Below are 57,671 nucleotides of genomic sequence, written 5' to 3'. Positions count from 1 at the left end.
ACCACTCGGCGATGTCCTCGAAGCCCTCTTCACGGGCCTCCTTCGCGAAGCCCGGGTACATCGTCTCGTACTCGTGGGTCTCGCCGGCGACGGCGGCCTTCAGGTTCTTCTCCGTGTTGCCGATCGGCAGGCCGGTCGCCGGGTCGCCCGCCTGCTTGAGGTAGTCGAGGTGGCCGTGCGCGTGGCCGGTCTCGCCGTCCGCCGTGTCCTTGAAGAGACCGGCGACATCGGGGCGACCTTCGACGTCCGCGACCTTTGCGAAGTACAGGTAGCGGCGGTTCGCCTGCGACTCGCCGGCGAACGCATCCTTCAGGTTCTGGTGCGTCTTCGTGCCCGTCAGCTGCTTGGTTGTCATGGGTTCGCTCTCCTTCGGTTGAACGGCTGGGATGATGAGTCCCTGGTGCCCGTGCAGGTCGGCTCGGCGGCTCGGCGAATCCGCTAGACACCTCCGGAGCGCCGCGCTCCTCGAGCCTCTGCAGGGCGGAGTCGACTGCTCGCCGCGCCGCGCCCGGCGCCGTGCGCCCTGGCTCGCGCGCCTTCGTCCCCGTGGCTGCCCTTCGCGCAGGCGGCGCAGAGCCCGCGGTAGATCCGCTCGACGGCGCGGACCTCGAAGCCGGGCGCGGCCGCGAGGGGCGCGGGGACCATCGCGCCCGAGCGCTCGGCAGACGGGCCGGGCGGCTCGCACGGGACGTCGCGGACGAGCCCGCAGCGATCGCAGACCGCGTGGTGGTGCGCCGCCATGTTCGGGTCGAAGCGCGAGGCGCCCGGCGACAGCGACAGCGCCACGCACAGCCCCGCGGACGCCAGCGCATCGAGCGTGTTGTAGACCGTGGCGAAGCTCATCGTCGGCAGCGCCGGCCGGAGCCGCTCGAACAGCTCCTGCGCCGTGGGATGCGTCGGATCGGCCGCGAGCTCGCGCACGATCGCCAGGCGCTGCGGCGTCAGCTTGAGCCCCGAGGCGCGCACGCACGCCAGCATGGAGGCGACCCGAGCATCCTCCGCGCCCCCCTCGCGATCGAAGCCTACCGCGCGCCCCCGGGCATCGCGGGGCGCAGCCCCCTTTGCCGCAGGTATCCGCGAGGTCCCCACGGCGAGAGATGTACTTAGAAAGTTTCTCAATTGCAAGTCCTAATAATCACCGGCGGCAGCCCGAGAAATCCGGGGCAACTCGGGCAATTCTGAGGAATCCAAATCAGCCGGACGCACCCTGCGGATGTGCCGCGCGGACGTGCGGAACATCATGTGGATGGTCGATGAGCCCGGCTGACGCGCCACGACGCTATGCTCCACGGCTGCCGGGATGGCTCTTGCTAGGCTAGAGGGCCTCTGCCATAGTGCGCGCCCCGCGATGCCGGCGCCCGCCGGATTGCATGCAGCCCGCCAACTGGGCCAGTTTTTTTTCCCAGCAGAGGACGCTTCGAGACATGCCGACAGACGCCATTCAGTGCAAACCGCTCGAGGTCGCCGTGGGCGACAAGGGTATCGAGCGCGCCATCAAACATCTGAAGAGGAAGATGGCCGCCGAGGGGATCCTCCGCGAGCTGAAGCGGCGTCGGCACTACATGAAGCCGTCCGTGAAGCGACGGAAGAAGGCCTCGGAGGCCGCTCGCCGCCGCCGGAAGCGGTCCAAGATGGACATGGTCGCATAGAACGACCGCCCCTCGCGCAAGAGCAGCGGGCCAAGACGCAGAAGACGCACACGGACGCTTGATGCGAGCGTCCGCGGCGTGCTCTGCGTCTTGTCATTTTGTCTTCTCCACCTGTCGCCCCGGGGTGGCGCGATCACGCCCGCGCGTCCGAGCGACGTGAAGGCGGCGCTCGCGCAGCGTCCTGGGTTGTGAGGTCCCGATGCGCGCCGTGGTGGTCACGACGTCCTATCCGGCCAGCGACGAGGATCCTTCCGGCCATTTCGTGCGTTCGTCGGCGGAGGCGCTCGCGCAGCGCGGCGTCGAGGTCCACGTGATCGCGGCCGGGGGATCGGTCCTCGATCCACCTTCTCGGGACGGCCGGCTCGTCGTCCATCGAGCAGGCGGCGGCGCGCTGTTCGCGTGGCCAGGCGCGGTGGCGCGCGCGCGCGAGTCGCCGCTCCGGCTGCTCTCCGCGGCGCCGTTCGCGGCCGCCGTGTTCGAGCGGCTCCGTGAGGTCGGGCCGGTCGATCGCGCGGTGGCGCACTGGATCATCCCGTGCGCGTGGCCGCTGCTGTCCGCGCTGCCGCGGACGCCGCTCGAGGTGCACGCGCACGGCGCCGACGTCCGGCTCCTGCTCCGCGCGCCTCGCGCGGCGCGCGCGGCGGTGGTGAGCGCGCTCCTCCGGCGCGACGCGCGCTTTGTCTTCGTCGCGCGCGCGCTGCGCGACGCGCTCGCGGGCTCGCTCGCTCCGGAGCAGGCTCGCGCGCTGGAGCTCGCCTCTCGCGTCGAGCCCTCCGCGATCGATCTGCCGCCGGTCGCTGGGCGCGCGGCCGCGCTCCGGGGCGAGATCGTTCAGAGCCCCGGCGAGCGCCTCGCCGTCGTGGTGTGCCGGCTGATCGCGACGAAGCGGGTCGAGCTCGCGATCGAGGCTGCGCGCGCGGCGGGCCCCGGGTTGCGCCTGGTCGTCGTCGGAGACGGTCCGGAGCGCGCCGCGCTCGAGCGCCTCGCGCGCCGCACCGGCCTCGCTGCAGAGAGCTCGCCCGCCGCGGGCGGCGCGGGCATCGCCGCGACGAGCGAGGGCCGCGCGGCGGTGCGCTTCACGGGCGCGCTCCCGCGAAGGGAGGCGCTCGCATGGATCGGCGCAGCCGACGTGCTGCTGCACCCGTCATCACACGAGGCCGCCCCCACGGTGATCCGCGAGGCGCGCGCGCTCGGCGTGCCCGTCATCGCATGCGACGCGGGCGATGTGGTCGCGTGGTCCAGGAGCGACGATGGCATCCTCGTCGCGGACGGCACCGCGCGGAGCCTCGCAGCCGCGCTCCGCAGCGTCCGATCGCGCCGCTCGGATCGCGCGCCCGCAATCTTTCGCTGACGCGCGCTGACGCGCGCTGAGGGACAAGGCATCCTCGCCGAGCCCTCCGTACTCAGCGCCCGGCTGCAGCCAGCGCCGAAGGCCCCGTCCGGAGCGGGTGTACGATCCGCGTCGCGATGCCCTTGCAATTCCCAAGGCTTCGACTACGGTGCGCCCTCGCTCCGCAGCGAAACGAAGCAGCGGAGTGGCTCGGGGCGTAGCGCAGCCTGGTTAGCGCACTTGACTGGGGGTCAAGGGGTCGGTGGTTCGAATCCACTCGCCCCGACTGGTCCGGCGGAGAGGTTCTCCGGCGGACCTTTCGGCTTTGTAGGGCTTCAGTGCCTGTCGACTGTGGACGCGTCTGACAGCGTCCCCGCAGCGGCGTCGTAGAGATCCGGTGTCATCCGGGTCCCCCGGCTCCCGACGTTCGCCGCGTCATCCGGCGAGCGAGGGCGGTGAGACGGGCGTGATGGGCCGATCCGTCTCGCCGCCGAGCTCGTCCTCGATGGCGATCATGGCGGCCAGCACCAGGTGCTCGCTGAAGGGGAAGCCGACCACCTGCACCCCGACGGGCAGCCCCACGCTCTTGGCATCGACCTCGGCGGCCCGCTTCTCCAGCCGGTCGCGCGGCGGCTCGCGGCGCGCCTCCTCGGCCCGCACGCGGGTCACGGGGACGACTCCGGCCGGAAACTGCGTGAGGTTCCAGAGCATCGCGGCGCTGCCCGCGAGGACGAAGTCGCGCGACGCGGTGTGCGGCAAGGCCGGCGTGGCGTACGGCGGGCAGAGCAGCAGATCGAGCGCCTCCGCGCGCATCGCGGACGCGATCGCGGCGCGCGCCTCGCGCAGGGCGTGCGTGGTGCGCCAGAACTCCGAGACCGATTTCGGCCCGGTGACCTCGAGCAGCCGCTGGAGCCGCCGCTCGCCCGCGAGGCCGGCGACGCGCGCGGCCGCGCGGCGCGCGAACGGCGGCAGCGAGGCCATCGTGCGGAGCGAGCGGAGCGAGACGTCGATGTCCGTCGCCTCGCCGCCCTGCTCGCCGCGCTCGAGGAGCGACAGCGCCGTCGCGCCGCCGTCCGCCGACAGCGCGCCGAAGTACGCGTAGACCGCGTCGGGGATCCCGGGCGGCGTGAACGGCACGACCGTCGCGCCGCGCGCGCGCAGGGCCGACGCCGCCTTCGCGACCGCGCGGGCGACGGCGGTCGAGGGAGGGACCAGCCCGTCGTCGCAGTAGAACCCGACGCGCAGCCGCGCCACCTCGACGCTCGCCGGCTCGACGAACGGGAGCGGCGGCACGCGGACGTCGAGCTCCGCCATCGACGCGGGCTCGAGCTCGGACATGACGAGCGCGATGTCGCGGGCGCTCCTCGCCATCGGCCCAACCTGCGCGCGGATCGCCTCCTGCCCTAGCAACGCCGTGTTGCTGCCCTTGTTGGTCCAGCGATCGAGCGTCGGCTTGAGGCCGACGATGCCGCAGCAGTGCGCGGGGACGCGGATGCTGCCGCCGATGTCCGTGCCGATGCCGAGCGGCGACATCCCCGCCGCGATGGCGGCCGCCTCGCCGCCGGACGAGCCGCCTGGGCTGTGATCGAGGCTCCACGGGTTCGCCGTCTGCCCGAAGAGCGGGTTGCGCGCCTCGTTGTACAGGAGCAGCTGCGAGACGTTCGTGCGCCCGAGGATCACGGCCCCCGCGCGGCGGAGCAGCGCGGTGACCGCCGCGTCGCTGGTCGCCCGGTGCCCCTTGCGGGAGGCGACGCCGAGCGTGGAGGCCATGCCCGCCATGTCGAGCGACTCCTTGACTGTGATCGGGAGCCCGTGGAGCGGACCGCGGACGTCCCCGCGACGGCGCTCCTCGTCGAGGCCGCGGGCGGCCGCGAGCGCCTCGTCGCGGAGCACCTGGGTGAAGGCGCGGAGCCGCGGCTCGAGCGCGTCGATCCGCGAGAGGTGCGCCCGCGTGAGCTCCTCGGAGCTGATCGCGCGCGCCGCCAGGAGCGCGGCGAGGGCGGTCGCTGAAAGATGGGTCGGATCGGTCGATGTGCTCACGGCAAATCGACGAGTATCACAGGTCCGCGCGCGCGAAGGATTGCTAGGCTCCGGTGCCGCGCGCCCATCGCGCGGAGAGCGCCGAAGCCATGCAGCCGCTGCCGATCGATCCGATCCTCCCCGATCTCTGCGCCGTCCTGCGCGCGTGTCCGAGCGTGGTGCTCGAGGCCCCGCCCGGGGCGGGCAAGACGACGCGCGTACCGCGCGCGCTGCTCGACGCGGGCTTCGCGGAGCGCGGCGAGATCCTGGTGCTGGAGCCGCGGCGGCTCGCGGCGCGCCTGTCCGCGCGGCGCGTGGCCGAGGAGCTCGGCGAGCGCGTGGGCGAGACCGTGGGTTACACGATGCGCTTCGAAGAGGCGGCCGGGCCGGCCACGCGGGTCCGCTTCGTGACCGAGGGCGTGCTGACGCGGCGGCTCCTCGTCGATCGCGAGCTCCGGGGCGTGAGCGCCGTGGTGCTCGACGAGTTCCACGAGCGGCACCTCGCCGGCGACGTCGCGCTCGCGCTGCTCCGGCGCCTGCAGCGCGGCGCGCGGCCCGATCTCCGCCTCGTGGTGATGTCGGCGACGCTCGACGCCGGGCCGATCGCGGCGTTCCTCGGGGGGCCGGAGGCGCAGCCCTCCCCGGCGGACGAGGCCGGGCGCGGCCGCGACGCGACGTCGTCCGAGACCCCGGTGGCCCCGACCTTGCGCGCCGAGGGGCGGATGTTCGACGTCGCGATCGAGTACCTGCCGAGCGCCCGTGTGAGCGCGTCGACCCACGGCGCGGGCGACCGCCGCGCCCCGGCGCACTGGGGCGACAGGACGCTCGAGAGCCTCGTCGCGTCGTCGGTGCGGCAGCTCATCGAGGAGGGGCTCGACGGCGACGTGCTGGTCTTCCTGCCAGGCGCTGCGGAGATCAGGCGGTCGATGGAGGCGTGCGCGCCCCTCGCGAAGAGCGAGGATCTGCTGCTCCTGCCGCTCCACGGCTCGCTGTCCGCGGCGGAGCAGGACCGCGCGGTGCGCCCCGCGGATCGGCGCAAGATCATCCTCTCGACCAACGTGGCCGAGACCTCCGTGACCATCGACGGCGTCGTCGCGGTCGTCGACAGCGGCCTCGCGCGCGTGGCAGCGCACGCGCCGTGGTCGGGGCTGCCCACGCTCCGCGTCGCGCCCATCGCCCGCGCCTCCGCGGCGCAGCGCGCGGGGCGCGCCGGGCGGACGCGGCCCGGCCGCTGCCTCCGGCTCTACACGCGCGGGGATCTCGCCTCGCGGCCGGAGCACGAGGCGCCCGAGATCCGCCGCCTCGACCTCGCGGAGACGGTGCTCGAGCTCTGCGCCGCGGGGGTCACGGATCTCGAGGGGTTCGGGTGGCTGGAGGCGCCGCCCGCTGCCGGGCTCACCGCGGCCGAGGCGCTGCTCGTGCGGCTCGGCGCGCTCGACGAGGGGCGGCGCGTGACGCCGACCGGACGGCGGATGCTGCGCTTCCCGGCGCACCCGCGGCAGGCGCGCATGATCGTCGAGGCCGAGCGGCGCGGCGTCGCCGCCGACGGGTGCACCCTCGCGGCTCTCGTCGCCGAGCGCGACCTCGGCGCGCCCTCGGGCGCGCGGGAGCCCCACGGACGGAGGAGCGACGCGCGGCACAGCTCCGACCTGCTCGCGGCGCTCCAAGCCTTCGAGGAGGCGGAGCGCGCGCGGTTCTCGGCGGACCGCCTGCGCTGGCTGGGCGTGGACCCGGCGCGCGCGCTCACCGTGGAGCGGACGCGCAAGCAGCTCTCTCGGCTCGCCGATCACCGGAGCGCGGCGACGCCGGAGAGCGTCGAGGCGCGCGAGGTCGCTCAGCGCGTCGCGATCCTCTCCGGATACCCCGACCGGGTCGGGCGCCTCCGCCGCCCGACCAGCGCGACGGGGCGGAGCGGGCGGGAGGTCGTGCTCGCGGCGGGCGGCACGGCCGCGCTCTCCGAGGCGAGCGTCATCGACGAGGTCGATCTCGTGGTCGCGGTCGACATCGAGGAGCGCAGCGAGGGGCGCGCTGCGCGCACGGTCGTCCGGGCGGCGAGCGCGATCGAGGCCGACTGGCTGCTCGACCTCTTCACGGACGCGATCCGCGACACGACCGAGGCGACGTGGAACGCCGCCGCGGAGCGCGTCGAGGTCGTGCGCCGGCTGTCGTACGACGGCCTCGTGCTCGACGAGGCGCGGCCCGCCGCGGGTGCGGGCGGTCCGCTGTCGGAGGCGGCGGCGCGGGAGCTCGCGGCGCAGGCGAGGGCCAAGGGGTGGCGGGCGTTCGTGAAGGGCGACGCCCTCGAGGGCTGGCTCCTGCGGGTCGCGTTCGTGCGCGCGCACTGCCCCGACGCCGAGCTGCCCGACGTGGACGAGGGCGCGGTGCTCGCCACGCTCGGGGCGCTCTGCGACGGGCGCAGGAGCTTCGCCGAGCTCCGCGACGCGGACCTCTCGGGCGCCGTGCATGCCTCGCTGAGCCCCGCGAAGGCGCGGGCGCTCGCCGAGCTCGCCCCCGAGTCGATCGTCCTGCCCGGCGGCCGGCGGGCGCGCCTCGAGTACGCGGCGGGCGCGCCGCCGTCGCTCGCGTCGCGGCTGCAGGACTTCTTCGGCATGGCGGAGGGGCCGCGCGTCGCCGGCGGCCGGGTGCCCGTGGTGCTGCACCTGTGCGCGCCGAACCAGCGCCCGGTGCAGGTCACGACCGATCTCTCAGGGTTCTGGGCGCGCCACTATCCCGCCATCGCGAAGGAGCTCCGCCGCCGCTACCCGAAGCACGCGTGGCCGGAGGACCCCGCCCGCGCCGCGCCGCCTTCGCGCGCGCCGCTCCGCAAGGATTGAGTCAGCGCACGAGCGCCACGCTCCGCGCCGTCTCGGCGACCGTGCGCAGGAGCATGCGCACGATCCCCTCGCCGAGGGGCAGCGTGAACGCGACGTCGCTCTCGCGCTGCGCGACCTGCATCGGCGGGACCGCGCCGTAGCCGAAGCCCCACGAGGAGAGCAAGCTCGCGATCCTGGCGATCTGCTCGAGGTTCCGGAGCGCGACGGCGCCGTTCGCCGCGCTCTGCGGGTCCGTGTACGTGAGGGCGCCGGCGAAGTTGACCCCGGGCGGCTGGAAGTTGCCGATGACGCGCACGTACTGGAGCCCCGCGAGGAAGGGGAGCTGCCCTGCCGCCGACGCGACCGCCGGCTGGCTCGAGAAGTCGCCCGCCACGGCGAACGACGCGCCCTTCGTCCCGAGCAGCTCGACCATCCACGATGGCACCGACCGCTTCAGCTTGCCGGAGCGGAGCCGATCGAGGGCCCGCCGCATCCCGGTCTCGTTGCCGGTGAGGATCGTGTGCGGCGTGAGCACGACGAAGCCGACGTTGCCGGCCGTGAAGAGATCGTTGTCGGCGTAGCGCGTCTTCACGAGCGGCGCGCCGATGACGGTGACCGTCCTCGCATCGGCGGCGCGGCGGATCGCGTCGACGTCGAAGTTGCCCTGCATGACGGCGCAGAAGTCCGCGCCCTGCATCGCGTAGAGGCCGCCGTAGACCTTCACGATGTCGCGCGCCGGGACGAAGTTCGACTCGGGGCCCAGCGGGAGCAGGCTCGTGACGATCTGGTTGACCTCGCCTCCCAGGCCGGAGGTGAACATCGCCGCCGCGTCGAGGTAGCCGAGCATCACGGCGCCGCTCGGCAGGACGGCCAGGGGGTCGCGATCGATCGCCGTCGAGTCGATCTTCTCTCCGCCGACCAGCGCGAGGCTGTCGTCGGCGCCGCCGCAGCCGCCGAGCGCCGGGAGGGCGAGTGCCGCGATCGCGATCGCACCCGCCACGCGGCGCAGGGCGGCGGCGCCCCGGGAATTCACCAGCGTTTGCACCATCAGGCTCGCTCGTGCGGCGGGTCGGGGCGCTCAAGGGGGAAGGACCCGATGATCTTCAGCATCTTCGTCTCGCGCTTCACGCCCTCGAGCGCCGCGACGAGCGCGCGATCGGTCGTGTGGCCGCTGACCTCGACGTAGAACACATAGTCCCAGCCCTCACCGGGGACGGGGCGGGAGTGGACCCGCCGCAGGTTGCAGCTGCGCTCCTTGAAGTGCTGGAGGATGTCGTGGAGCGCGCCGGGTCGATCGTGGACGCTGAAGAGGATCGCCGTGGCGTCGTGGCCCGAGCGCGGCGAGGGGAGCCGGGACAGCACCGCGTAGCGGATCCGGAGCTCCCCCTCGTCGCCGACGTTCTCGCGGGCGACCCTGAGCTCCTGCTCGCCCGCGAAGCCGCGGGGGACGATGGCGGCGCTGCCCTCGTTCTCGGCCGCGAGATCCCAGGCGGCCTGCGGACCTCGCACGTCGAGCACCAGCGCGCGCGGGTGCTGGAGCTCGAGGTAGTTCACGCAGGCCACGTGGTCCTGAGGCGAGGAGTACACCCGCTCGACGTCGGTGAGGCTGCCCGTCCGGTTCACGAGGTCGAGCGCCTGCACAAGCTGACGCTCGCCGACCACCTTGAGATCGGCGCCGCCGATCGCCTGGATCGTCGGGAAGATCGGCCCTTCCTTGAGCGACTCGTACGGGACCACCGCGAAGTCCGCGCGCGAACGCGCGACCTCCTCGATGGCGGCGAGCGGGCTGTCGGCGCGGACGAACTCGCCGCCGACCCCGAAGTGATCGTGCGCCGCGGTCCAGCCATAGTCGCCCTCGGCCCCCAGGTACGCGACCCGGGGCGCGACATCGAAGGCGCGCGAGGCCGCGTCGATGGCGACGAAGATCGGCCGCACCGCCCGCTGCGGGAACGGCGGCGTCGCGGCGCGCTCGAGCGCCTGCATGTGGGCGGCGTCCGCCGTGGGGGCGAACCGGGCCGTGCCCGTCCTCAGCTTGGCGAGCTCGTGCGCGATGCGAGCCCGCCGCTCGATACTGCGAAGGATTTCTTGATCCAGCTCCGTGAGCTGCCGGCGGAGCTCCTCAAGTCGCTTTCTCTCATCCATCCAGGCCACCCTAGCACCCCGCCCGGCGCCGGTGGGCACGCAGCACTCCCGCCGCAGCGCGACGGCGCCGCTGCGCGCTGCGCCGCGCTGACCACACCCCCGTCGCTGTTCGCCGAGGTGGCGTCAGGCCGCCGCGGAGGCGGACGACGCGCCGGAGTCGCTCTTGGTGCTGCTGCTCGCCGACGAGGCGCTGCTCGATCCGGAGTCCGAGCTCGTCCCTTCCGACCCTGAGGAGCTGCCCGACCCGCCATCCGACTTCGCCGGCGGCTTGTTCGAGCCCGAGGCATAGAGGTCGGAGTACCAGCCGCTGCCCTTGAGGATGAAGCCGGTGCCGCGCGAGATCTGCCGCCGGGCTGTCGCGTTGTGGCACGACGGGCACTCCGAGAGCGGCGCCTCCTTGATGGACTGCTCGGCCTCCCATTCATGCGCGCAAGATGTGCAGGCGTACTCGTAAGTGGGCATGACGTTTCTACTCCTCGGAACAACCCGAGGATTATGGTCACGTTAGCCACCTGTCAAGGCGGCTGCCAAAAGCACACCTTGCGGCAGGGACATCGCTGGCAGCGGGACGCGCAAGACATGGTCCTCGGTGGGCGTGAGGAGCAAGGATTCCGATCTTGCCGCGCGGCGCCAGCGCACGTAGACCCCGAGACGCCAGTTGTGACGGTACGTGGCGTGCTGTGACGATACGTTTAAGCCCGCCCGGCCGGTCCCGGGGACGTCATGCGCATTCGTAAGCTCGAGATCAGCGGGTTCAAATCGTTCGTCGACCGGACGGTGGTCCATTTCGATACGGACGTGGTGGGCATCGTCGGTCCGAACGGCTGCGGCAAGTCGAACATCGTCGACGCGATCCGGTGGGCGATCGGCGAGCAGAGCGCGAAGCACCTGCGCGGCAAGTCGATGTCGGACGTCATCTTCAACGGCTCCGAGACCCGCGCCCAGCACGGGATGGCCGAGGTGACGCTCACCTTCGACAACAGCGAGCCGACGGCGGCGTCGCAGCTGCCGCTCGAGTACCGGGACTACGCGGAGATCGCGGTGACGCGCCGGCTCTTCCGCGACGGGACGAGCGAGTACCTCATCAACAAGACCCAGGTCCGGCTCAAGGACGTGACCGACCTCTTCCTCGGCACCGGCGTCGGCACGAAGGCCTACTCCATCATCGAGCAGGGAAAGATCGGGCTCATCGTCTCGGCGCGCCCCGAGGACCGGCGGATGCTCATCGAGGAGGCCGCCGGCATCACGAAGTACAAGGCCAGGAAGAAGCAGGCCGAGCAGAAGATGGACCAGACGCGGCAGAACCTGCTCCGCGTGGGGGACATCGTCTCCGAGATCCAGCGGAACCTCGCGTCCTTGAAGCGCCAGGCGGCCAAGGCCGAGCGCTACGTCAACTACCGCAAGGAGCTGGAGGACCTCGTGCTCCACGAGGCGTCGCACAAGCTCCTGGAGATCACGGTGCTCACGCAGCGCGAGTCGCTCGGCAGGACCGAGCACGCGGAGCGCGAGCAGGCGTCGCGGACCGCGCTCTCCGCGCGCGAGGCCGAGATCGAGGTCACCCGGCTCGAGGCCCTCGCCTGCGAGGAGCGGGCCGAGCGGGCGCAGAACGAGGCGTTCGCGGCCGACAACCAGGTACGCACCCACGAGGCCGAGATCGCGCGGGCGCGCGACCGCCTGCGGCACCTCGAGGAGCGGCTCGTCACCGCGGCCAAGGAGCAGGGAGAGCTCGAGAAGACGGTCGAGGAGCTCACCACGGAGAAGGCGCAGCTCGAGGCGCAGCTCGCCAGCGTCGACGAAGAGGAGGCGCGGGAGAGCGAGCTCGCGCTCGAGCAGCACGAGCGGCTCGAGGAGCTGCGCCACGGCGAGCGGACCGCCGAGCACGAGGTCGCCGCCCTGCGCCGGCGGGCCGCCGAGGCCACCGCGGCGGTCGCGGCCGCCGAGGCGTCGCTCGCCGGGTTCGATCGGCGCATGACCGAGATGAGCCAGCGGCGGGCGAAGCTCGAGGACGAGCTCGGGCGGCTGATGTATGAGTCGGAGGAGCTCGAGCGGCGCCGCTCGTCGCTGACGCGCAACGTGGCGGAGCTCGCCGATGGGAAGCGGATCTCCGCGGAGGAGAGGACGCGGCTGGACGCCGAGATGAAGGCGCTGCGGGAGCAGGCGGTCTCGAGCGATCGCGCCGTGGAGCACGCCAAGAACGAGCTCGGGCAGCGGCGCAACCGGCTCCGCGCGCTCGAGGAGCTGCACGCGCGGCTCGAGGGCGTCGGCGCCGGGGTGAAGAACCTCCTCAAGACCAAGGACCCGGCGCTGCTCGGGCTCGTGGCCGACAGGATCGAGGCGCCGGCGGAGCTGACCGCGGCCTTCGCGGGGCTGCTCGGGGACCGGCTGCAGTGCGCGGTCGTGAGCGACGTCGAGCGCGGGATCGCGCTGCTCGCGGACCTGTCGAAGAACAACCGCGGGCGGGCGAGCGTGATCGCGGCGCGGCCGGCGTACGTGGCCGGCGCGGCGCGGCGGCCGCCGCGCGGGGAGGGCGTGCTCGGGCCGCTCGCGGACCGGCTCGTCTTCGCGCCCGAGGACGAGGCGCTGGCGCGCGCGCTCGTGGGGGACGCGGTGGTCGTCACCTCCGCCGAGGTCGCCGCGCGGCTCGCGGCGGAGGGCGCGGGGTGCACGCTCGTGACGCTCGACGGCACCGTCCTCCGCGAGGACGGCGTGGTGAGCGGCGGCTCGGGCGACGCGGTCGCGGCCGGCATGATCGAGCAGAAGCGGGAGATGCGCGCGCTGCACGAGTTCGTGGCGACCAAATCGGAGGAGGTGACGGCGCTGCTCGACGCGCAGCAGAAGCTCCGCCTGCGCATCACCGAGGTGGGAACGGCGCTGGAGCGGGCGCGGAGCGAGGCGCACGAGGGGGAGCTCGCGCTCGTGACGGCCGAGAAGGACCTCCGCCGCGCGGAGGAGCAGCTCGCCGCGGCGCAGAAGCGCGAGGGCGTCGTGCGCTCCGAGCTCGAGGACCTCGCGGACAACCTCGACGCCGGCGGGAGCGAGCAGCAAGCGGCGCGCGACAAGCTCGAGGCGGGGCGAGCGGCGCGCGAGGCGGCGGCGGCCGGCCTCGATCACGCCGAGCAGGTCGCGGCCGAGTGGCGCGAGCGGGTGCTCGGGCAGCAGTCGATCGTGACCGAGCGCAAGGTGAAGCTCGCGCGCGTGCGCGAGCGCGCCGCGGCGGCGCGGGGCACAGTCGAGCGGCTCACGCGGTCGTGCAACGAGCTCCGGGGCCGGATCGCCCGGCTCGACCAGGAGCGGACGGAGAGCGCGGTGGGCGCGGGGAAGGCCGCGGCCACGATCGTGATCGCGCGCGAGGCGCTCGTCCGCGCCGTCGCGGAGGCGCACGCGGCGCAGGCGGCGCTGACCGAGGCGCGGCGCTCGCTGGACGAGGCGCGGCAGGCGCACGGGGTGCGCGAGGCCGACCTGCGCGGGCTGCGCCAGGAGCTCGCCGAGGTGTCGGAGCGGCTCCGCAAGCACGAGCTCGCGCTGGAGCGGCTGCGGGTCGAGCACGACCACCTCATCGAGGGGGTGCGCGAGCGCTTCCGCGGGCTGGAGCTCGCCCGCGTGGTCGGCGACTACCACAAGCGGCCGCCCGCCGACGCCTCGCACCGCGCGCGCATCCAGGAGCTGACGGAGCTGCTCGACCGCATGGGCCCCGTCAACCTCGACGCCGTGCGTGAGCACGCCGAGGCCGAGGAGCGGTACACGTACTACTCGAGCCAGAAGGCCGATCTCGAGAAGGCGCTCGACGACCTCGAGAAGGCGATCGCCCAGATGAACCGCGAGTCGAAGCGGCTCTTCAAGACGACGTACGACGGCATCAACGCGCGCTTCAAGGCGCTGTTCCCCAAGATGTTCCGCGGCGGCCAGGCGGAGCTCAGGCTGACGAACCCCGACGACATGCTGGAGACGGGGATCGAGATCCTGGCGCAGCCGCCGGGCAAGAAGCTCGGGAACATCGAGCTCATGAGCGGCGGCGAGAAGGCGCTCACCGCGGTGTCGCTCATCTTCGCGATCTTCCAGTTCAAGCCGTCGCCGTTCTGCATCCTCGACGAGGTCGACGCGCCGCTCGATGAGGCGAACGTGGCCCGCTACAACGAGGGGATCCGGAGCATGACGAGCCACTCGCAGTTCATCCTCATCACGCACATCAAGCGCACGATGCAGTCGGTCGACGTGCTCTACGGCGTGACGATGCAGGAGCCCGGCGTCTCGAAGCTCGTCAGCGTGAAGATCAACGAGACGGCGAAGCGCCCCGAGCGCGAGACGGCGCCGGCCGCGGCGGTGGCGTGAGCGCGGAGGGGGCGGCCGGGCGGCGCCTGTCGCGCGGCGCCTCGGGGCTCCGGCACCTCCGCTGGGCCCGCGAGGTGCTGGCGACGCTCGAGGCCCACGTCGAGCACAACCCCGCGCTCTCCGGCGCCGATCGCGAGGCGCTGCGGGGCGAGGCGAGCGCGCTCTCGGCGGCGGTGCAGGCCCTCAGCGGGGCCGTGAAGCCGTACCGGGATTTCCTCGAGCGGACGCGGGTCCGCTACCGCGGGCGCGTGCGCGTCGCGGAGTACCTGGTCCGAGAACCCGACGCGGGCGAGGCGGGCGGTGCGGCGCGCGCGCACCTTGAGGAGGCGCTCGTGGAGCTCACCTGGATGGAGCAGGCGCAGCGCCAGCCGCTCAAGGCAGCGCTCTCGGCCGAGATCGATCGGCTGCGCGAGGCGATGGCGCGGATGGATGCACACCTCGCGGGTCGGCTCTCCGGGAAGTTCGTCGAGAGCCTGTACCCGCCGCTCACGGACGCCGCGACGAGGGTCGCCGACGACGGCGATCCGGACGACGACGCGACGTCCAGCCCCCGATAGCCGCGCGAAGCGGGCGAGCCGATCGGCTGGCGAGCGGCGCGAGCGCGGCCGGCGACGCGGCGGGGTGCCTGGCAGGTGCAGCGGAACGGATCACCATGCCTGCACGCCGGGATGGAGATGCGGTAAAGGATCTTCGGAGGACGCCTGAAAAGGGGTCTTCGAAGGATTTGAGAGGACGTCGATGGGCTGCGCGGAGCCGGCCGCCATCCTGCTCCTCCGCGGGCGCGCCGCGGCGAGCGAGCGATTCGAAGCGCTGATCCGACGCCATGTGCCGGACGTCGGCGTCACCTCCGATCCCGAGCGCGCGCTGGAGCGGTGCGTCGGCGAGGCGCCGCCGGTGCTCGTCGTCGACTGGAGCGAGCCCGCCAGCGCCGCCGCGTTCTGCGGCCGCGTGCGGGAGCAGCACGGCGGGGAGGCGGTGTTCGTCCTCGCGATCACCGAGCGCGACGAGGACATCGACGGGATCCTCGCGGCCGGCGCGAGCGATTTCCTGATCGCGGACGGCGATGGCGCGGGCCCCCGGGCGCGGCTCGCCGTCGCCCGCGAGCGCGCCGCGCGCGACGCCGTCTCGCGCCAGACGCTCGCGCAGACGCAGGCCCGCCTCGTCGTCGCCGGTCGCATGGCGAGCGTCGGGACGCTGGCCGCCGGCGTCGCCCATGAGATCAACAACCCCCTCGCCTTCGTCATCACGAACGTCGACGCGGCCATCCGGCGCATCGGCTCGCTCGATCGGCGGAACAGCGCCGCGCGCGGCGGCCCCTGGGCCCGCGCTCACGGCGACGGCCGCGCGCCGCCGAGCGAGCTCTCCGACGTGCTGAGCCTCCTGGAGGACGCGCGCGAGGGCGCCGAGCGGGTGCGGATCATCGTGCGCGATCTCCACAGCTTCTCGCGCGCCGAGGAGGACCGCCGCGGGCCGGTCGACCCCCGGCGGGTGCTCGACGCCTGCGTCCACATGGCGATGAACGAGATCCGGCACCGCGCCCGCGTCGTCCGGAGCTTCGAGGAGGTGCCGCCCGTCGAGGCGAACGAGCCCCGGCTCGCGCAGGTCTTCCTGAATCTCATCGTGAACGCCGCGCAGGCCATCCCCGAGGGGCTCGCCGAGCAGAACGAGATCGAGCTCTCGACGTGCTGCAATGCCGAGGGGGCGGTCGTCGTCGAGGTGCGCGACACGGGCGTCGGGATCGCGCCCGAGTCGCTCGAGCGGATCTTCGAGCCGTTCTACACGAGCAAGGGAGCAGGCGAAGGGCTCGGGTTGGGGCTCGCGATCTGCCACGCCATCGTCACAGCGCTGGGGGGCAGGATCGAGGTGGACAGCCGCCCGGGCAAGGGGAGCACGTTCCGCCTCATCCTCCCCGCCGCCACGGCCAGCGACGCGCACGGCTCCGCGACGCCTGGCCCCGGCGCGTCAGGGTGGCCGCGCGAGAGCTGCAGCGTCGCCGCGCTCGCGCCGGAGGCGGCGCCGCGACAGCGGGTCCTCATCATCGACGACGAACCGCTGCTCACGCGGGCCATCGCGGGGACGCTCGAGCCACGGCACGAGACGACCGCGACCGCGAGCGCGCGCGACGCGCTGCTCCGGATCCGCGCCGGAGAGCGCTACGACGCCATCCTGTGCGACCTCATGATGCCCGATATGACGGGGATGGATTTCTACACGTCGCTCGCCGAGCACGCGCCCGAGCAGCAGCGCCGGGTCGTGTTCTTGACCGGCGGCGCCTTCACGGAGCGCAGCAAGGCGTTCCTGCAGCAGGTCAACGCCCGGCTGCTCCTGAAGCCGTTCGACGCGGCGACGCTGCTCTCGCTGGTCGACGAGGTCGTCGCCGCTCGCTGACGAGCGCGCTGCTCGACGCGGTCGCCGCCCCCCGGACGAGCGCGCGTCGTCTCCTCACGCGCCGCCGATCGCCCTGCGCTCCCGGCAGCGCGACGAGAGCGCTCTCAGCGGTAATCGCGCGATTTGAGCGCGATCTCCTGACCGCTGGGCAGCTCCAGCTGTTCGAGCGCGCGCGCTAGCACGTGGATCACCTCGCCCTGCCGCTCGACCCGCCCGGTGACGAGCAAGAGCGCCGCGTGCCGCGCCACCTGCTCGTACTCCGCGAAGACCTGCCTCTGGACGATGACGTTGACCACGCCCGTCTCATCCTCGAGCGTCATGAACGTCACGCCGCTGGCGGTCGCCGGCCGCTGGCGCCCGACCACCATCCCGGCGACCCGCACGCTCTCTCCATCACGCGCCGCCTTGATCTCCTCGGCGGTCCGCACGCGCCCGGCCCCGCGCCGCCGCTTGAACGCCTGCCGGACGTGCCGCATCGGGTGGTCGTGCAGCGACAGGCCCACGCGCCCGTAATCGAGCGCGAGCTGCTCCAGCGGCCTGAGCGGGGGGAGCCCGACGTCCCGATCCTGCTCGAGCGGCACGCCCTCGAACAACCCCTCCACGCGGGGGGCGCGCGCGCGCCAGAGCGCCTCTCTCCGGGCAGGCACGAGCGCGGCGAGGGCGCCCGCTTCTGCGAGCGCTTCCACCTCGTTCTTCTTCAGCTCCGTGCGCCTCACGAGATCGGGGAGGGTCGTGAACGGCGCCTCCTCGCGCGCCGCCACGATCGCCGCCGCAGCCGCCTCGCCGAGCCCCTTCACGAGCCGCATGCCGAGCCGCAGCGCCGGGCCCGCCGAGGGCTCTGCGCCAGGCTCCAGGGTCGCGTCCCACGCGCTGTGCACCACGCACACCGGGCGCACCTCCACGCCGTGCCGCTGCGCGTCCTGCACCAGCGCCGACGGGCTATAGAACCCCATCGGCTGCGCGTTGAGCAGCGAGCAGGTGAACGCCGCGGGATGGTGGACCTTGAGCCAGGCCGACGCGTACACGAGGAGCGCGAAGCTCGCCGCGTGCGACTCCGGGAAGCCGTACTCCCCGAAGCCCTGGATCTGCTGGTAGAGCATCTCCCCGAACTTCGCCGAGATCCCCCGCTCGGCGAAGCCCTGGATGAGCCGCCCGCGGTGCCGCTCCAGGCGCCCGTGCTTCTTCCACGCCGCCATGTCCCGGCGCAGCTGGTCGGCCTCGCCCGGCGTGTAGCCCGCGCCGACCATCGCGATCTGCATCACCTGCTCCTGGAAGAGCGGCACGCCGAGCGTGCGCTCCAGGATGGGATCCAGGCACGGGTGCGGGGACACCGGCGGCTCCTGCCCCGTCCGCCGGCGCAGGTAGGGGTGCACCATCCCGCCCTGGATCGGCCCGGGGCGCACGATCGCCACCTCGATCACCAGATCGTAGAACCTGCTCGGCTTCAGCCGCGGGAGCATCGCCATCTGCGCGCGGCTCTCGATCTGGAACACCCCCACCGTGTCGGCCCGGCCGATCGCCTCGTAGACAGCCGGGTCCTCCGGCGGGATCTGCGCGAGCGCCGCGATCGGATCGAACGCGGCGCCTCGGCCTGCGTGGACCGAAGGACCCGCGGACGCGGGGTCCCCTGCCGCGTGGACCGAAGGACCCGCGAGCTCGGCGTATCGGTCCGCGTGGATCAAGCCGAGCGCCTTGCGGATCGCCGTCAGCATGCCGAGCGCCAGGACGTCGATCTTGAAGAAGCCGAGATCGTCGAGATCGTCCTTGTCCCACGGGATCACCGTGCGACCCTCCATCCGCGCAGGCTCGACCGGGGCCACCTTGTGCAGCGGCTCCGACGACAGCACGAAGCCGCCCACGTGGATCGAGAGGTGGCGCGGGAAGCCCTCGAGCGCGCTCGCCATCAGGACGGCCTGCCGGACGCGCACGTCGTCCGGATCGAGCCCCGCCTCGCTCACCCGCTGCTCGGTGATGTCCGCCTCGTGGTGGAGCACGAGGCCGCTCAGCCTGTCGACCTGATCCGCCGAGAAGCCGAACGCCTTGCCCACCTCGCGGAGCGCGCTCTTCCCGCGGTAGGCGATCACCTCCGAGACCATCGCCGCCCGGTCGCGCCCGTACATCTCGTAGATCGCCTGGATCACCTCCTCCCGCCGCTCATGCTCGAAATCGACGTCGATGTCCGGCGGCTCGTGGCGCTCCTCCGACAGGAAGCGCTCGAAGAGCAGGCTCGACCGGGCCGGATCCACCGCCGTCACGCCGAGCACGAAGCACACCGCGCTGTTCGCCGCGCTCCCGCGGCCCTGGCAGAGGATCTGCCGCGCGCGCGCGATCTTCACGACCTGCTGCACGCTGAGGAAATAGGGAGCCACGCCGAGCTTCGCGATCAAGGCGAGCTCCTTCTCGATCTGCGCGCGCACCGGAGGCGGCGTCCCCTCCGGGTAGCGGTCACGGCAGCCCTCCTCGGTGAGGCGGCGCAGCGCCTGATCCGACGTCTCCCCCGGCATGCAGAGGGCGTCGCTCGGGAAGCTGTAGCGGAGCTCCGACAGCGAGAAGCGGCAGCGGGACGCGATCTCCACCGTGCGCGCGAGCCAGGCCGGATGGTCGCGGAACAGCGCCGCCATCTGCGCGCCGGACCGCACGTAGGCCTCCGCGTTCGGGGCGATCCGCGTCCCCGCTTGATCGAGCGTGGTCTTTGTCCGGATGCACGCGAGCACGTCCGCGAGCGGCTTGCGCGACGGGTGATGATAGAGCGGGCGCGCCGTCGCCACCACGCAGGGGCCGTAGCGCCGCTCCGCCGCGAGGGCCGCCGCGACGCGCTCACCGTCGCGGCGGTCGAGGTGCTTCCAGGTCGCGACGAGCGCGCGCTCGCCGAACGCGTCGCGCAGCGCGCCGATGAGCGGGCCAGAGACGCTCGCGGGCACGAGAGGATCGAGCGGCACGATCGCGGAGAGGCCCCGCGGCGCCGCCGCGATCGCCTCCGCCGAGATGCTCGCCATCCCCTTCTCGCAATCGGCGTGCGCGATCGTGAGCAAGCGGCAGAGGTTCGCGTAACCCTCGCTGTCCTCGACCAGGAGGATCACCGACGGCCGGACCTCCGGCGCGCGCTCGGCACGCGGCGCGCCGAGCGTCAGCTCGGCCCCGACGATCACCCGCTGCTCGACCTTCTTCGCCGCCGTGTGCGCCCGGACGCTGCCGTAGATCCCGTCGCGATCGCAGAGCGCGAGCCCCTCGAGGCCGAGCTCCTTGGCGCGGTGCACGAGCTCCTCGGGGTGCGAGGCCCCCTCCAGGAAAGAGAAGCAGGAGCGGCCGCAGAGCTCCACGAACGGCACCGACGCGCCGGCGCTCACTCGCACCACCCCTGCAGGTAGGCCTCGCCCGTCGCGCGGTCGACGTAGATCCACGCCTCGCCGCAGGAGCTCGCGCTCGCGCCGTCTCGCGGAGCGCGCAGCTCGCCGAGGCGCGCGGGGGCGGCCTTGCTGGACGGAGAGCCCGAGACGAGCCAGGCGCGCGCGTAGTCGCGCGAGGCCGGCGTGGGCGTCCACCATTCCACCGCGTCGATCCGCATCACGAAGGAGAGCCGCTCGATCGCGTAGAGGTGCCGATCGACGGCGACGATCGCCCCGCGCCCCACCCGGCCGAGCGGGATCGGCTGCGCGAGGAGCCGCGCGGGCTCCGGCGCGTCGGCCCCCCCGGCGCCCCCCGCCTGCTCCGCTGCTCCCCGATCCGCCGCGGCCCGCGCGCGGGCCGCGGCGGACGCGCGCGCCGTGGCCGCCTCGCCGGAGGCCGGCACGAGCCGCGAGCGCGCCTCGGGGCGGTGCGCGTCGGCGATCTCCAGGACGCCCACCCGCTCCGCGCCGATCTCCGCCGAGAGCTCGGCCAGGAGCGCCGGCAAGCTGTCGGGATCGACCGATCGATCGCGCGACAGATCGAGCTGCACCCGACGGGCGCGCGCGATGCGCGAGGCGATGACGTGGACCCCCACCGAGGGCGCCGCGAGCTCGATCCGCTCGAGCCTCGCCTTCAGCGGGCGGAGCAGATCCCCCGCGTCCGAGAGCGGCACCGGCATGTCGACGTGGAAGCGCAGCGAGGGGCCGCGCCCCTCGTCTTCCAGGAGCGCCGCGGCGGCGCCGTCGTCCTCGCGCTCGCCGAGGCGGAGCCGCGCGATCGATCGGTCGTAGGCGATCGCCACGTTGAGCCGCCCGCACGCCTCCCCGCGCGCGGCGAGCCGCGACGCGATCCGCGACGTCATGCCGCGCAGCACGAACAGCAGCGACTCGGCGCTCTCGACCGGCTCGTCGAAGAGCACCTCCTCCTCGATCAGCCGGGGCACCTCGAACGGCAGGAGCGGCACGGGATCGCGGCCGGCGAGGAGCTCCATCACCTCGGCCGTCCGCGGGCCCAGCCGCGCCGCCACCTGCGCCCGCGGCAGGCGCGCGAGATCCTCGACGCGGAGCACGCCGAGCCGGACGAGGAAGCTCGCCACCTCGCGCTCGACCGGGAGCGCCTGCACCGGCAAGGGCCCGATCGCCTGCGCCCCCTTGCCCGGCGGCGCGATCGGGGCCTCCGCCCCTCCCCCGCCGTCCGCGTGCGCGCCGAAGCGCGCGAGCGCCTGCGCGAGCCGCGGCCCGTCGGCGATCGCGAGCCGCGCCCGGTGGCCGAGCGCCGCCACGCGCTCGCCGAGCTCGCCGAGCAGCGCCTCCTCGCCGCCCACGAGGTGCGACGCCCCGGTGATATCGAGCCACACCGTGTCGTACGGGCCGTCGCCCCAGGGGCTCCGCGCCTCGCTCGCGGCGCGCTCGGGAGCGCGGCCCGCCCGCGGTGCGCCCGAGCGCGCCGCGCCGGCGCGCGGGGCGCCCTGCTCGCCGAGCTGGATCGACGCCGTCGCCCCGAGCCCGAGCGCCACCTCGGCGACCCGGCCGAGCGCCGCGTCGATCTCGGCGAACGTCACCCGGTGGATCGCGAGGTGCGCGACCAGCGCCGCCGCCTCGACGACCTTCTGCCCCGGCCTCACCCCGTACCGCCTCGCCTCGTCGTCGACCACGTCGATCACCGCCGCCGGCGCCTGCGGCTCGCGCTCGGGCCGCGGGTCGAGCGCCGCGCCGCGCTCCTCCTCGCCCCCGAGGATCACCGCGAGCGGCGCCTTCCCGCTCGGCGAGACCGGCCCACGCTGCTTCACCAGCTCGCACGCGAGCTGCGGGAGCACGATCGCCACAATACGCCTCACCGCCATCGCCTCTCCTCCCTCACGCCCGCGACAGCGCGGGCCGCGGCTCGCTGCCCGCCGTCCGCTCTGCCCTGTCCCCGGACCGCTCCCCGAGCACCACCGGCGTCGGCGAGGTCACGCGCCCGCGGCGGTCCTTGGCGACGCGGACCATCAGCCGGTTCTCGGCGACCTGCTCGAGCTCCAGCCGCATCGCGACCGGCAAGGGCATCGGCCGCGCCGCCTGGCGATCGGTGAGGAGCAGGATCGTCCCGTCGCTCCCCTCGATCGCCAGGGCGAGCTTGCGCACCACGTTGACCCAGCGCGCGAGGTCGTCCTCGCGGCGCCCTGCCCCGGGCGCGCTCCGCTCCCCCTTCCCCGCGCCCTGGCCGAAGGCCCCCGGGACCCCGGCCACGTCGATCACGAGCACCGCGAACGCCCGGCTCATCGCCATCCGGACCGCGACCTTCGCGAGCGTCTCCGGCGGGGGTCGCACCACGAGCAGCCGGCTCAGATCGACGCCCGCGCGCGCGACCGCCGGGGCATAGAGCGATCCGCTCGGGTCGATCCACGCGCACCACGCCCCTGCCGTCGCGCTCGTCCCGCGCCGCCGCGCCTCCGCTTGCGCCGATGCACACGCGGAGAGGGCGAGCGAGGTGGAGCGCCCGAGCCCCCGCGGCGCGGCGAGCTCCACCACCCCCCCGCGCGGCAGCCCCCCTTCCGGGAGCGCGTCGTTGATTTCCCGCAGGCCGAGCGGGAGTGTCTTGGCGCGCGCTTCGAACTCGGGGAGGGTGTGGCGCAGGAGGTCCCGGGCAAGCGGAGCGGCAAGAGCGGCGGACGACATACTGAACACGATAACAGTACCCTCGCCAGGCTGCCAACTTTGCAGGACGAACAACGTCCTACCTGCGCCCGTCGCGTTCTCCTTTTGCCCTCCCAGGGCGGCGGAATGGCCGGTCCGGCAATTTGTGTGCGGAAAGGATGGCAGGACGACGGGGGTGAAGCGAATGCCGTCGTCGACTCTTCAATAAGTCCGACCTGGGCAGGTCGACCTCGCGGCCAGCGACGACCAGCGCTCCTGCCGCCCCCGCGGGCGCGCGATTCCGGCCCCGCCGGCGGGCGCGCGGGGCGCCTGACGCCTCAATGCGGCGGAGCTGCCGCTCCGGGGGCGCCTCCCACGTAGCGGGAGCTCGGGCGGATGAGCCGCCCCGCGCGCCTCTGCTCGTCGATGTGCGCGCACCAGCCGGCGACCCTGCTCACCGCGAAGGTCGGCGCGAAGAGCGTGCGCGGCAGCCCGAGCGCGTCGAGCAGCACCGCCGTGTAGAACTCGACGTTCGCGCGCAGCGGGCGATCCGGGTGCCGCGCGCGGAGCGCCGCCTCCGCCGCCCGCTCGACCTCGCGCGCCAGCGCGAGCCGAGCGCCCCGCGCGCCGCCCGCCGTCCGCGCGAGCCGCTCGATCGCCCGCTCGAGCACCGCCGCCCGCGGATCCCTCACCCGGTAGATCCGGTGCCCCATGCCCATGATCCGCCGGCCCGCCGCGAGCTCCGCCTGGATCCAGCGCTCGGCGCAGCCGGAGGGCGGCGCGCCGTCCCCGCCCGCCGTCGCCGCGATCGCGTCCAGCATGTCGAGGACCGGCCCGGGCGCGCCGCCGTGGAGCGGCCCCTTCAGCGCGCCGATCGCCGCGACCACGGCCGAGATCGCGTCCGACCCCGTCGAGGTGACCACGCGCGCGGCGAAGGTGGACGCGTTCATGCCGTGATCCGAGACCGTCACGAGGTACGTGTCGAGCTCGCGCGCCTCGGCCTCGCTCGCGGCAACCCCTCGCGCCATGCGCAGGTAGTCGGCCGAGAGCCGGAGCGCCGGATCGGGCGCGACCGGCGCCTCTCCCGCGCGGCGCCGCGCCCACGCCGCCGCGAACGTCGCGACCGCCCCGGCGACCGCCGCGGGCGGGGTGTCGCCCGAGAGGTGCGCGACCGCGGCGCGGAGCGCATCCATCCCGTCGCCCGCCTCGAGCGCGTCCCCGAGCCGCCCGAGCAGCGCGAAGGCCCGCGTCCGCCCCTCGGCGATCGCTCTCCGGAGCGACTCCCGCCCCGCCGCCCCGGGCAACGCGCCGCCCCAGAGCAGCCCGCACACGTCCTCGAAGGTCACCCCGCCGCCGCCGGCGAGCTCCTCGACGTCGTGGCCCGCCAAGGTGAGCCTCCCCCGCTCTCCGTCCACCTCCGAGAGCCGCGTCTCCGCCACCACCACACCCTCTAGGCCGCTCGCGAGCGGCGCCGTCACGTCCCTCATCCCGATCACCTCCGCTGACGACATCTTGGGCACCGCACGAGGTTGATCAACCTTGATTGTACAATCAACCATGTACGGCCTCGAAGCGCACCGGGGAAGAATCCCGGAGGAGGCCGAGAGAGGCGGTGCTAGGAAGGACGGGTGTCTTCGGCGCGCCGCGATCGGCGCCTCGTGCATCGGACAGGATGGATGCAACGTTGAGGGGCGCTCATGGTGGATCTACCTGACTCGGAGCAGCGGCCCTCGGCCTACGTGACCGGCGCCGAGGCCGCGGAGCTGCTCGGCGTGAAGCGGGAGACGCTCTACGCGTACGCGAGCCGGGGTGTGCTCCGGGGGGTGCCTGGCGGGCGAGGGCGCGCGCGGCTCTACCTCAGGGCGGACATCGAGCGGCTCAAGGCGCGGCACGACGCGCGCGCCGGCCACGGCCCGGTCGCCGCCGAGGCGCTCCGGTGGGGCGAGCCGGTGCTCGAGTCGGCGCTCACCGCGATCGGCCCGCGCGGGCCCGTCTACCGGGGCAAGGAGGCGGTCGCGCTGGCGCTCGGGGACGTGCCCTTCGAGGCGGTCGCCGAGCTGCTCTGGACCGGCGAGCTGCCGGCGGAGGGCGCACCGGCGGCGCGGCCAGGCCGGCTGAGCGTCCGCCCACCCAAGCTCGCGGCGCTCCTGCCGGAGGGCGCGCCGCCGTTCGTCGCGCTCGCGCTCGTGGTGCCCGCGCTCGGCGCGCACGACCCGGCCCGCCACGTGGGCGCGCCGTCGGGCGACGGGCGCATCCCCACGAGCGACGCGGAGCGCGCGCGGGCGCGCGCCCTCGTGCGATCGCTCGCGGCGCTCGTGGGCCTCGGGCGGGACGCGCGCAGGGCGGCCGAGGCCCTCGAGGCCGAGGGGGCGGCGCGGCGCCTGCTCATCGCCCTCGGCGCGAACCCCTCGAAGAAGGCCGAGCGCGCCGTGAACCGGGCGCTCCTTGTCTCGGCCGATCACGAGCTGAACGCCTCGACGTTCGCGGTCCGGGTGGCCGCCTCGACCGGGGCCGACCTCTACGCCTGCGTCAGCGCGGGGCTCGCGGCGCTCTCCGGCCCGAGGCACGGCGGCATGACCGACCGGGTGGAGGCCCTTGTCGCCGAGGCAGGCCGGCCCGAGCGCGCCGCCGCCGCGGTCCACGAGCGGCTGCGCCGCGGCGAGCCCATCGCCGGCGTCGGGCACAGGCTCTACCCCGAGGGCGACCCCCGCGCCCAGCTGCTGATCGACACGGCCCGCGCGCTCGCGCCGCAGAGCGCGGCCTTGCGCACGGTGCTCGCGCTCGTCGACGCGCTGCGCGACGCCGGCCTCGATCCGCCGTCGCTCGACCTGGGCCTCGTCGCGATCGCGGCCGCGCTCGGCCTGCCGGCCGGCTCGGCGGCGGCGCTCTTCGCGATCGGGCGCGCCGCGGGGTGGATCGCCCACGCGTTCGAGCAGCGGGAGGCGGGGTACATGCTGCGGCCCCGCGCCCGGTACACGGGGCCCTGATCGCCGCGCCCGCCCCTAGAAATCCACCTGCATTCCGAGCTCGACCACCCGGTTCGGCGGCAGACCGAAATACGCCGTCGCCGGCCGCGCGTTCCGCGAGATGAACGCGAACAGCCCCTTGCGCCACCGGGACATCTTCGAGCGCCCGGTCGTCAGCAGCGTCTCCCTGCCGAGGTAGTAGCTCGTCCTCCCCAGATCGATGTCGAGCCCGTGCCGCTTGCACCCCTCGAGCACCGACGGCGCGTTCGGCGTCTGCATGAAGCCGTAGCACGCCGTGACCTGGTAGATCCCCTCGCCCCGCGGGATCACCGTCGTACGCCGCTCCGCCGGCACCTCGGGCACGTTCGTCACCTGGATCGAGAGGAGCACCACCTGCTCGTGCAGCACCTGGTTGTGCTTCACGTGGTGCAGCAGGATCGGCGGCGTGCCCTCGGGGCTCGACGCCATGAAGACCGCCGTCCCGCGCACCCGGTGCGGCTTCATGCGCTTCACGTCCTCGAGGAACATATCGAGCGGCAAGATGGCCGACTTGATCGCCGCAGCGAGGTGCTTGCGCCCCGTCTTCCAGGTCGTCATCACCGTGAAGGTCGCCGCGCCCATCACGATGGGCACCCAGCCCCCGTGAAAGAACTTGGCGCTGTTCGCCGCGAAGAACGCGAGGTCGATCACCAGGAAGAGCCCGGCCAGCGGCAGCGACTTCCAGACCGGCCAGCCCCACGTCTTCCGGGTGACCACGTAATAGACCACCGTGGTGATCCCCATCGTCCCCGTGACGGCAATGCCGTAGGCAGCCGCGAGCGCGCTCGAGTTCTTGAAGGTGAGGACCAGCACGATGCACGAGATCAGGAGCCCGCTGTTCACCTCGGGGATGTAGATCTGCCCCGCCTCGTCCTTCGAGGTGTGGACCACCGTGACGCGCGGGAAGTACCCGAGCTGCACCGCCTGCTGCGTCAGCGAGAAGGCCCCGGAGATGAGCGCCTGGGAAGCGACGACCGTCGCCGCCGTCGCGATCGCCACCGTGGGGTAGAGCGCCCATGACGGGACCAGCGCGTAGAACGGGTTCGCCGCCGCGGTAGGGTCAGCGAGGAGCTTGGCGCCCTGACCGAAATAATTGATGAGCAGCCCGGGCCAGACGATCGTGTACCAGGTGTACTTGATCGGCACTCGGCCGAAATGGCCCATGTCGGCGTACAGCGCCTCGCCGCCCGTGATGCAAAGGACGACCGCGCCGAGGATCAGGAAGCCATGCAGGTTGTTCTCGGCAAAGAAGCTCACCGCGTAGGTCGGTGAGACGGCCCGGAGCACGCCGGGGCTGCCGATGATCTCCTTGGCCCCGAGCAGCACGAGCGTGAGAAACCACACGAGCGTCACCGGCCCGAAGATCGACCCGACCCCGGCCGTGCCGCGCTTCTGCACGAGGAACACGGCGAGCAGCACACCGCAGGTGATGATCGGCACGACGGTAGGATCCAGCTTCGGGATCGCGACCTCGAGGCCCTCCACGGCCGAGAGCACCGAGATCGCAGGCGTGATCACGCCGTCGCCGTAAAGGAGTGACGCGCCGAAGAGGACGAGGAGCACGAGGAGGCCGCGGCCCTCGCCCTTGCGATCGCCGCTCGGGACGAGCGCGAGCAGCGCGAGGATGCCGCCCGCGCCCTCGTTGTCGGCCCGCGTGATGAACGTCACGTACTTGACGGTCACGACCATCATCAGCGACCAGAACATCAGCGAGAGCACCCCGAGCACGTTCTCGGGCGTCGGAGCGACGTGGTGCGGGCTGCTGTGGCTGAAGCACTCCTTCATCGCGTAGAGCGGGCTCGTCCCGATGTCGCCGTAGACGACCCCGAGCGCCGCCAGCATCAGCGGCCACATCTTCTTCGAGCTCGATAGGTGGGCGCGCTCGGCCAATGGAGAGGGCGCGGGGCGCTCTGCGGCAGGGACCGGTCGTGGGCTCATCGTCATCGGGGGCGAATCCTACTCCATCGAGAGCGCGACCAGCGAGGACGCGGAGCGCGCCGGCTCAGCCGAGCGCGCGCGCCGCCACGGAGAGATCCTCGATGAAGCGGGACAGCTCGGCTTGCCTCGACGCTTCGTCCGGCATACGGAGGATCGACGCGGGGTGCACCGTCGCCAGCGCGCGCGGCGCGAGCGGCGCAGCGACGATCCTGCCGCGCTCTCGCGTGACCCGGAACGAGCTGCCGAGCAGCGCCTGCGCGGCCGTCGCGCCGAGGCATACCACGATCGCCGGCTGCACCACCGCGATCTCCGCGGCGAGCCACGGCAGGCACGCGCGTATCTCGCGCGCGTCCGGCTTCATGTGGATGCGGCGCTTGCCGCGCGGCTCCCACTTGAAGTGCTTCACCACGTTGGTCACGTACGCCCGGCGCCGCTCGATCCCCGCCGCCTCGAGCGCGCGATCGAGCAGCTGCCCCGCGGGGCCGACGAACGGCTTGCCGGCCAGGTCCTCCTTGTCGCCCGGCTGTTCGCCGACGAGGAGCACGTCCGATCGCGCCGCGCCCTCGCCGAACACCGTCTGCGTCCCCCGCTCCCAGAGCGGACACGCCCGGCACCGCGCGGCGGCCTCGCGCAGGCTCGGCAACGAAGGAGCGCTGGGGACGAGGGCCGCCGCTGTCGCCTCGCCAGCGCCGCGCGCTGCTGCATTTCGTCTCGCCACGGTCGACATGACCGTCTCCACAGCATCGCTCGTGCCATGGGCGACGCGGCGCGTTCGAACGCGCCGCGTCGCGAGGAGCACGGTCGAGCCGTCTTGACGGCCTCCGGCAGCCTTCCCATAGTGCCACGGTCCCTCGACTTTGACCGACCAGTCAGAATGCCCCGCCTCGCCGATCGCCGCGCCAGGATCGAGCTGCTCCGCGCCGCCGAGGCTGCCTTCACCGAGCGCGGCCTCGCCGCCGCGAGGGTCGAGGACATCACCGAGCGTGCGGGCGTCTCGAAGGGCGCTTTCTACCTGCACTTCCAGAGCAAAGACGACTGCTTCAAGCAGATCGTCGAGACCTTCATCGCGCGCCTCGCGGGGTGCGTGGAGCCGCCGCCCATCGTCTTCGAGGCCGAGCGAGCGTCGGTGAACGAGTACTTCAAGCGGGTCCACGCCCACGACATCGAGGTGCTCGAGTTCTGCTGGCAAAACCGGGCGCTCCTCAAGATGATGCTGGCGGGCGGCGGCGGGGCGCCCTACGCCTACCTGATCGACGAGTTCGCCCAGCGCGTAGCGCGGCAGGTGGAGGGCCGCGTCCGGTACGCGATCGACATCGGCCTCTACCGGCGCGATCTGGATCCCAGCGTCATCGCCGCGCTCATCTCCGGCGCCTTCGACCGCCTGGTGCGCAAGCTCATCGACGTGCCATCCAGGCCAGACATCGCCGCCTGGTGTACGCAGGTGCTCCAGCTCTTCACGCACGGCCTGCTCGCCCCGGAGGTGCGCGCCGTCGCTGACCTGCCGGTCATGGAAGCACCCCCGCGCAGCGCGCGGCAGACGGCCGACCCGGCGCCCGCCGCGGCGTCGGGCAGCGAGCGCCGGCGCGCCAAGACCAAGACGACCTAGGGCCCCGCCGACCGACCGCGGTCGGCCGGCGGATGCAGGCCTCGTCGGAAACCTCGGCAACCTGGGGAAGCTCGGGGAACCCTGCGAACCGGCGAACCGGCGAACCAGCGGACGGCGAACCGGCGAACCAGCGGACGGCGAACCGGCGAACCAGCGGACGACGAACCAGCGAACCGCGAACCAGAGCGAGCTCGATGCCCGCCGTAGGGTTCTGCCCGAACAAAACAACCCGCTGCTCGCCGGCGACCAGGGCATTTGTACAGGGAATCCCCGACAAGCGATTCCACATCGCCCTAGCGGTCGATCGGGCAGCAGCTGAGCTAGAGCTAACAGTCAACGGGAATTTCGGCGGGACAGTGAGGGGGTGGCTCGGGGAGCCGGAGGGAAACCGCTCGGGCAACTCGGAAGGTGCGCGGCCTTGGGGGAGCGGTCCTGCTCGTTCAATCGCGTCAGGCTGACCGTCGCGCGCTCTGGTCGGCCGCGGCCACTCTCTGGACGGCTCTCCGCAGAGGATTCGGAACTGTCGAGTGGGGGCTGGATGGGCACACAAACAGGTCGTGATAGACGGTTGATCCAGGAGCTGCTCCGGCAGACTTGCCGCTCGATCCAGTGGCGCGCGGACACCGCAAGGTCGATTGCGGACAGGATCGAGGTCGCCCTCGCCGAGCACGCGCTCCACGTCTCCACGCCGGACGTCGACCTCCGCGTCCGGTTGACCAAAGACTTTGCGCTCGCCATCGCGATACGCGTGCTCTCCTTCGGCGACGAGGCCGAGGAGTCGCTGAGCAAAGCCCTGTGCCAGGACAGGTCGCTGATGGCAGAGCTCGTGAAGGCAGAGTGGCAGCTCGTGCGCACCGCCTGCAGAACGGCCGAACAGGCAGCCGGGAGGCTGGTGCTGCTGACGGCGGTACCGGAGGCGTGAGACGACGAGCAAGACGCACGCCGAGAGCTCGCGCCCGAGGCTCACGGCGGGAGATCCGTGAGAACATAATGGATCGGGGGCTCGCCTGCTCGGCCCGGCGCATGGCGAGCTGCACCCTGGAAGCTGCTGTCAACAAGAGCGCAGACACGGCATGATGCGACAGGGCCCACGAGGCGATAGAGATGGCGCCCCAGACCAGCTACAGCATTTACGTTCGCTTCCGGGGCAGGCGGCTCGCGCTCACAAAGCACATCCGCTCGCTCGAGACGGCGCGCTCCGCGCTTCAAGCCTTGCGGGCAGAGCGGTTCCACGACGCCGATCAGGTGTTCCTCGTCAACGACGCGACGAAGCAGATCGTCGACGAACGGGGGTGGGAGGAGGCCCGAGCGCCCGGGGAGGAGCGGCAGATCAGCGTCAACATCCGCCTTCAGCCCGACGGCGTGCGCACGGAGCGCGCGCACGACGCGGGGAAAGAGGCGGCTCGATCGCTGCGGGAGGCCAAGGCCCCCGCGCTGCTCGAGGCCCATGCTCCGCTCGCGACGCCCGCGGATCACATGGCGCGGGCCGAGGGCGAGGCGCGGCGCGAGCCGCCGGAGAGGGTGTGGTTCGGGGTCGAGAGCTTGGAACCGCCGCGCGCACGCCTGCGCCGCGCCATGGCCGCGGCCCAGGTCGCACGAGCGCGCCACGACGCCGCGCTGGACGCCCTGACCAGGCTCCAGCCCGGCGGGAGGATGGATGAGATGACACAGATGAGGCTCAACGATTCTGCCCGCAGGGTATCCGAGCGTTCCGCATACATCATCGAGCGGCTCGAGCACCTCCTGAAGCGCCTGGAAGGCGCGCGCTGATAGGGTGAGAGGATCGTGAGGCGCCGTGTCCCGTGCGCTGCGTGGACGACGACAGCCATCGTTGACCGACCGCTCACCGCGACCCTGGCTTCGTGCCTATGAGGATCTCGCTGGTGCGAGACGCGTGAGAGGGCGCCCAACCGTTCAAGCCAACAATGCCTGAACAGAAGAAGTCACGCCGGACGCAACTCGGGGCACCGGCCCAGGACGATGCCGCGCCCCTGGCCGTCAGGGCAGCCGCGCCGGGTCGCGCGCCGGCTCCGCTCCAGGACGCCGGCGAGAGCGCCGCAGCGGGCGAGCCGCTCACGGGGCGCGAGCTGCGCTTTCCCGTCGTCTGTGTCGTCGCGTCGGCCGGCGGACGCGGCGCGATCGCGGAGCTCCTCCGGCGGTTGCCCAGCAGGGATACGAGCCTCGCGCTCGTGCTCATCTACAGCGCGGATCCAGGGGAGATCCCTCTCCTCGAGCTCGTGGTGCAGAGCAGCCCGCTCCCTGTGGCCGAGCTCCGACCGGGGATGCAGCTCGTGCCTGGCCGCGTCCTGGTCCTTCCCCCGGAGATGCAGGCGACCCTGGCCGGGATGAGCGTCGAGCTCGCGCCGCTGGGCGAGGGCGGCCCGGGCCCTGCCGATCTCTTCCTGCGCTCGCTCGCGGGCGAGCTGGGGTCGAGCGCGGTGGCCGTCGTGCTGTCCGGCGCCGGGAGCGACGGCGCCCTCGGACTGAAGGACGTGAAGGCCGAGGGGGGGGTCACCTTCGCGGAGAACCCGCGCGGCGCCGAGCGGCCGGCGCTCCCGCGGAGCGCCATCGCGGCCGGAGGCGTCGACTTCACCCTCAGCGTCGAGGAGATCGCGGCGGAGCTCGTGAGGATGGGTCGCCCCGGGCACGTGCTCGCTCCGTGGCTCAGGCAGGGCACGCCCTCCGGAGTGGACTCCGATCTCAGCAAGCTCCTTAGGCTGCTTCACGCCGCGGTGGGCGTCGACTTCAGCCAGTACAAAAAGAGCACGCTGAAGCGCCGCATCCAGCGGCGAATGACGCTCCACAGGCTCGCCACACTCCAGGATTACCTGGATCACGTGAAAGCGCACCCCGGCGAGATCGAGGATCTCTACCAAGACCTCCTCATCAAGGTCACCACGTTCTTCCGCGACCCCGGGGCGTTCGCCGCGCTGAAGACCCACGTGTTCCCGGTGCTCATGCACAACAGGCCGCAGGACTCCCCTGTTCGCATCTGGGTGCCGGGCTGCTCGACGGGCGAGGAGGTCTACTCTCTCGCGATCTCGTTGCTCGAGTTCCTCGAGGCCGACGCGACCGATCACGCCATCCAGATCTTCGGCACCGACCTGAGCGAGGCCGCCATCCAGCAGGCGCGATCCGGCGTCTATATCGAGAGCATCGCGATGGACGTCTCGCCCAGCCGGCTGCGCCGCTTCTTCGTCAGGGTACAAGGCGGCTTTCAGGTCAACAAATCGGTCCGCGATCTGTGCATCTTCTCGCGCCACAACGCCACGGCCGACCCGCCGCTATCGAAGCTCGATCTCACGAGCTGCCGCAACCTGATGATCTACCTGGAGCCGAGCCTGCAGCGCCGGCTGCTGCAGACGTTCCATCAGGCCCTCAAGCCCACGGGCTTCCTGCTCCTCGGCTCGTCCGAGAGCCTCACCACGATGCCCGACCTGTTCGGGGTCGTGGACAGGACCCACAGGATCTTCTGTAAGCGCGCCGCGTCCGCGGCGGCCCACTCGCTCGGCCTCGCCGCGCTCGCTCTCCCCAGCGCGCCGGTGGTCGCGCTGGCGGCGGAGAAGAAGCAGAGGGAGCCGGAGGGGCTCGGCATGGACGCGGTACGCAAGGAGGCCGACGCCATCGTCATGGCGCGTTATGCGCCCGCCGGCGTGGTCATCGACGAGGAGATGCAGATCGTCCAGTTCCGGGGCAAGACAGGGCCGTACCTCGAGCCGTCACCGGGCGACGCCAGCCTCCACCTCTTCAAGATGGCCCGAGAGGGGCTCGTGCTCGGCCTCCGGACCGCCATCGACGCGTCGCTGAACTCGGGGGCGATGGCGCGCAAGGAGCAGATCAAGGTCAGGCAGGACGAGAAGATCCGGTACGTCGACGTCGAGGTGTGGCCGCTCAAGATGCGGCTCCCGCAAGGGCGCTGCTTCCTCGTCATCTTCTCCGAGTCGGGCGCGCCGAGGCCGGACCGGCCGGGCAGCGACCCGGCCCCGAGCGACACCCAGAAGGATCTGGAGATCGTCCAGCTCCGCAGGGAGCTCGTGACCACGAGGGAGTACCTCCAGTCGCTCATCGATGAGCTCGAGGCGACGAATGAAGAGCTCCTGTGCACGAACGACGAGCTCCTCGCGAGCAACGACGAGCTGCACCGGATGAACGACGCGCTCGAGGGCGCCCACGAGGAGCTCCAGTCGGCGAACCAGGAGCTGACGACCATCAACGAGGAGCTCAGCAGCAGCAACGTCGCGCTCGGCCTCGCCAACGACGAGCTGCGCAAGCTCCTCGGCGGCATGAACATCCCGATGCTCGTGGTCGACGCGGACCTCCGGATCCGCCGCGCCGCTGGCGCTGCCGACAAGCTGCTCGGCCTCGCCGCGAGCGACGTGGGCAGGTCCATCCTCGAGGTGAAGTCGAGGAGCGTGGCCGACATCGCGCCCGTCGTCGCCGAGGTGCTCGGCACGATGAGCACCGTCGAGCGGCACGTCGAGGATCGCGAGGGGCGCCGCTATCTCATGCGGGCGCGCCCTTCCCGGACCACCGACAACGAGGTCGACGGCGCGGTGATCTGCTGGCTGGAGAGCGACGCGCCGAGGCGCCCCACGCGCGAGCTCGCGGGCGCGCGCGACGACCTTTCCGCCGTCTTCGAGGTGCTGCGCCACCCGTTCCTCCTGCTCGACGGGGAGCTCCGGATCCGGGCGGTCACCCGGCGCTACTGCGAGCAGTTCAGGGTCCCGCTCGGCGACATCGAGGGGCGATCGCTCTCGGCGATCGACGCCGGATGGAACACCCCGCAGCTGGAGCAACAGCTCCGCGACGTGCTCCACCGCCACGCCGCGCTCGTCGACTTCCGCCTCGAGGCCGTGCTCGCGCACGCTGGCCGCAGGACGCTGTCGTTCTCAGCCTTCCGGCTCCAGGCCGACGAGGGCGAGCTCCCAGCCCTGCTGCTCGTCGTCGAGGACAGGACGGCGGCCGAGGTGGATCAAGGCGCTCCACCCGGGGCGCGGCCAGCGCGCCGCGCCGATCACGGCTGACACGCTCATCCCCGCCGTGTCCGCCAGTCCCCCGAGTCGATCCGAGGACACCCCAGCGCCTGTCCGGCGAGCATCAGGTAGGCCTCGCAGGGCGCGCCGCCGTCGAGCGCGATCGGCTCGCGCCGAAAGAGGTCGGGGCAGCCCTCGTAGAGGTCGAGCGAGGCCAGCGTCTCCGGATCCGGCTCGTACAGCTCCCCGTGGACCGCGACCGAGCCCCCGCGCACGAGCGCCGGGTAGGCGCCGAAATCGGCGAGCTCGAACGAGGGGGCGGTGCGGGCGAGCCCGAGGTACTGCGCGCGCCCGAGCAACACGTGCGCGCGCTCGCCGCGCATCAGCGTGCCGTAGACGAACAGAGGCACCGTCACCGGCAGTGCTGTTCGACAGCGGCGAGCAGCTGCTCGAGGTTGATCGGCTTCTTGAGGAACTGCGCCGCGCCGAGCGAGGACACGAACTCGTCGCGGCCTGTCGCCGAGATGATCACCACCGGGATCGCGGCGAGCTCCGGGTCCTTCTTCTGCTCTGCCCTGAACTGCCAGCCATCCATGATGGGCATCATGAGATCGAGCAGGATGAGCCCGGGTCTCGGATCCGTTCTAAGCGCGCTGAGCGCCTCGCCGCCGTGCGCCGCCGAGGTGACGGCGTACCCCTCCTCTTGCAGGAGCTCGGCGAGGGTCTCTCGAATATCCGGATCGTCATCGACAACGAGGATCCTCTTCAAGGGAGTGGCAGGCACGGTGCATCAACCACTATGCGAAAGCCTGACGTCACGGCGAAACAGGGAAAGACCTGAATCCCTGCTCGGGTTCCGCTTGATCGGGCTCTTTCTGCGAGGAAGGGGGCGCATGAAGGTCTCTCTGGGGCAATCAGCGCAATCAGCGCCGCGAAGGCGCCTTAGAGCGGAGCCCGCTCCCGCGTCGCCCGTGCGGCCATGCAGCCGCGCGAGGTCGATGTTGGAGGGTTCGGGCGTACGCATCGTGGCGGTCCACCGTCGGCGGTCGAGCCCGATGTTACAGCACGGTGACGCTCCCGCGAAGCCGCTCTGTGTCCGATCTGCGGCCAGCCAGGGTGAGCGCAGCGCGGCTCGGTCGCGATCCACCACGTCATGAGCAGCGATCCTACCACCGGCGCCGAGGGACGCAGCAGCGCAGCGTCCGCCGGAACGACGGCCCGAGGGACTCGCGCCATGGGCCGAACGGGCAGCGTCAACCGTCGATATCGGGGGAGCCGAGCACCACCTTCGAGAGGGTGCCCAGGAGCACGTCGATGTCCACCGGCTTCGGGATGAGCGCGGCCGCATGCAAACGCTCGGCGATCGCCTGCATCTCGTGGGGCAGCCGGGCTGAGAAGATCATGAGGGGCGAAGGGGTGCCGAGGCCCTCAATCTCGGAGACGAAGCGATCCGTCGTCATGCCCGGCATCGTCAGGTCGAGGAGGACCGCGTGGAAGCGCCGCTCCGCGAGCGCGTCGAGCACCGCGCGCGCGGTCGCGGTCAGCTCGACCTCGTACCCCTCCAGGGTCAGGAGCTCCTCCAGCATTGTCGCGGTGTCGACGTCGTCCTCCGCAACCAGGATCACGTGCTTGCCACACATGGCTCCCCTCGGCTTTCTTTGGCAGCGGGCGTCGCTCGCCAGGGCAGCGTTCCCTCTCCTCCCCACGCTGGGGGGAGAAAAGCATCGGCGCGCGAGGCCGCCCGAGCCTCCACTGGCCAGAAGCCAGCGGCGCGCAGGCAACCTCCGTTGACGCACCCGGTATGACCGATGGCTCGAACACACCGGAGCGCTCGCCGCGGTGCGCCACACCCACGACCGCGACACGAAGTGCGCAGCCCGACAGTCCGCCGCTGTCCGCCGGTCCGGTACGTTCCGTCCCCCTCTCCCGCCCAGGGCAGTATGAAAGCCCGACTGCGCGCCGGATGCAACTCCGGGCAGAAGGAGCAACCTCGGGCGCAACCGACGCAACCGAGGCAACCGGCGCAACCGACGCAACGGCGGCAACCGACCGCAAGGAACCGACCGGGGGGACGACAGGGAGTGCGAGCAGACAGAGAGCGAGAACGGACTCCCCCACAGGGGAGTCCCCCTGGTAGACTCTCATGGATGCCTGGCGAACGCCGCGTCGCGCTGCTCGCGATGGAGCCAACCATGCCGGACGGTGGGGGAGCGCCGTCCAGCCATGGAGTCCGTCGTGTCGAGGCCTCCTTGCTCGCCGATCCGGAGCTCGCCGGCGTGCCGATCCACGTGATCGACGCGCAGACGAGGGACCTCGACGCGTGGGTCGCGGAGGTCGAGACCGTGGACGCGGACGTGGTCGCCCTCGCCGCGCACGTCTGGTCCTTTCCCACGTTCATCGAGGTCGCGCGCCACCTGCAGCGCAACCGGGCGGGGCGCACGATCGTCCTCAGCGGGCCCCTCGCGCGCCCCGCGATGTTCGCGCTCGCGCCCTGGCGCGACGCCGCCGCCTGCATCGACGCCCTCGTGCACGGCAACGAGCTCACGTTCCGGAACATCGTCCGGCTGAGCGAGCGCTCCCCCGAGGCGCTGCGCGCCGTGCCAGGGCTGCACGTCGCCACGGCCGGCGTCTGGGCCTCGACGGGCGAGCCGCCCTACGTGGCGCCCGACGAGCTCCCCTCGCCCATCCGGATGAAGCTGCTCCCGACCGATCGCATTGTCCCGCTCGAGATCTGCCGCGGCGGCGCCATGAGCTGCGCGACGTGCGGCGTCTCCACGGGCGACGCTGGCGCCGGCGTCTTCTCCGAGGCCTACCTCGTCGAGGAGCTGAGCGCGCTCCGCGCCGCCGGCGCGCCGGGCGCGCAGATCGTCGACGCCCCGCTCAACCTGAGCGCGGAGGCGTTCCGGAACCTCGTGGCCGCGGAGAAGCAGGTCGGCTTCTTCAAGCAAGCGGCGCTGATGGCGTCGATCGATCCTGAGCACGTGCACGACGAGCACCTCGAGTTCCTCCGCGGCGTCGCGCGCGTGTCGCTCGACGCGCGGCTGCCGCCGCTCAACAAGGAGACGGGCGACGGCACCCAGCGCCCGTTCAGGGAGTCGAAGTTCGCGAAGGTGATCGAGGAGCTCTCGACGTTCACGGACATCGAGGTGGACATCCTCCTCGGCCTACCGGGCGACGGTCCCGTCACGTTCCGGCGCACGCTCGAGCGCGCGCGGGAGCTCCCGTGCAAGGTCCGCATCTTCCACAGCCTCGTCCTTCCGGACGACCTCATGGTCCGCGCGCCCGCCTCGTTCGAGCTCCGCTTCGACCCCTTCACGCTGATGATGCGATCCTGCCTCGGCTGGTCCGAGGACGCGCTCTCTCGCGAGCGCAGCCGCCTCATCGAGATGGCGTACCGCGAAGGCGGCGAGATCACGCCGGACATGTGGTCGTTCCCCGGGCCTCGCGAGATGCGGCGGCCCGCGATGCCGCTCGGCAGCGGCGTGGTCCCGCCGGGCGGCGAGATCCGCGTCGAAGGCGCGACGACGCTCGCGCCGGCGGGGCAGGACCTGCAGCGCGTGCTCGAGCTCGGGATCAAGGAGGCGACCTCCGGCGGGTGGACGTTCGTGGAGGCCTCGGCGCGCCCGGGCGAGATCGTCGTCATCATGAAGACGCGCGACGGCGCGCTGGTCGTCGAGATGCGCCCCGCCTCGCCCACGGAGAACGCCTACAAGGTCGTGGACGGCGTCGCGTTCGGCTACCGCTCGCCGCGCGGCGTGAAGATGAGCGACGGCGCGCTCCGCCTGCTCGATCGCGTCCTCCAGCGCCTCCACGCGCCGGCGCGCACGGCGCTCGGCCTGTCGACGCAGGACGGCGGCCCCGGCTCGGCGCGGGTCCGGCGCTTCCGCGCCACGCCCTCGTGACGCCCTCGCCCCGATCGCGCAGCGCTCCGCCAGGCTCCAGCGCCGCGCTCCGCGCGCACGGCTGATCTCGGCCACTTCACCGCGCAAGCCGCGCGCGCCCCCCGACGAGCCGTCGACGCGCGACGCTCCGCCGGCCGGCGATCTCGATCGAGCGGCGCCGGGGGCCAGGACGCCCGCCGGGCTAACGCGCTCCGTCGCGCTCCTTGCCGTGCAGGGCGGCCGGCGCCCGCGGCGGCATCGATTCCAGGGGGCGGGCCCGCGAGAGGAGCTCTCTCCGCAGCTCACCCAGGCGCGCCGGAGAGAGATCCATGTGATCCACGATGTAGGGGTGGACCTGGCGGCTCTTGCCTCGGATGCTCAGCGCGCCGGTCGGCTGCGCCGGGACGCAGTCGTCGAGGGTCGCGTACGTCGTCTGGCAGATGATGATCTTGGAGCCGAGCTCCTTGTTGAACTGCTCGAGGCGCGAGGCCGTGTTTACCGTATCCCCGATGCAGGTGTATTCCATGCGCTGGAGCGATCCGATGTTGCCGGAGATGACGGTGCCGGTCGCGATCCCGACGCCCATCTTGATCTCGCCGCCGAGGAGCTTCCGCTCGTTCATCCGCTCGAGCGCCTGCACCATCTCGATCGCCGCGATCACGGCGCGCTTCGGCGCGTCCTCGACAGAGAGCGGCGCGCCGAAGACCGCCATCAGGCCGTCGCCGATGTACTTGTCGAGGGTGCCCCCGTAGCGGAACACGATGTCGACCATCTCCGTGAAGTACTCGTTCAGGAACGAGACCACGGCCTCGGGCTCGACGGACTCGGTGAGCGGGGTGAAGTTGCGGATGTCGGTGAACATCACCGAGACGTGCCGGCGCGTGCCGCCCAGCTTGAGCCGCCTCGGATCGGACAGGACGAAGTCGACGAGGTCCTTCGATAGATACCGGCCGAGCTCCTGCTTCTCGCGCTCGAGCCGGACGCGGGCCATGGACTCGACCGCGGCCCGGAGGAGCAGGTTGCGCGACATCCGCGCGATGATGCCGGCGACGACGCCGGGCAGCGCGATGAAGAGGATCTGCTGGCACTGGTCCGCGATGTTGATGGCGTTCTTCCCGTAGACGGACACCGGGCTGATCGGGACCGCGCCGGAGCCGACCGTGACGGCGAGCACGACGGAGTTGAAGAGGGCCGACAGCCCCGCCGAGTACAGGCACGCCGCGAGGCTGTAGCGGAAGCCCGACATCAGGTTCCAGAGCACGTAGACGGTCGCCAGGTAGCTCGTGAAGTACTCGATGATCCCCGAGTGATTCCTCGCCGTCCCCAGGGACGTGAGCGTGAGGAGCGCGAGGTCGACGAAGATGCTCACGTACTTGAGCCAGCCCACGTAGATGCCGGGGCGCAGCCGGAAGAACGCGTAGAGCACGAGCGAGTAGGCGAGGTACCCGCCGTTCAGGATCGCGAAGATCCGGTTGGCGCCCGGCGTGTTGATCGTCCACACGTGCATGAACGTGGCGGCGCTGAGCAGCGCAAACGCGAACCGGATGTGGTTCACGATCTGCTCCCCGCGCATCTCCTGCGCCTCCAGGATCCGCACGATCTCGGGCGACTTCTCGATGCTCATGTGCGCCGCTCCCCTCCGCGCCGCAGCCGAGACCACGCCGCGGCGAACCCACGCGCGCAGAGCGCGGTCGTCAGCGCTCTACCCTGGTGGTGCCCCTCGCGACCGCGCTTCATGGGCACCCGGTAGAGCGGCTCCGCAGGCCAAGAGCCGTCCACGAGCTGGCGCTCGCCGAGGAAGCGCAGCCCTCGCGTGAGGAGCAGCGGATCGGGCCGCTGCCTCATCGCCGCCCCCTCGATGCACGCGGCCGTGCAGAGCGGCGTCCCGAAGCCGCCGTCGAGCCGCTGTGATCGGAGCATCCGCGACAGCGTCGCGGCCTCGACCGCCGCGACCTCGTCGGCCCAGCGCGCGCCCCGCGCCCTCTCCCGGTAGAGCCGCGCGAAGCGGAGGAACGCGAGGTCCGTGTACGAGGCATCGTAGAAGCAAGCGCCCTCGATGCCGCGCTCCGAGGCGGCGTCGAGCACGCGCCGCGCGTTCGCGTCGACGAGCCGCGCGAACCGCTCGGCATCGAACGAGAGCAGGCCCACGAGCAAATTCAGCCGGACGGCCGCGCAGTCGTCGCCGGCCCACGCCGCGCCCGGCGTGGTCGGCCCCGCGGGCCCGCGGTAGAACCAGGTCGGGACGCCGCCGTCCTCACCCACGTTGGCTAGCATGACCTCGATCCACGACTCCGCCCGCTCCTTTGCGGCGCCCGTCTCGGCGACAAGCTCGAGCATGATGCCGAGGAGGTCGCCGTCCGGCGGAAGGTCGCGAAACGCGCCGAAGTAGCGGAGCTCTCCGGCCGGGATCTCATCGAGCAACGCCGCGGCGTCGGCGCGGACGTCGCGGGCGACCTCGCCGATCTCGAGCAGCGCTCTCAGGATCGTCGCCCGGACGAACCAATGCCCGATCGGCTGCTCGCTCGATCCGAGCACGCCGAAGCGCTGCACTTCCCAGGACTCGCGCCACGGCGCGGCGTCCAGGAGGAACGCGACCGCCGCCTGCCGATCCGCGCGCGCGTCATCGGGCGGCGCCGGCTCGCCCTGCGCGCGCGGCGGCCCGAGCGCCGCGCCGGCGCCGAGGAGATCGCGGAAGGACATCAGCCCCTCGAAGAAGCGGAGGCGCTCGCCGAGCGCGTCGAGGAACTCGCGCTGCGCTTCGGCGAGCCCGCGCGCGCTCGGGCTCGTTCGAGGGGAGGCGGCCACGATCTCACGGGCCGACGCGAGCGTCTCCCGCATGCGCGCGGCGAGCGCGGCGCGGTACGGGCGGGCCGCGAGCAAGCCGTGGATCTCGCCGCGGCGCACGGGGGACGCGCGCTCGCCCGAGAGGGCGCGGAGCAGCGCAGGAGCGAGCCCCGCGTCGCGCAGCCAGAGCGCGAAGAGCGGCGTGAGCGTCGGCGCGGCGAGATCAGGCGCGCTCGGCTCGATCCAGAGGCGCACGAGCCCGTCCAGCAGCCAGATCGGCTCGGCCACGGCCTCTCCGAAGCGCCGGGCGGGCGCGAGATCGTCGCCTGCGACGAGCGCGGGCGCCGTCCAGAGGGCGACCGCCTCGCGCGCACCGGCGGCGGTGGGCGCCGCCATGGCGCCGGAGCCGTCGAGCTCGATCACCGGGTTCTCGCGCCATGAAGCCTCCGCCAGCTCGGCCAGGCCCAGGAGCCACCCGTGCACGCGCGCGTCGTCCGCGTGCTGCGCGAGGAGACGCGCGGCGAGCGCGCCCCGCGCGAGCGCGTCCGGAGCGCCTTCGATGCCCCCGGCGGCCACCGCGGCGACCGCCACGGCGGCGTCTGCGGCCGCGTCGGGCGCAGACGCCCGCCCGCAGAGCCGCAGCGCCCAGCTGGCCCACGGGATGCTGTACCCCGGCGGCGTGCCCACGCCGCGCTCGATCGCGAGCGCTCCCCACGCCGCGTCACCGCGCTGGAGCGCCCTCCCTGACGAGAGCGCCGACAAGGCGCGCTCGCACACAGCCCTGTCCCCCGGGTCGAGCCATGGCCAGGCGGCGGCCACCCCTCCAGCAGGGGACAACGTCACATACCGACTCCGCCATCACGCGCCGCGGCCGCGATGGCCGCGTCGACCGCTTCGGGTGTCGAGGTCGCGGCATCCCGGATGCGCTGGAGCGTCTCCGATCCGACGTCGTATCCCTCCGCGTGGATGGTGCGCTCGGGGTCGGCAAGGAGCTGCTTGCGGAAGCTCGAATCAACGACGGCACGACCGATGAGCTCTGCCTCTGATTTCTTCGGCGTCATGACCCCTCGCTTTCTCGCTCCGGAGGCTAGGAGACCTCCAAACGGCTAGCAAGTACAAGCAGGAGCGTCCCGCGCGTCCGCGCCGGATGTCGCGCCCGCGCACGGCAATCGGTTCGTCTCATCGCGGCGCGACGACGGGATCGCCTGCGAGCGCGCTGAAGAACGCGAGGAATACCCGCCGCTGGATCGCGACCATGTACTGCTCGCGCTCCCTGCAGAAACGCGCGGCCTCCGGTAGCCCGAGGGCCCCGGCGGCGACCTGGGCGCGAGCGAGCTCACAACGCGCCTCCTCCAGGATGGCGTCGAATCCGCCGCGCACGAACAGCCGCGCGCGCAGGGCGAGCGCGCCGCGAACCTCCGGATCGCGACAGGGGCCGCTGTCGGAGACGACAGCACCGCCCGCCGGCGCTGCGTCCTTCGTTTCATCCAGCGCCCAGAGACGGGAAAGTACATAGGTCGTGTTGCCGAAACCACGATCCTTCTCTGCGTGCAGCAGGTCCGCGAACAGCTGGTGCGCTGCAACGAGAGCGGAAACGAACTCCTCGAGGGCGGCGAGGTGCTCCGCCTGGGAGAGCGCGAACAGGGCCGCGGCAGCCGGGAGCACGAGCGGGCGCGAGCGAGCGAGCACCCGCCGGAACGCGGCGACGTCGCGCGGGCCTGCGCCCCGGTGGAGCCGCCGTTCGAGGAGCATCGCCTCGCCGTACCCGAGCCAGACCTCTTCGAAGAGGCCCCAGAACGCGCTCCCAGGAGGCAGCGAACGGGCGAGAAGCGCCTGATGGCGAGCGAACAGCGCCCCGGACAGGAGCACGGCCGCTCCGGGTTCCCCCACCCCTTCGTCCAGCAAGTCGTCTTCGATCCGGACGTGCAGGTACCCGAAGGCGGCCGCCTCGGCGAGGTCGACGGCGAGCGGCGGCAGCGCCGGCGATCCTGCGTCGTGCGCGGGCTCCGGCCCGGCGGCACGCGTCGCGACCCAGAGCGGCAGATCGAGCACGGGGAGCGCCATCGGGTGCGAGAAGTACCCCTCGCCTGGCTCGCCCTCGAACAGCCGGAGGCGCGCGGCGAGCTCATCGAACAACGCCCCGAGCTCGCTCCCGAGCCGGGCCCGGAACGACGCGAACCGCCGCAACACCTCGGCCTCGAGCGACGCCTTGATGATGGCGCCCTGCGCGCCCTCGCCTCCCCCTGCGCGGCTATCCTCGCTCATCCCACCTCCGGCCGGCGCAGGCGGCGCCGCCTCGGGCGACGCTAGCACGGGCAGCCTCGTCCGAGGCGGCGGGTCCGGCCGACTTTGCCCCGCGCCCCGCCCGTGCGACACTCGGCGACTCCACGAGATCAGAGACCATGATCGATTCCGAGCGTTTCGCTGGGCGTCACGGGGATATCACGACCGACGCGCGCGCTGACGTCCTCGATTTCAGGGATACCCTCTATCGCCCCACGATGGTGGAAGTGCCTCCGATCATGCCCCCGGAGCACTTCATGGAGTGCGGCGTGCCCGTGCTCGACCAGGGCAGGAACAACGGCTGCACCGGCTTCACGGTCGCCACCGTGGCGCACTACCTGCTGCGCAAGCGCAGGGTCTCCCCGGACCGCGGGCTCGTGAGCCAGAACATGGTGTACACGATGGCGCGCCGTTACGACGAGTACCCCGGCGAGGACGACGCGAGAGGATCCAGCCTGAGGGGCGCGATGAAGGGCTGGCACAAACACGGTATTTGCTCCTACGAGCGCTGGCCGTGGGACGCGAACGATCTCCACGGCACGCTCACGCCGGAGCGCGCGGCGGACGCGATGCTCCGGCCGCTCGGCCTGTATCAACGGGTGAACCACAGAGACCTCCCGGCGATGCACACCGCCCTCGCGGAGGTCGGGGTCATCGCGGCCTCGGCGCTGATCCCGTTCAACGGCTGGTATTACGGGATCCAGAAGAACGGCATCATCCCGCCGGTCGACAAAACGAACCCCTTCATCGCGCCCTGGGGCGGTCATGCGTTCGCGATCGTCGGATATGACGCGGAGGGCTTCTGGATCCAGAACTCGTGGGGTGTCGGCTGGGGCAAGAGCGGCTTCGGTCGACTCTGTTACGACGACTGGCTCCAATACGGCTTCGACGCGTGGGTCGGGCGGCTCGGCGTCCCGATCCGCCTGAACCAGCCGCGCTCGCTCCGCCCCCTCACGTCCACCAGCCGGACGTTCGCCAGCCTGCGACCCCACCTCATCAGCGTCGACATGCACGGCCAGCTCCAGCAGCGCGGAGCCTACGGCACGTCGTCGGAGGACGTCCGCATCATCATGGAAGAGGATTTCCTCAGCGCGACCGAGACCTGGAAGCGCCGGCGGCTCGTCTTGGTCGTGGGCGGCGGGCTGCGCCGGCAGATCGACGCGATCAACCGGATGTCGCGCCTCCGGCCGAAGCTGCTCGGGCACGAGATCTACCCCATCGAGATCCTCTGGGAGACCGACCACTACCCGCGCCTCCTCGAGATCCTCCATCGCGCCACGGAGGGCCGGCGCCACGACGGCTACGATCCCAGGGCGTTCGGGTTCATGATCGATCGGCGCGACGACGCCCTCGAGCCGCTCGTCCGCCGCATGGGCGGCAAGGCCGAGTGGGACCGCATGAAGCTCGCCGCGGGCGACGCGACGATGGACACCGACCACGGCGGCGTCCGCGAGATGATCGGCCGCCTCGCGTCGCTGATGGACAGCGATCCGAGGATCGAGCTCCACCTGGTCGCCCACTCGAGCGGCACGTTCGTGCTCGCGCCGCTCGTCCAGCTGATCACCTCGGAGAAGGGCAGGAGGATCGAGGGCGGTCCGATGCGAGGTCAGCTCGGGCTCGGGCTCCCCATCGAGTCGCTCTCCCTGCTCGCGCCGGCGAGCGCCATCGACGCGTTCCGCGACACGTACATGCCGCCGATCAAGAGCGGCATGGTGCGCCGGTTCGCCCTGTTCACGCTCACGGACGAAGCGGAGCTCCAGGACCACTGCGAGGTGTACGGCAGGTCGCTCCTCTACCTGGCGTCGAACGCCCTCGAGCGGCGTCCCCGGGTACCCGGCACGAGCGGCGTGTCGCTGCTCGGCATGGAGGCGGGGCTCCTCGATCCGGAGAACGTCGACGTCCTTTCGCTCCTCACGGAGGCCAAGGACGAGCGGCCTATCGTGTTCCCCAGGGCCGAGTGGATCAAGGGGCCCAACACGAGGCCCCCTCCCCACGGCTCCGAGGCGCGACGGCACGAGGACTTCGAGAACGACGCGACGACGTGGAAGTCCGTCATCGCCCGCATCCTCAACCAGCCGTTCGCCGATCACCTGCCGCCGATGTCGGCGCGGGATCCATGGTGAACGCGCGCCCCTCACCCCTCCGGGCGGCGCCGCTCCGCTGAGCCGATGCCGCGAAGGACAGGGGCGCCGAGCCGCTCGGACGCGAGCGCCGGCGCGCTCCCGCCGCTCAGGAGGAGCGCGAACGACGCCCGGATCTCCTCGCCGAAGTTGATCCGGAAGAGGCCCATATCGGGCCGGCTGCGGATATCGCGGATCACGTCGCTGGGATCGCACACCTGGCGCATCCCGATGAGCAAGGCGTACATCCGGATGAGGGTCGGGCCGCCCTCACCGGGAGCGAGCGAGGGCAGACACCGCTCGAGCAGCACCCCGGTGCGCTCGATGTGACCGAGGAGGGAGAGCTTGAAGCGGAGGGCGGCCTCGTAGCTGACGTTCTGCTCGAGGACGCTGTGGAGGATGCCGAGCAAGCGCGTCATCGCGTCGCGCGCGGCGAGGGTCGTCGACAGGATCGAGGCGACGCTCGCCGCGGCGTCCTCGGCAGGCGCCGCGGGCGCGCCGCGGCGGGGCCGAGGGCGCGCCGCGCTCGCCTCGCCGCGGGAGGCGCAGAAATGCGTCAGATGGATATCCACATCGTGGAACCACTTCGCGAGCTCTTGATCGACGACCGCGAGAAAGAGCTCCTCTTTCGTGGTGAAATAGAGGTAGAGCGTGCCCTTTGCGAGCCGGGTGCGCTCCGCGACCTGAGCCATGGTGACCTCGGAATAGGGGGTCTCCTGGAACAGCTGCCAGGCTGCGTCGATGATGAACCGCCGCCGCTCCTCCTTCTGCTCCTCCTTCCTCGCTCTCCGCGTCGAGCTCATAGACTCCCCGGTCTACGATGTCTCCAGAAGCGCCGCAATCCAGACTCTGCGGTCATCGCGCGGTCACCACGCGCCCACCACAGTGCGCGAATTCGAGCCGACGGGCGCGACCAGCGTTCGTTCAGCGTGCGACGCGCAATCGCTCAGCGGACCAGCGCAACGCGTATGGCAGCCACAGTAGCCGCGTTCATCACATTTCGCCGGACACGGTCACACCGATACCGTGCATGCCCAGGAACATCGGAGCGATGCCCGAACCTGCCACCCTCGCGACGGTCCTGGAGAGAGCGCGCGCGACCCGCGCCGGGAGCCAGCCCGAGCGCTCAGGCACGGTGGGAGGCGCGGCGGCGCGCAACACGCGTGAGGCGCGCGGCGCGGGCAGCGCGAACAGGCCAGCGCCGTCGTTGCAAGGCAGCGCGAAGCACAGAGGCGAAGAGACAAGGGTCGCCACAGCGACGACCACCAACCCCCTCACGATCGCCGAACCAGCGCTCACCCCGACACCCACATCTAACCTAGCGCTGCCGCCGGCGAGTGTCGTGAGTGGCAGGACAGAAAAATCACACCATCACTGTCCGACGTAACAAGTGCGATTTGGAGAGTCGCTCTCCCTGCGACATCCCACCTCTGCCCTGGCCGCGCCAAGTCGGGCGCTCCCTGGATCGCGCTGCTTCAGCCGGCGGCCGCCATTGCCAGGGCCCTGTGGATCACGCGGAGCGCGACGTCGGTGAGACCGTAAGCCGGCAGCTCGGGGACAGGCGCGAGGGCCACCTCGGAAGCGTCGTCTCCTGGAGAGAGGGCGCCTCCGATCGACTCGCACAGATAATCGAGGATCACATAATGATAGGGAGTCGCCACGATCTCCACGACCTCCACGAGGGGGCCTACGCGGACCTCGAGGCCGGTCTCTTCACGGATCTCGCGGGCGACGGCGTCGGCGAGCCGCTCTCCGGGCTCCACGCGCCCACCCGGGAGCGACCAGGAGCCCTCGAGGGGAGGACGAGCGCGCTTGACGACGAGCACGCGCGGCGTCTCCAGCCGGCGATCGATGACGACGGCGCCGACCGCGACGCGCGGGGGGGAGAGGTCGCTCGCGGGCGCGTCGCTCACGGGGCGGCGGCTTCCGTGCGGCCGGCCTTGCAGCGGGCGTCGCCCGGCGTCACGACCGCGAGGTCGTACTCGCCGAGCGCGACATCGCCGGGGATGACGACGGCCCCGTCGTATCGGCCGCGGTCGTCGGTCGACAGCGAGCCGACCGTCGTGCCTTGCGGCGCCGCGGCCCCTGTCAGGATCACGTCGACGCGCACGTGCCCGCACGGCGCCCCCGCGCTGCTGACCTGTCCCTGGAGGTGGAGGGGAAAGCCGCGGCGGATGTCCTTGTCCAGCGCGGTCACGACGACGTCGGTCCGCTCCGCCGCGCGTTCGGCCGCGTCGCTCGTGGGCGTGGGCGCAGGAGGAGGCGGCGGCGCGGCGGCGCCGCTGCTCCCGGCCCCTGGGCCAGCGGGCCCCTGCTGCGTCTGCTCGGCGCGCGTGCGGTCGGCGAGATCCTGGCCCGAGTCGCGCTGCTCCGGCCAGCTGTACGGATCCGGCGGCGGCCTGTGGGGCGGGCGGCTCGGATCGACCTCCTGGTCCATGTTGAGGGCGGCCCCCCCGAGATCGATGCGGTGCCAGAGCGAGCCATCGAAGACCTCGACCCAGGCGTGCGCCTCGTTGACGACCATCCGCGCGGGGATCCCGATGTGCAGGGCCGTGACAAGGAACGCGAAGGCGCGGTGGCGGCAGACGCCTTTTCTGGAGAGCGCGAGATCCAGGTAGATGTCGCCGCTTCCCTTGGGCGGATCGTCCGATGGAGCGAACGACCGGAAGTACTCGACCATCTTCTGCACGACGTCGCGCGGCCGCATCGCCGACGAGATGCCGATCGCCTGGGCGACCTGCCTGAACGCCGCCTCGTGGGAGGCCTCCTGCGGCGCGCGGAAAGGCTCGAGCTTGCTCCAGCCGACGTCGGCGAACTCGCTGCCGAAGATCGCGCGGGCGATGGCGAGCTGCACGATGAGCCGGACGCGCGCGCTCTTCGTGCCGCGCACGAACCAGTTGTCGGCGCCGTCACGCAGGACGACGACCGGGGAATCGGGGTTCACGTGCATCCGCACGAGCCGCGTGTCCGGTCCGACCGTCGGGATCCGGACCGGCTCGTTGGGCACGAGATCGACCGCGATGTCCCCGTAGAACGCCTCGTCGCCCTCCGAGACGGCGCTGTCCGCCTTGACGGTCTTCAGGCTCCGATCGCGGACGACGAGCGAGTAGTCCGCCCTCACGGCGTCATACGCTTGCAGCCGCTTGAACGGCGCGGTCGCGGGGGAGAACGGATCGTCGTAGCGCTCGACATTCGGCCGGCGGGTGTCTCGATCCGGCTCGTACGACGCGTCGGGGCCGGCGTCGGATCCGACGTTGCTGTAGACCTGCTGCTGGTTCGACGGCGGACGCTGCGGGTCGGGCGCCGTGGCCAGGCCGCTCGGCGTCTGGATCGCCGCGGGGAGCCCGCCGTCGAGCGTCGTCGTGGCGAGCGAGACGTCCTCCGCGGGATCCGGCGCGATGAACTCGTGCAGGAGCGACGCCTGCGCGTCGGCGAGCCGCGATACGGCGCAGGCGAGCGCGAACACGAGCAAGCTGCGCGCCGAGCCGCCGAACCGGCGCCTGGACGGGGGCAGAGGCGGCGGAGCAGCAGGGCGCAGGCGCGCGACCGGAGAGGACATCGGGGGCTCTTATGAAACCAGAAACCCCGGCGATGTTCCACGCCGGCGGGTCGATCGCCGTCACCGACGCGCGCGGTGGCCATCGTCGACCGCGCCGCTCGCACCGCCGGCGTGACCGGCGCGAGCGACGTCGTCGACGTCGCCGACGTCATCGACGTCGATCACCGGTCAGCGCCGGAACTGTGCGGCGTCGGCGTGCTGGCGCCGCGGGTGCGGCACGGAGCGCAGCCGGTCGATCGCTTCCGTCGACTCTCCGCGGGCGGTGAGCTCGGCGGCCAGCACGTCGAGGGCGGGCTGGAAGATGTCCGTCCTCGCGAAGCGGCCGGCGCGACCGCCCGCGAGCCTCGGCAGGACGGAGACGATGCGCCGCATGCCGTCGGCGTAGCGACGGGAGATGGCCAGCCGATCGATGAGGGGCTCGAGGAAATCGGCGACCGCCGCGGCGCGGTCGCGGACGCCGTCGCAGGCCTCCTTCATCGGCTCGAGGAGCAAGAGCGTCCAGAGGACCGTGTCGTCGAGCGGCCTGTCCGCCGCGGTGCGCCGGTCGACGTAGTCGAGCACGCGCCAGAGGCGCTGGCCGGGGCCGTCATCGCCGCGATCGTCGTAGAGCAGCGCGGAGACCTCCGGCAAGAGGACGTCGAGCACCCCGGTCTCCCAGGCGAGGTAGATGGTGCGGCGCGCCTGGCCGCCGCGCAGCAGGCGCAGGATCTCCTCCGAGAGGCGCGGGCGCGCCGCGAGCGCGAGCGCATCCCGGCAGTAGACGACCGCATCGTAGACGTCGGGGGTGATCCCGAGGCCCAGCCGCCCAGCGAACTTGAGCGCGCGCAGGATGCGGATCGGATCCTCGCGGAAGCGCGTCTCCGGATCGCCGATCGTGTGGACCACATGGCGGCGCACGTCTTCCATGCCGCCGACCCAGTCGAGGATCTGCCGCGCCTCCACGTCGTAGAAGAGCGCGTTGATCCGGAAGTCGCGGCGGAGCGCGTCCTCGTGCGCGACGCCGAACGCGTTGTCGCTGCGGATGAGCAGCTCGCTCCCGTCGTCGGAGTCCTCTTTCGGGTTGCGGCGGAAGGTGGCCACCTCGATGACCTTCCCGCCCTGGAAGAGGACGTGCACCAGGCGAAACCGCCGGCCGATGATGCGCGAGTTGCGGAACAGCTCGCGGACCTCCTCAGGCCGAGCGCTGGTGGCGACGTCGAAGTCCTTCGGGCGCCGGTCGAGCAGCAGATCCCGCACACAACCACCTACCAGGTAGGCCTGAAAGCCATGGCGAACGAGGCGTCGCACGACTTTCTGGACGTCCGGATCGATCCGCGCCTCGTCGAAGACGACCTGGTAGCGGCGCGGGGTGGGGATGTTTTCGTCGACGAGCTCGACGCGGAACGGATCTTCGTCGAGGGCGCCTGTGTCCGTCGGCATGAGCTCGCCCTCGGGCCCAGCGCGTGGCCCGAAGGCGCTGCGGCTCTCGTACATCGGGAGTTCGGCGTCTTGAAACGCCGCTGTGCCATTGTCAGGTGATGGGGTCGCGCGACCCATAATCAGCAACCGAGAAAGCGCCAGGCAGAGCCTGGAGGGAGTGGAGGGCGACTGGCGCGCGATTCTGGGATTCCAGTACTCCCTGGAGAACCGACCCGCGCTGATGAGGCCCGCGCCCGCGGACCCCCGAACCGCGCCGGCTCGCTCGCCGCGGCCAGTGTCGGCCTGACGAGCGGATCCGGCTGTCGCCCGGAACAAGAGATGGTAACGGCCGTCTAGCAGGGCTTCGCCGTGAGAGCAAAGCCGAGGCGCAGGGAGGCAGACGGAAGGCTCCGGAGCGAGCGGGCTTCACGGTTTGGTGCCCCAGTGCCCGACGCCGGGGGGCGGCGGCGCGCCGGCGTCGGGCTGGACGGGGGACGCCGTCCCGGCGCCGGCCTCGGGCGTCGCGAGCAGCGCCTGCCGCAGCTCCGCCATCGAGGAGAACCGGCCGCGGGGGTCCTTCACGAGCGCCTTGCGCACGACGGCGTCGAGCTCGCGCGAGATGAGCAGCCCCGGGTGGACCCGGTGCAGCGGCGGCAGCGGCTCGCGCCCGTGCTTCTCTGCGATGGCCGGGTACGGGCCCTGAAATGGGACACGCCCCGCGAGCATCTCGTAGAGCACGATGCCCAGGGAGTAGACGTCGGCGGCGGGCGCTGCAGGCGCGCCCTGCGCCTGCTCGGGAGCCATGTACTCCGGCGTCCCGACGACCCGGGGCAGCAGCGCGCCTTCGGCGCCTTGGCCCTGGATGAACGAGAAGCCGAAGTCGAGCAGCTTGACGATCTCGCGCCCATCGGCGGCGTGCACGAGGAACACGTTCTCCGGCTTCACGTCGCGGTGAATCACGCCGGCGCGGTGCGCGGCGTCGACGCCCGAGGCGAGGTCGGCGGCGATCCGGACCGCGCGAGAGGGGACGAGCGTTCGGGTGAACGTCAGCGTGTCCGCGAGATCGAGCCCGACGAGCAGCTCCATCGCGAAGCACGGCGCGTCGCCGGCGCGCTCGAGCGCCTCGACGCAGAGGACGTTGGGGTGACGGACGCGCGACGCAGCGCCGGCCTCTCGCTCGAACCGCGCGACGAGCAGCGGATCGTCGCGGAGCTCTGCCCGGAGGACCTTGACCGCGACGCGCGACGCCGCGGGCTCGTGAGGCCTACCGACGCGGTCCGCGAGGTAGACGTGCCCGACCCCGCCGCTGCCGAGCAGCTGCACGACGCGGTACCTGTCGCAGAGGAGCTTGCCCACGAGCGCTTCAGCGGCGACGCGAGCGGGAGGCATGGGATCGATCGTAGCGCAGTCGCGCCTGTCGAAGGGCACAGGGACGCCACCGCGGCGCAGAAGAAGAGCGCTGGCCAGCCCCCGCGCAGCCAGAAGGTTCGCTCCCGTACCAGCAGCCGGCCACGGCGCGCGATCAGCACTTGCGGAGCAGAGCTCGGGCTACGACCGCTTCGACCGACCGGGCCGACGCCACAGCAGGACAGCGCGCAGGGGATGACGCGCAAAGTCATCGGTGGGACGCGGAGCCCTGGCCGCGCCGGCGGCGAGCTGCCCGCCCCGAACGCAGGAGCGCGTGGATCGCTTGAGCGGCGACGAGGAGGCGGCCACGCTTAGCGGCGCATGACCGACGATCGTCGATCCTCCACCCCGAGCACGCTCGACCTCGACGCCGAGCGGGCGCCCGCGGCGACGAGCTCCGCAGGGCTGAGCGCTCCAGCCGCTTCGCGCCCGCCTCCGCTGCGATGGAAGAAGAACCTCGCGCTCTTCTGCCTGACGGTCGTCTCGGTGTTCGTCGCCGGCACGCTCTGGGCCCCGATCACGCCGGACGACGGCAGCGCGCTCTCCTTCGTGAAGGCGCTGCCGCAGGCGTGGCCCTTCGCGGTGCCGTTCCTGTCGATCCTGCTGGCGCACGAGTTCGGGCACTACTTCGCAGCGCGCGCGCACGGGGTCGAGGCGTCCCTCCCCTACTTCATCCCGCTCCCCGTGGTGAGCCCGCTCGGCACGATGGGCGCGGTGATCTCGATGAAGGGCAGGATCAAGTCGCGCAACGCGCTGCTCGACATCGGCGCCTCCGGCCCGCTGGCCGGCCTCGTGGTGGCGCTCCCGGTCCTCTTCGTCGGCCTCATGCGCTCGGAGGTGCACGCCTCGTCCGGACCTGCGCTCCAGGAGGGGCGCAGCCTCCTCTATCTCCTGCTGAGGCGGCTCGCGGTCGGCCCGATCCCGGAGAACCACGACGTCTTCCTCGGCCCCACGGCGATGGCGGGGTGGGCCGGGCTGCTCATCACGGCGCTCAACCTCTTTCCCGTCGGCCAGCTCGACGGAGGGCACGTCGCCTACGCGTTGTTCGGCAAGCAGCAGGACCGCTACAGCCGCGCCGCGCACTTCCTGATGCTCGCGCTCTTCTTGGGCAACGTCGCCTATTTCACGCGGCACTTCATCGCGGAGGGGCTGTCCGAGGCGCTCCCCTCGGCGATCGCGAACGGGCTGCCGTGGCTCACGTGGTTCGGCCTCGTCTACCTGATGCTGCGCATGGGTGGGCGGGAGCACCCCCCCACGGAGGCCGGCGAGCTGTCGCCGGCGCGCAAGGCGATCGCGGTGGTGACGCTGCTCTTGTTCGTGCTCCTGTTGATGCCGACCCCGTTCGGCACCTACTGAGCGCGCGAGCCTCAGGTCTTCGCGGCGCCGAACTTCGCCCGGAGCGCGTCGCAGACGGCCGCGGGCGCGTAGTGGCTGACGTCGCCGCCGTGGCTCGCGATCTCGCGCACGAGCGACGCGGAGACGAAGCCGTAGTTGGTGCGCGTCGGCAGGAAGACCGTATCGACGCCGGGCAGCATGTCCGCGTTCGCGTGGGCGATCTGCAGCTCGTACTCGAAGTCGGTCGCCGCGCGCAGGCCGCGGACGATCACCCGCGCGCCGACCCGCTGGCAGTACTGGATGAGGAGCCCTTCGAAGGAATCGATCCGCGCGTTCGTCACCTCGCTCGTTGTCTGGCGCAGCAGCTCCAGGCGCTCCGAGTAGGTGAAGAGCGGGTGCTTCGTCGGATGCCGGCCGACCGCGATGATCACCTCGCCGAACAGCTTCGACGCGCGCTGGATCAGGTCGAGGTGACCGAACGTGATCGGATCGAAGCTCCCCGCGTAAACTGCCAACAGATCCTTGGACATGGCGCTCACTGGTCCGGCGTCCGCTTGGGAGTGCCCGCGGGCAGCGCCGACTTCGGCGCGGCCGCAGACAGAGTCGCCTTGGGAGCGGCCGCAGGCGGCGCCGCCTTGGGAGCGGCCGCGGGCGGCGCCGCCTTGGGAGCGGCCGCGGGAGGGGCCGGCGGTGCCTGGAGCGCGGGCCCCTGGAGCGCAGGTGTGCCGGGCTCGCCTGCTGGACCGGCGCCCTCTGCTGGCAGGGCGGCGGGGGCCTGCCCTTCGTTGGCGGGCGCGGGCTCGCTGCCCCGGAGCACCTTGTTCACGGCGACGTCGTCCTCGATCCACATGAGCCGGCCGCCGTCGCCGAAGGTGACACGGAAGTAGGCGAGCAGCCCCGCGCCGATCACGCCGTCCAGATCGAGCTGGAGCTGCTTCTCGAGCGTTTGGAGCGGCGCACCGTACACGCCCGGGACCTTGGGGATCTCCAGCGCGCCGAGCCGCAGCATCGGCACGACGCCCTGCTTCAGCTTCTGCTCCGGATCCAGCTCGACCCGCTTCAGCCCATCGGCCTCGAAGCCGGCCTTCTTCCAGCCTTCCTTGTCGAGCGCGATCGGGAACGTCATCGACGTGTCGATGAGCAGCGGCCCCTGCACCGACTTGTCGGGGCCGAGGCTGCTCCGCAGCACCATGCCGCCGCCCTTGATGAAGGCGACGTCGACGCGCGTCGCGTCGGGCGGCGCTGGCGGGGAGAAGCTGCGCACGACGAACTGCCAACCGCTGTAGTCGATGGTCGCGTTGAGGCGCCGGAGCAGGTTCACCCCGAGCAGCGCCTTGACCGGCGCGCCGATCTGCTTCGACACGCCCGAGAGATCCTGCGTGAGGGCGGGCACGTCGTTGATCTCGAGCTTCTTGCCGAAACGGAGGGAGACCCAGCTCGGCTCCTTGCGGGTGCTGCTGTCGAGGACCACCTCGCCCGTGCCGGTCGACACCATCGCGAGCGCCGACTCGCCGTCGATCTCGAGCGGGACGACGAAGAACGGGGCCGCGGCGCTGACGTGCTGCATCTCGATCGCCGCGAGGAGCGCGCCCGAGACCGTGAACGGCGCGCGTCCCGCCCCGCGCCTCGCGAGCTTGGCGATCGACTTCGCCCACTCGTCGACGACATCGGGATCGTCGAGCATCGCCTCGAGCTCGTCAGCAGCGGCGTCGAGGTCGCCCTTGTACCAGAGCGCGCGCCCGCGGAGCCCCGCGGCCTCGGAGCCGGCGACGCCCTTGAGGAGGCGCAGCGCCTCGGCGTAGTCGAGCCGGGCCAGCGCGATGCGCCCCGCGAGCAGCCGGGCCTCGGTGTCGGTCGGGGCGATCGTCAGCGCCCTCGCGACCGCATCGCGCGCGTTCTCGACGTCGGCGGACTGGAACTCCTGTCGGGCGCGGGCGAGCCATTTCTCGGCCGCCGGCGGGCGGGCGGACTCGGGGCCGATCATGGTCGAGCACGAGGCGAGGACGGTCGCGGTCAGGAGGCCGCCGAGGCGGACAGCGAGGGAGCTTCTCGTCGGCGACGTTCGGTTCGAATGGATTCGCACGTGGATCTCAGGCCCTTTGCGGCACGCCGTCCGGCCCGAGCTCTCCCGGCGAAATCGGCTCGATCGCCAGGATGCGATCGGCCCGTAGCTCGCGGCGGCTGCGCGACGGGAGCAGATAGCCGAGAACCCGGGGTGGGTCGAGGTCCGTTCGCACCCCCGTTATCCGTACGACGAGCTCCTCCGGCCCCCGGCGCGCCGGACGGTACCGGACGCGCACGGTGGCTGCATGCTCGGCCGCGCGCACCGCCGCGGCCACCAGCGCCGGACGGGCGTGGCGCTCGCCGATCCGGACGTGCCACAGGTCGCGCGGCGTCCGCGGGGCGAGGACCTCCACGACCTTGCGGAACACGGAGCGCATGGCGTGGACGTCGTCTTCGGCGCGGTGCGCGCGCTCGCGGTGCACGCCGAGCTCCCGGCAGAGGGAGGCGAGGCTGTGGCTCGGCAGGGCGAAGGCCCGGCGGGAGAGGACGAGCGTGTCGAGGTAGTACGGGACGCGCCTCGCCCTACCCGCCCGCGCGAACTCGGCCTCGAGGAACGCCACGTCCCATGCGGCCGCGTGCGCGACGAGCACCGCGCCCTCCGTGACCTTGTCGATGCGATCGCAGAGCTCGGAGAACGTGGGCGCGCCCGCGAGCTCGCGGGGATCGATGCCGTGCACGTGCGCGTTGCCGAACACGCCTGGCTCGGGCCGCACGAGCGACGTGATCGCGTCCTCGCACGCGTCCCCCCGCGTCCGCTCGGCGCACACCTCGATCACGCGATCGCTCTCGGGACGGAGGCCCGTCATCTCGAGATCGAGGAACACGAGCGGCGCGCGCTCGATCGGATCATCCCAGGGCGAACCGGCGGGGGGCTCCGCGCCGGTCGCCCGCTCGGGCCCCACCCCTTCGCGCTGCTCCGTCATCCGACCTGCTTCCCCACCACGGCGGCTCGACCCTGGAGACGACCGTCCCTCGACATGGACGCGTCTTAGCGAATACCGCGCCCGATCGAAAGCGATCCGCGCGGAGCGCCGAGCGCGGCACGCCCGGCCCGTGACGTCCGGGCTCCGGCGTCGCGGCCCCGCGCGGCCGAGCTTCGAGCGGGCGCGGGGCTTCGATGCGAGGCCCCGAGCGCGCAGGACGCCGCATCGGGCCCGATCCGCGGCGCGGCGGCGGCGGAGATCCAGCAGAAACGCTGTCGTGCAGCGCCGGATGTTCACCGGAGCTTTCGTTGCTACACTCCCCAGCGTGCCGGACGGGGTAGCTACAGTCCCGGGGGGCTCTCCTCACGAGGAGCTCGATCTCGGCGACGGGTTTTCGGGGTTCCACCGTGAGCGTAGGACCGAGCCGCTCGATCTCCCGGTCCTCGTGGTGAACCGCTTCTTCCAACCTGTGCAGATCACGACGGCTCGCCGCGCTTTCCTGCTGCTCTTCGGCGGGGCCGCGCTCGCCGTCGACGAGATCGGTGATCTCCACGATTTCTCGGCCTGGCGGAGCTTGCCGGTGCGCGACAGGGACGATGGCCTCCCCGTCGTCGGCGGCTCGCTCCGCGTGCCGCGTGTCCTGCACCTCCGCCGGTACGACCGCATGCGGCGCCCCACGATCCGGCTGACGCGGAAGAACGTGATGCTCCGCGACACGCACCAGTGCCAGTACTGCGCGCGCCGCCCGCCCGTCCGCGACCTCAACATCGACCACGTGCTCCCCCGGTCGCGCGGCGGCGAGGACACCTGGGAGAACCTCGTGACCGCGTGCCGCACGTGCAACCTCCGCAAGGGCTGGCGCACGCCGGACGAGGCCAGCATGCGGCTCATCCGCCAGCCGCTGCCGCCGCGGTGGTCGGCGACGATGCAGATCCTGATCGGCTTGCCGCATTCGTTCGAGGAGTGGAGCCCCTTCCTCAGGGCCGGCTGACCGCTCCCCGGCGGGTCCCCCTTGGCGCATCCCTCGTCGGCAGGCGCCGATGCACCGACCGTTCACCTCGGCGCAGCCCCGGGCGCCGGAGGCAGGGGCCGACGGGCCGATCGCTCACGGTGCGACGGTCACGCGCCCCTGCCCGTCGCAGTAGGCGACCGCTCTCCACCCCTCCGCGGTGCAGAGGAAGAAGTCGACGCAGCCGGTCGAGCACGCGGTATCCACGCAGGTCTCCGCGGCCTCCGCCGGGCAGTCCGGCTGCTGCAAGGCCGGCGTGCAGCCAGCGGCCTCGCCGCTGCGATCCAGCGTTATCATCTCGCACGCGCCGCCTGGACCGCCTCCCACGCCCGCCTCCTCGACGGGCTCGCCGGGTGCATCGCAGCGCGCGACCTCCGTCCAGGCCCCCTCGAAGCAGTCGTAGAGGGCACCGCACGCGGCATCGTCGCACGTTCCCCCCCGGCCGACCGGGCACCCTCCCTGGGGGATCTCCCTGCACAGCTGCGGCTCCTCGATGGGATCGCAGCCTGCCGGCGCGACCGCGGCGGCCGCGACGAAGAACAGCGGGATCTTCAAGACGGGCCTCAGGAGAGCGCAGTTGCCGACGCGAGGGGCAGAAAAATGCAAGGCGCCTCGCCTCCGCTCAGCCGAACCGTTTAGTATGCGCGCCATGCGTCCCTGCGCCACCGCCAGCGCCGTGTTCACCGGAGTCCTCCTCGCCGCTGCCCTGTTCGC

At 72.2% G+C, this 57,671-nt stretch carries 44 protein-coding genes and 1 tRNA gene (2 of these 45 running past the window's edge); 17 read left to right on the top strand and 28 right to left on the bottom strand.

Going from position 1 to position 57,671, the window contains the following annotated elements; all coding sequences use genetic code 11:
• Positions 1-355 carry the 5' portion of a rubrerythrin family protein gene (locus WME90_RS09505; protein WP_437280764.1) on the bottom strand. The gene continues 74 nt to the left of window position 1, outside the view, so only the first 355 of its 429 coding nucleotides appear in the window; the start codon lies at positions 353-355; the stop codon falls past the left edge of the window.
• A gap of 83 nt (positions 356-438) precedes the next feature.
• Entirely contained in the window at positions 439-978 is a 540-nt protein-coding gene (locus tag WME90_RS09500) for a Fur family transcriptional regulator (RefSeq protein ID WP_437280763.1), read from the bottom strand.
• 446 nt (positions 979-1,424) lie between these two features.
• On the opposite strand from WME90_RS09500, the gene rpsU reads away from it, so the two are divergent.
• From rpsU to WME90_RS09485, 3 genes are all read left to right on the top strand, one after another.
• Positions 1,425-1,649, top strand: a complete 225-nt coding sequence (rpsU, locus tag WME90_RS09495) for a 30S ribosomal protein S21 (protein ID WP_012234386.1) — start codon at positions 1,425-1,427, stop codon at positions 1,647-1,649.
• Between the two features lie 199 nt (positions 1,650-1,848).
• On the top strand, positions 1,849-3,000 hold the full coding sequence (locus tag WME90_RS09490) for a glycosyltransferase (RefSeq protein ID WP_437280762.1): 1,152 nt from the start codon (positions 1,849-1,851) through the stop codon (positions 2,998-3,000).
• A 190-nt stretch (positions 3,001-3,190) separates the two neighbouring features.
• Positions 3,191-3,265 (top strand) — tRNA-Pro (locus WME90_RS09485).
• Between the two features lie 149 nt (positions 3,266-3,414).
• On the opposite strand, the gene WME90_RS09480 is transcribed toward WME90_RS09485, so the two are convergent.
• Positions 3,415-5,019, bottom strand: a complete 1,605-nt coding sequence (locus tag WME90_RS09480; protein ID WP_437280761.1) for an amidase family protein — start codon at positions 5,017-5,019, stop codon at positions 3,415-3,417.
• A gap of 89 nt (positions 5,020-5,108) precedes the next feature.
• Between WME90_RS09480 and WME90_RS09475 the strand changes: the two genes are divergently transcribed.
• The gene (locus WME90_RS09475) at positions 5,109-7,832 is read left to right on the top strand and encodes an ATP-dependent RNA helicase (protein WP_437283587.1); all 2,724 of its coding nucleotides are present in this window, start codon (positions 5,109-5,111) and stop codon (positions 7,830-7,832) included.
• 1 nt (position 7,833) lies between these two features.
• Here the strand turns inward: WME90_RS09475 and WME90_RS09470 are convergent, their stop codons facing one another.
• The 3 genes from WME90_RS09470 to WME90_RS09460 all read right to left on the bottom strand — a co-directional run bounded on the left by WME90_RS09470 (position 7,834) and on the right by WME90_RS09460 (position 10,415).
• Positions 7,834-8,859, bottom strand: a complete 1,026-nt coding sequence (locus tag WME90_RS09470; protein ID WP_437280760.1) for a hypothetical protein — start codon at positions 8,857-8,859, stop codon at positions 7,834-7,836.
• Positions 8,859-9,953 carry a bifunctional chorismate mutase/prephenate dehydratase gene (locus WME90_RS09465; protein WP_437280759.1) on the bottom strand — a complete coding sequence of 365 codons (1,095 nt, stop codon included), beginning with the start codon at positions 9,951-9,953 and terminating at the stop codon, positions 8,859-8,861. Before WME90_RS09465 ends, WME90_RS09470 begins: the two co-directional genes overlap by 1 nt.
• A 123-nt stretch (positions 9,954-10,076) precedes the next feature.
• Positions 10,077-10,415, bottom strand: coding sequence for an FmdB family zinc ribbon protein (locus WME90_RS09460; protein WP_437280758.1), 339 nt, complete (start codon positions 10,413-10,415; stop codon positions 10,077-10,079).
• Between the two features lie 261 nt (positions 10,416-10,676).
• On the opposite strand from WME90_RS09460, the gene smc reads away from it, so the two are divergent.
• From smc to WME90_RS09445, 3 genes are all read left to right on the top strand, one after another.
• Positions 10,677-14,282 carry a chromosome segregation protein SMC gene (gene smc / locus WME90_RS09455; RefSeq protein WP_437280757.1) on the top strand — a complete coding sequence of 1,202 codons (3,606 nt, stop codon included), beginning with the start codon at positions 10,677-10,679 and terminating at the stop codon, positions 14,280-14,282.
• Positions 14,279-14,839: a hypothetical protein gene (locus WME90_RS09450; protein WP_437280756.1), complete on the top strand. Its 561-nt coding sequence runs from the start codon at positions 14,279-14,281 to the stop codon at positions 14,837-14,839. The genes smc and WME90_RS09450 overlap by 4 nt, the downstream gene beginning before the upstream one ends.
• A gap of 181 nt (positions 14,840-15,020) precedes the next feature.
• Positions 15,021-16,670 carry an ATP-binding protein gene (locus WME90_RS09445; RefSeq protein ID WP_437280755.1) on the top strand — a complete coding sequence of 550 codons (1,650 nt, stop codon included), beginning with the start codon at positions 15,021-15,023 and terminating at the stop codon, positions 16,668-16,670.
• Positions 16,671-16,774: 104 nt separating this feature from the next.
• Here WME90_RS09445 and WME90_RS09440 read toward each other — a convergent pair whose 3' ends face one another.
• The 4 genes from WME90_RS09440 to WME90_RS09425 all read right to left on the bottom strand — a co-directional run bounded on the left by WME90_RS09440 (position 16,775) and on the right by WME90_RS09425 (position 24,159).
• Positions 16,775-20,017 (bottom strand): error-prone DNA polymerase, encoded by a 3,243-nt coding sequence (locus WME90_RS09440; RefSeq protein WP_437280754.1) that lies wholly within the window; start codon positions 20,015-20,017, stop codon positions 16,775-16,777.
• On the bottom strand, positions 20,014-21,900 hold the full coding sequence (locus WME90_RS09435) for a DinB/UmuC family translesion DNA polymerase (protein ID WP_437280753.1): 1,887 nt from the start codon (positions 21,898-21,900) through the stop codon (positions 20,014-20,016). The genes WME90_RS09440 and WME90_RS09435 overlap by 4 nt, the downstream gene beginning before the upstream one ends.
• Before the next feature lie 13 nt (positions 21,901-21,913).
• On the bottom strand, positions 21,914-22,714 hold the full coding sequence (locus WME90_RS09430; RefSeq protein ID WP_437280752.1) for a recombinase A: 801 nt from the start codon (positions 22,712-22,714) through the stop codon (positions 21,914-21,916).
• A gap of 296 nt (positions 22,715-23,010) precedes the next feature.
• On the bottom strand, positions 23,011-24,159 hold the full coding sequence (locus tag WME90_RS09425; protein WP_437280751.1) for a citrate synthase: 1,149 nt from the start codon (positions 24,157-24,159) through the stop codon (positions 23,011-23,013).
• Positions 24,160-24,369: 210 nt separating this feature from the next.
• Between WME90_RS09425 and WME90_RS09420 the strand changes: the two genes are divergently transcribed.
• Entirely contained in the window at positions 24,370-25,659 is a 1,290-nt protein-coding gene (locus WME90_RS09420; RefSeq protein WP_437280750.1) for a citrate synthase family protein, read from the top strand.
• A gap of 15 nt (positions 25,660-25,674) precedes the next feature.
• Here WME90_RS09420 and WME90_RS09415 read toward each other — a convergent pair whose 3' ends face one another.
• The gene (locus WME90_RS09415) at positions 25,675-27,531 is read right to left on the bottom strand and encodes a potassium transporter Kup (RefSeq protein WP_437283586.1); all 1,857 of its coding nucleotides are present in this window, start codon (positions 27,529-27,531) and stop codon (positions 25,675-25,677) included.
• Between the two features lie 148 nt (positions 27,532-27,679).
• The gene (locus tag WME90_RS09410) at positions 27,680-28,342 is read right to left on the bottom strand and encodes a UdgX family uracil-DNA binding protein (RefSeq protein WP_437280749.1); all 663 of its coding nucleotides are present in this window, start codon (positions 28,340-28,342) and stop codon (positions 27,680-27,682) included.
• Positions 28,343-28,489: 147 nt separating this feature from the next.
• Between WME90_RS09410 and WME90_RS09405 the strand changes: the two genes are divergently transcribed.
• The 4 genes from WME90_RS09405 to WME90_RS09390 all read left to right on the top strand — a co-directional run bounded on the left by WME90_RS09405 (position 28,490) and on the right by WME90_RS09390 (position 34,245).
• A complete protein-coding gene (locus WME90_RS09405; protein WP_437280748.1) occupies positions 28,490-29,221 on the top strand; it encodes a TetR/AcrR family transcriptional regulator in 732 nt (243 codons plus the stop codon).
• A 568-nt stretch (positions 29,222-29,789) separates the two neighbouring features.
• Positions 29,790-30,143, top strand: coding sequence for a hypothetical protein (locus WME90_RS09400; protein WP_437280747.1), 354 nt, complete (start codon positions 29,790-29,792; stop codon positions 30,141-30,143).
• 182 nt (positions 30,144-30,325) lie between these two features.
• On the top strand, positions 30,326-30,991 hold the full coding sequence (locus WME90_RS09395; protein WP_437280746.1) for a hypothetical protein: 666 nt from the start codon (positions 30,326-30,328) through the stop codon (positions 30,989-30,991).
• 155 nt (positions 30,992-31,146) lie between these two features.
• Positions 31,147-34,245 (top strand): CheR family methyltransferase, encoded by a 3,099-nt coding sequence (locus tag WME90_RS09390; protein WP_437280745.1) that lies wholly within the window; start codon positions 31,147-31,149, stop codon positions 34,243-34,245.
• Positions 34,246-34,250: 5 nt separating this feature from the next.
• Here the strand turns inward: WME90_RS09390 and WME90_RS09385 are convergent, their stop codons facing one another.
• The 3 genes from WME90_RS09385 to WME90_RS09375 all read right to left on the bottom strand — a co-directional run bounded on the left by WME90_RS09385 (position 34,251) and on the right by WME90_RS09375 (position 35,834).
• The gene (locus tag WME90_RS09385; RefSeq protein WP_437280744.1) at positions 34,251-34,610 is read right to left on the bottom strand and encodes a gamma-glutamylcyclotransferase family protein; all 360 of its coding nucleotides are present in this window, start codon (positions 34,608-34,610) and stop codon (positions 34,251-34,253) included.
• Entirely contained in the window at positions 34,607-34,978 is a 372-nt protein-coding gene (locus WME90_RS09380; RefSeq protein WP_437280743.1) for a response regulator, read from the bottom strand. The genes WME90_RS09385 and WME90_RS09380 overlap by 4 nt, the downstream gene beginning before the upstream one ends.
• A gap of 469 nt (positions 34,979-35,447) precedes the next feature.
• Positions 35,448-35,834: a response regulator gene (locus WME90_RS09375; protein ID WP_437280742.1), complete on the bottom strand. Its 387-nt coding sequence runs from the start codon at positions 35,832-35,834 to the stop codon at positions 35,448-35,450.
• Positions 35,835-36,341: 507 nt separating this feature from the next.
• Between WME90_RS09375 and WME90_RS09370 the strand changes: the two genes are divergently transcribed.
• Entirely contained in the window at positions 36,342-38,096 is a 1,755-nt protein-coding gene (locus tag WME90_RS09370) for an oxidoreductase (protein WP_437280741.1), read from the top strand.
• A gap of 181 nt (positions 38,097-38,277) precedes the next feature.
• Here the strand turns inward: WME90_RS09370 and WME90_RS09365 are convergent, their stop codons facing one another.
• The 4 genes from WME90_RS09365 to WME90_RS09350 form a co-directional block, all read right to left on the bottom strand.
• On the bottom strand, positions 38,278-39,699 hold the full coding sequence (locus tag WME90_RS09365; RefSeq protein WP_437280740.1) for an adenylate/guanylate cyclase domain-containing protein: 1,422 nt from the start codon (positions 39,697-39,699) through the stop codon (positions 38,278-38,280).
• On the bottom strand, positions 39,696-41,702 hold the full coding sequence (locus WME90_RS09360; protein ID WP_437280739.1) for a hypothetical protein: 2,007 nt from the start codon (positions 41,700-41,702) through the stop codon (positions 39,696-39,698). Before WME90_RS09360 ends, WME90_RS09365 begins: the two co-directional genes overlap by 4 nt.
• On the bottom strand, positions 41,699-41,920 hold the full coding sequence (locus tag WME90_RS09355; RefSeq protein WP_437280738.1) for a Franean1_4349 family RiPP: 222 nt from the start codon (positions 41,918-41,920) through the stop codon (positions 41,699-41,701). The genes WME90_RS09360 and WME90_RS09355 overlap by 4 nt, the downstream gene beginning before the upstream one ends.
• Before the next feature lie 118 nt (positions 41,921-42,038).
• Positions 42,039-43,172: a geranylgeranyl pyrophosphate synthase gene (locus tag WME90_RS09350; RefSeq protein WP_437280737.1), complete on the bottom strand. Its 1,134-nt coding sequence runs from the start codon at positions 43,170-43,172 to the stop codon at positions 42,039-42,041.
• Positions 43,173-43,261: 89 nt separating this feature from the next.
• Between WME90_RS09350 and WME90_RS09345 the strand changes: the two genes are divergently transcribed.
• Complete coding sequence (locus WME90_RS09345) at positions 43,262-45,265, top strand: C1 family peptidase (protein WP_437280736.1); 2,004 nt, start codon at positions 43,262-43,264, stop codon at positions 45,263-45,265.
• Positions 45,266-45,276: 11 nt separating this feature from the next.
• On the opposite strand, the gene WME90_RS09340 is transcribed toward WME90_RS09345, so the two are convergent.
• The 5 genes from WME90_RS09340 to WME90_RS09320 all read right to left on the bottom strand — a co-directional run bounded on the left by WME90_RS09340 (position 45,277) and on the right by WME90_RS09320 (position 51,608).
• Positions 45,277-46,065, bottom strand: a complete 789-nt coding sequence (locus WME90_RS09340; RefSeq protein WP_437280735.1) for a TetR/AcrR family transcriptional regulator — start codon at positions 46,063-46,065, stop codon at positions 45,277-45,279.
• Positions 46,066-46,737: 672 nt separating this feature from the next.
• Positions 46,738-47,175: an NUDIX hydrolase gene (locus WME90_RS09335; RefSeq protein WP_437280734.1), complete on the bottom strand. Its 438-nt coding sequence runs from the start codon at positions 47,173-47,175 to the stop codon at positions 46,738-46,740.
• On the bottom strand, positions 47,172-48,821 hold the full coding sequence (locus WME90_RS09330; RefSeq protein WP_437280733.1) for a transglutaminase-like domain-containing protein: 1,650 nt from the start codon (positions 48,819-48,821) through the stop codon (positions 47,172-47,174). Before WME90_RS09330 ends, WME90_RS09335 begins: the two co-directional genes overlap by 4 nt.
• Before the next feature lie 168 nt (positions 48,822-48,989).
• On the bottom strand, positions 48,990-50,240 hold the full coding sequence (gene pcnB, locus WME90_RS09325) for a polynucleotide adenylyltransferase PcnB (RefSeq protein ID WP_437280732.1): 1,251 nt from the start codon (positions 50,238-50,240) through the stop codon (positions 48,990-48,992).
• 405 nt (positions 50,241-50,645) lie between these two features.
• Positions 50,646-51,608 (bottom strand): serine/threonine-protein kinase, encoded by a 963-nt coding sequence (locus WME90_RS09320; protein WP_437280731.1) that lies wholly within the window; start codon positions 51,606-51,608, stop codon positions 50,646-50,648.
• Between the two features lie 339 nt (positions 51,609-51,947).
• Between WME90_RS09320 and WME90_RS09315 the strand changes: the two genes are divergently transcribed.
• Positions 51,948-52,982, top strand: coding sequence for a site-2 protease family protein (locus WME90_RS09315; RefSeq protein WP_437280730.1), 1,035 nt, complete (start codon positions 51,948-51,950; stop codon positions 52,980-52,982).
• An 11-nt stretch (positions 52,983-52,993) separates the two neighbouring features.
• Here the strand turns inward: WME90_RS09315 and coaD are convergent, their stop codons facing one another.
• From coaD to WME90_RS09300, 3 genes are all read right to left on the bottom strand, one after another.
• Positions 52,994-53,491 (bottom strand): pantetheine-phosphate adenylyltransferase, encoded by a 498-nt coding sequence (coaD, locus tag WME90_RS09310; protein WP_437280729.1) that lies wholly within the window; start codon positions 53,489-53,491, stop codon positions 52,994-52,996.
• Positions 53,492-53,496: 5 nt separating this feature from the next.
• Positions 53,497-54,945, bottom strand: a complete 1,449-nt coding sequence (locus WME90_RS09305) for a tetratricopeptide repeat protein (RefSeq protein WP_437280728.1) — start codon at positions 54,943-54,945, stop codon at positions 53,497-53,499.
• Between the two features lie 106 nt (positions 54,946-55,051).
• Positions 55,052-55,948: a 3'-5' exonuclease gene (locus WME90_RS09300; protein WP_437280727.1), complete on the bottom strand. Its 897-nt coding sequence runs from the start codon at positions 55,946-55,948 to the stop codon at positions 55,052-55,054.
• Between the two features lie 289 nt (positions 55,949-56,237).
• Here WME90_RS09300 and WME90_RS09295 point away from each other — a divergent pair, with 289 nt between their 5' ends.
• Complete coding sequence (locus WME90_RS09295; protein WP_437280726.1) at positions 56,238-56,939, top strand: HNH endonuclease; 702 nt, start codon at positions 56,238-56,240, stop codon at positions 56,937-56,939.
• A 114-nt stretch (positions 56,940-57,053) separates the two neighbouring features.
• Here WME90_RS09295 and WME90_RS09290 read toward each other — a convergent pair whose 3' ends face one another.
• A complete protein-coding gene (locus tag WME90_RS09290; RefSeq protein ID WP_437280725.1) occupies positions 57,054-57,512 on the bottom strand; it encodes a hypothetical protein in 459 nt (152 codons plus the stop codon).
• Between the two features lie 94 nt (positions 57,513-57,606).
• Between WME90_RS09290 and WME90_RS09285 the strand changes: the two genes are divergently transcribed.
• Positions 57,607-57,671 carry the 5' end (the start) of an AgmX/PglI C-terminal domain-containing protein gene (locus tag WME90_RS09285; protein ID WP_437280724.1) on the top strand. It continues 631 nt past the right edge of the window, so the window shows 65 of its 696 coding nt (coding positions 1-65); it begins with the start codon at positions 57,607-57,609; the stop codon falls past the right edge of the window.

The organism is Sorangium sp. So ce375 (assembly GCF_051473855.1).
Taxonomy (GTDB): Bacteria; Myxococcota_A; Polyangia; order Polyangiales; family Polyangiaceae; genus Sorangium.
The sequence above is the reverse complement of the archived record's forward strand: the minus strand, read 5'-3'. Positions and strand labels throughout refer to the sequence as shown.

Coding starts and splice junctions, on each gene's coding strand:
- WME90_RS09500 (WP_437280763.1), bottom strand. CDS start 978: ATGCTGGCGTGCGTGCGCGCCTCGGGGCTCAAGCTGACGCCGCAGCGC.
- rpsU (WP_012234386.1), top strand. CDS start 1,425: ATGCCGACAGACGCCATTCAGTGCAAACCGCTCGAGGTCGCCGTGGGC.
- WME90_RS09490 (WP_437280762.1), top strand. CDS start 1,849: ATGCGCGCCGTGGTGGTCACGACGTCCTATCCGGCCAGCGACGAGGAT.
- WME90_RS09475 (WP_437283587.1), top strand. CDS start 5,109: ATGCAGCCGCTGCCGATCGATCCGATCCTCCCCGATCTCTGCGCCGTC.
- WME90_RS09470 (WP_437280760.1), bottom strand. CDS start 8,859: ATGGTGCAAACGCTGGTGAATTCCCGGGGCGCCGCCGCCCTGCGCCGC.
- WME90_RS09465 (WP_437280759.1), bottom strand. CDS start 9,953: ATGGATGAGAGAAAGCGACTTGAGGAGCTCCGCCGGCAGCTCACGGAG.
- WME90_RS09460 (WP_437280758.1), bottom strand. CDS start 10,415: ATGCCCACTTACGAGTACGCCTGCACATCTTGCGCGCATGAATGGGAG.
- smc (WP_437280757.1), top strand. CDS start 10,677: ATGCGCATTCGTAAGCTCGAGATCAGCGGGTTCAAATCGTTCGTCGAC.
- WME90_RS09445 (WP_437280755.1), top strand. CDS start 15,021: ATGGGCTGCGCGGAGCCGGCCGCCATCCTGCTCCTCCGCGGGCGCGCC.
- WME90_RS09435 (WP_437280753.1), bottom strand. CDS start 21,900: ATGGCGGTGAGGCGTATTGTGGCGATCGTGCTCCCGCAGCTCGCGTGC.
- WME90_RS09430 (WP_437280752.1), bottom strand. CDS start 22,714: ATGTCGTCCGCCGCTCTTGCCGCTCCGCTTGCCCGGGACCTCCTGCGC.
- WME90_RS09425 (WP_437280751.1), bottom strand. CDS start 24,159: ATGAGGGACGTGACGGCGCCGCTCGCGAGCGGCCTAGAGGGTGTGGTG.
- WME90_RS09420 (WP_437280750.1), top strand. CDS start 24,370: ATGGTGGATCTACCTGACTCGGAGCAGCGGCCCTCGGCCTACGTGACC.
- WME90_RS09415 (WP_437283586.1), bottom strand. CDS start 27,531: ATGTGGCCGCTGATGCTGGCGGCGCTCGGGGTCGTCTACGGCGACATC.
- WME90_RS09410 (WP_437280749.1), bottom strand. CDS start 28,342: ATGTCGACCGTGGCGAGACGAAATGCAGCAGCGCGCGGCGCTGGCGAG.
- WME90_RS09405 (WP_437280748.1), top strand. CDS start 28,490: ATGCCCCGCCTCGCCGATCGCCGCGCCAGGATCGAGCTGCTCCGCGCC.
- WME90_RS09395 (WP_437280746.1), top strand. CDS start 30,326: ATGGCGCCCCAGACCAGCTACAGCATTTACGTTCGCTTCCGGGGCAGG.
- WME90_RS09390 (WP_437280745.1), top strand. CDS start 31,147: ATGCCTGAACAGAAGAAGTCACGCCGGACGCAACTCGGGGCACCGGCC.
- WME90_RS09375 (WP_437280742.1), bottom strand. CDS start 35,834: ATGTGTGGCAAGCACGTGATCCTGGTTGCGGAGGACGACGTCGACACC.
- WME90_RS09370 (WP_437280741.1), top strand. CDS start 36,342: ATGCCTGGCGAACGCCGCGTCGCGCTGCTCGCGATGGAGCCAACCATG.
- WME90_RS09365 (WP_437280740.1), bottom strand. CDS start 39,699: ATGAGCATCGAGAAGTCGCCCGAGATCGTGCGGATCCTGGAGGCGCAG.
- WME90_RS09355 (WP_437280738.1), bottom strand. CDS start 41,920: ATGACGCCGAAGAAATCAGAGGCAGAGCTCATCGGTCGTGCCGTCGTT.
- WME90_RS09345 (WP_437280736.1), top strand. CDS start 43,262: ATGATCGATTCCGAGCGTTTCGCTGGGCGTCACGGGGATATCACGACC.
- WME90_RS09340 (WP_437280735.1), bottom strand. CDS start 46,065: ATGAGCTCGACGCGGAGAGCGAGGAAGGAGGAGCAGAAGGAGGAGCGG.
- WME90_RS09330 (WP_437280733.1), bottom strand. CDS start 48,821: ATGTCCTCTCCGGTCGCGCGCCTGCGCCCTGCTGCTCCGCCGCCTCTG.
- pcnB (WP_437280732.1), bottom strand. CDS start 50,240: ATGCCGACGGACACAGGCGCCCTCGACGAAGATCCGTTCCGCGTCGAG.
- WME90_RS09320 (WP_437280731.1), bottom strand. CDS start 51,608: ATGCCTCCCGCTCGCGTCGCCGCTGAAGCGCTCGTGGGCAAGCTCCTC.
- WME90_RS09315 (WP_437280730.1), top strand. CDS start 51,948: ATGACCGACGATCGTCGATCCTCCACCCCGAGCACGCTCGACCTCGAC.
- coaD (WP_437280729.1), bottom strand. CDS start 53,491: ATGTCCAAGGATCTGTTGGCAGTTTACGCGGGGAGCTTCGATCCGATC.
- WME90_RS09305 (WP_437280728.1), bottom strand. CDS start 54,945: ATGATCGGCCCCGAGTCCGCCCGCCCGCCGGCGGCCGAGAAATGGCTC.
- WME90_RS09300 (WP_437280727.1), bottom strand. CDS start 55,948: ATGACGGAGCAGCGCGAAGGGGTGGGGCCCGAGCGGGCGACCGGCGCG.
- WME90_RS09295 (WP_437280726.1), top strand. CDS start 56,238: ATGTTCACCGGAGCTTTCGTTGCTACACTCCCCAGCGTGCCGGACGGG.